Origin of the sequence: Janthinobacterium sp. SUN120 (assembly GCF_030397735.1) — a bacterium.
GTDB classification, from domain to species: domain Bacteria; phylum Pseudomonadota; class Gammaproteobacteria; order Burkholderiales; family Burkholderiaceae_D; genus Janthinobacterium; species Janthinobacterium kumbetense.
Window position 1 is genome coordinate 1726039 of the sequence record NZ_JAPUBW010000002.1, and the last position, 56821, is coordinate 1782859.

Annotated in this window: 53 protein-coding genes (1 of these 53 cut by a window edge); 28 read left to right on the forward strand and 25 right to left on the reverse strand. The window is 62.7% G+C overall.

The features are described 5' to 3' along the window. A protein-coding gene (locus O0879_RS17490; RefSeq protein ID WP_034778821.1) for a LysR family transcriptional regulator crosses the window boundary here: on the forward strand, positions 1 to 258 show its final stretch. Its footprint begins 660 nt before the window's first position; only the last 258 of its 918 coding nucleotides appear in the window; its start codon lies off the left edge, out of view; the stop codon is at positions 256 to 258. Positions 259 to 272: 14 nt separating this feature from the next. On the opposite strand, the gene rsmA is transcribed toward O0879_RS17490, so the two are convergent. The 4 genes from rsmA to O0879_RS17510 all read right to left on the reverse strand — a co-directional run bounded on the left by rsmA (position 273) and on the right by O0879_RS17510 (position 5903). Then, positions 273 to 1052 carry a 16S rRNA (adenine(1518)-N(6)/adenine(1519)-N(6))-dimethyltransferase RsmA gene (gene rsmA, locus O0879_RS17495; protein ID WP_289917741.1) on the reverse strand — a complete coding sequence of 260 codons (780 nt, stop codon included), beginning with the start codon at positions 1050 to 1052 and terminating at the stop codon, positions 273 to 275. Positions 1053 to 1104: 52 nt separating this feature from the next. Continuing rightward, on the reverse strand, positions 1105 to 2154 hold the full coding sequence (gene pdxA / locus O0879_RS17500) for a 4-hydroxythreonine-4-phosphate dehydrogenase PdxA (RefSeq protein ID WP_289917744.1): 1050 nt from the start codon (positions 2152 to 2154) through the stop codon (positions 1105 to 1107). Positions 2155 to 2173: 19 nt separating this feature from the next. Beyond that, positions 2174 to 3577: a peptidylprolyl isomerase gene (locus tag O0879_RS17505; protein WP_289907289.1), complete on the reverse strand. Its 1404-nt coding sequence runs from the start codon at positions 3575 to 3577 to the stop codon at positions 2174 to 2176. Between the two features lie 88 nt (positions 3578 to 3665). After that, positions 3666 to 5903 (reverse strand): LPS-assembly protein LptD, encoded by a 2238-nt coding sequence (locus tag O0879_RS17510; RefSeq protein ID WP_289907287.1) that lies wholly within the window; start codon positions 5901 to 5903, stop codon positions 3666 to 3668. A gap of 99 nt (positions 5904 to 6002) precedes the next feature. On the opposite strand from O0879_RS17510, the gene O0879_RS17515 reads away from it, so the two are divergent. The 5 genes from O0879_RS17515 (at position 6003) to O0879_RS17535 (ending at position 11531) form a co-directional block, all read left to right on the forward strand. Beyond that, complete coding sequence (locus O0879_RS17515) at positions 6003 to 7070, forward strand: phosphotransferase (RefSeq protein ID WP_099666250.1); 1068 nt, start codon at positions 6003 to 6005, stop codon at positions 7068 to 7070. A gap of 198 nt (positions 7071 to 7268) precedes the next feature. Further along, positions 7269 to 7988, forward strand: a complete 720-nt coding sequence (murU, locus tag O0879_RS17520) for an N-acetylmuramate alpha-1-phosphate uridylyltransferase MurU (protein WP_099666249.1) — start codon at positions 7269 to 7271, stop codon at positions 7986 to 7988. After that, a complete protein-coding gene (gene pepP, locus O0879_RS17525) occupies positions 7988 to 9310 on the forward strand; it encodes a Xaa-Pro aminopeptidase (RefSeq protein WP_289917900.1) in 1323 nt (440 codons plus the stop codon). Before murU ends, pepP begins: the two co-directional genes overlap by 1 nt. 9 nt (positions 9311 to 9319) lie before the next feature. Beyond that, positions 9320 to 10462, forward strand: coding sequence for an FAD-dependent monooxygenase (locus tag O0879_RS17530; RefSeq protein WP_289917748.1), 1143 nt, complete (start codon positions 9320 to 9322; stop codon positions 10460 to 10462). A gap of 115 nt (positions 10463 to 10577) precedes the next feature. Then, the gene (locus O0879_RS17535) at positions 10578 to 11531 is read left to right on the forward strand and encodes a sensor domain-containing diguanylate cyclase (RefSeq protein WP_077408800.1); all 954 of its coding nucleotides are present in this window, start codon (positions 10578 to 10580) and stop codon (positions 11529 to 11531) included. A gap of 45 nt (positions 11532 to 11576) precedes the next feature. Here O0879_RS17535 and O0879_RS17540 read toward each other — a convergent pair whose 3' ends face one another. Genes O0879_RS17540 through O0879_RS17550 form a run of 3 tightly spaced genes read right to left on the reverse strand, consistent with a single transcriptional unit; the run spans position 11577 to position 14505 of the window. Further along, complete coding sequence (locus O0879_RS17540; protein ID WP_099666245.1) at positions 11577 to 13031, reverse strand: NAD(P)(+) transhydrogenase (Re/Si-specific) subunit beta; 1455 nt, start codon at positions 13029 to 13031, stop codon at positions 11577 to 11579. Between the two features lie 8 nt (positions 13032 to 13039). Next, positions 13040 to 13354 (reverse strand): NAD(P) transhydrogenase subunit alpha, encoded by a 315-nt coding sequence (locus tag O0879_RS17545; RefSeq protein ID WP_034778841.1) that lies wholly within the window; start codon positions 13352 to 13354, stop codon positions 13040 to 13042. A gap of 38 nt (positions 13355 to 13392) precedes the next feature. Then, positions 13393 to 14505, reverse strand: a complete 1113-nt coding sequence (locus tag O0879_RS17550) for a Re/Si-specific NAD(P)(+) transhydrogenase subunit alpha (RefSeq protein WP_099666244.1) — start codon at positions 14503 to 14505, stop codon at positions 13393 to 13395. A 412-nt stretch (positions 14506 to 14917) separates the two neighbouring features. Between O0879_RS17550 and O0879_RS17555 the strand changes: the two genes are divergently transcribed. After that, a complete protein-coding gene (locus O0879_RS17555; protein WP_010401817.1) occupies positions 14918 to 15397 on the forward strand; it encodes an NUDIX hydrolase in 480 nt (159 codons plus the stop codon). A gap of 30 nt (positions 15398 to 15427) precedes the next feature. Continuing rightward, positions 15428 to 16549 carry a tRNA 2-thiouridine(34) synthase MnmA gene (gene mnmA, locus O0879_RS17560; RefSeq protein WP_099666243.1) on the forward strand — a complete coding sequence of 374 codons (1122 nt, stop codon included), beginning with the start codon at positions 15428 to 15430 and terminating at the stop codon, positions 16547 to 16549. On the opposite strand, the gene O0879_RS17565 is transcribed toward mnmA, so the two are convergent. From O0879_RS17565 to O0879_RS17575, 3 genes are all read right to left on the reverse strand, one after another. Beyond that, positions 16546 to 16953: a response regulator gene (locus tag O0879_RS17565; protein WP_034779039.1), complete on the reverse strand. Its 408-nt coding sequence runs from the start codon at positions 16951 to 16953 to the stop codon at positions 16546 to 16548. The two genes, mnmA and O0879_RS17565, sit on opposite strands and share 4 nt — an antisense overlap. A 50-nt stretch (positions 16954 to 17003) precedes the next feature. Next, positions 17004 to 17777 (reverse strand): 5'-3' exonuclease H3TH domain-containing protein, encoded by a 774-nt coding sequence (locus O0879_RS17570; RefSeq protein ID WP_034778849.1) that lies wholly within the window; start codon positions 17775 to 17777, stop codon positions 17004 to 17006. A gap of 71 nt (positions 17778 to 17848) precedes the next feature. Continuing rightward, the gene (locus O0879_RS17575; RefSeq protein ID WP_099666242.1) at positions 17849 to 18520 is read right to left on the reverse strand and encodes a glutathione S-transferase; all 672 of its coding nucleotides are present in this window, start codon (positions 18518 to 18520) and stop codon (positions 17849 to 17851) included. A 163-nt stretch (positions 18521 to 18683) separates the two neighbouring features. Here O0879_RS17575 and O0879_RS17580 point away from each other — a divergent pair, with 163 nt between their 5' ends. From O0879_RS17580 to nagZ, 4 genes are all read left to right on the forward strand, one after another. Beyond that, positions 18684 to 19736, forward strand: a complete 1053-nt coding sequence (locus O0879_RS17580) for a YjgN family protein (protein ID WP_289917756.1) — start codon at positions 18684 to 18686, stop codon at positions 19734 to 19736. A gap of 1 nt (position 19737) precedes the next feature. After that, positions 19738 to 20751 carry a M48 family metallopeptidase gene (locus O0879_RS17585; RefSeq protein WP_289917758.1) on the forward strand — a complete coding sequence of 338 codons (1014 nt, stop codon included), beginning with the start codon at positions 19738 to 19740 and terminating at the stop codon, positions 20749 to 20751. Between the two features lie 104 nt (positions 20752 to 20855). Beyond that, a complete protein-coding gene (locus O0879_RS17590) occupies positions 20856 to 22466 on the forward strand; it encodes an FMN-binding glutamate synthase family protein (protein WP_289917760.1) in 1611 nt (536 codons plus the stop codon). A gap of 181 nt (positions 22467 to 22647) precedes the next feature. Further along, positions 22648 to 24189: a beta-N-acetylhexosaminidase gene (gene nagZ, locus O0879_RS17595; protein ID WP_289917762.1), complete on the forward strand. Its 1542-nt coding sequence runs from the start codon at positions 22648 to 22650 to the stop codon at positions 24187 to 24189. 44 nt (positions 24190 to 24233) lie between these two features. On the opposite strand, the gene O0879_RS17600 is transcribed toward nagZ, so the two are convergent. After that, positions 24234 to 25223 (reverse strand): oxidoreductase, encoded by a 990-nt coding sequence (locus O0879_RS17600; protein ID WP_289917766.1) that lies wholly within the window; start codon positions 25221 to 25223, stop codon positions 24234 to 24236. 44 nt (positions 25224 to 25267) lie between these two features. Here O0879_RS17600 and O0879_RS17605 point away from each other — a divergent pair, with 44 nt between their 5' ends. Then, on the forward strand, positions 25268 to 26272 hold the full coding sequence (locus O0879_RS17605; RefSeq protein ID WP_354670190.1) for an AraC family transcriptional regulator: 1005 nt from the start codon (positions 25268 to 25270) through the stop codon (positions 26270 to 26272). Positions 26273 to 26307: 35 nt separating this feature from the next. Here O0879_RS17605 and O0879_RS17610 read toward each other — a convergent pair whose 3' ends face one another. The 4 genes from O0879_RS17610 to O0879_RS17625 all read right to left on the reverse strand — a co-directional run bounded on the left by O0879_RS17610 (position 26308) and on the right by O0879_RS17625 (position 29013). Next, a complete protein-coding gene (locus O0879_RS17610; RefSeq protein ID WP_161784184.1) occupies positions 26308 to 26469 on the reverse strand; it encodes a hypothetical protein in 162 nt (53 codons plus the stop codon). 64 nt (positions 26470 to 26533) lie between these two features. After that, a complete protein-coding gene (locus tag O0879_RS17615; protein WP_289900615.1) occupies positions 26534 to 26815 on the reverse strand; it encodes a hypothetical protein in 282 nt (93 codons plus the stop codon). A gap of 9 nt (positions 26816 to 26824) precedes the next feature. Continuing rightward, the gene (locus O0879_RS17620; RefSeq protein ID WP_251351323.1) at positions 26825 to 28726 is read right to left on the reverse strand and encodes a ferrous iron transporter B; all 1902 of its coding nucleotides are present in this window, start codon (positions 28724 to 28726) and stop codon (positions 26825 to 26827) included. A gap of 2 nt (positions 28727 to 28728) precedes the next feature. After that, the gene (locus O0879_RS17625; RefSeq protein ID WP_077408814.1) at positions 28729 to 29013 is read right to left on the reverse strand and encodes a FeoA family protein; all 285 of its coding nucleotides are present in this window, start codon (positions 29011 to 29013) and stop codon (positions 28729 to 28731) included. A gap of 412 nt (positions 29014 to 29425) precedes the next feature. Between O0879_RS17625 and O0879_RS17630 the strand changes: the two genes are divergently transcribed. Both O0879_RS17630 and O0879_RS17635 read left to right on the forward strand, forming a co-directional pair. Next, positions 29426 to 29641: a (2Fe-2S)-binding protein gene (locus tag O0879_RS17630; protein ID WP_289917769.1), complete on the forward strand. Its 216-nt coding sequence runs from the start codon at positions 29426 to 29428 to the stop codon at positions 29639 to 29641. Positions 29642 to 29658: 17 nt separating this feature from the next. Further along, a complete protein-coding gene (locus tag O0879_RS17635; RefSeq protein ID WP_077409313.1) occupies positions 29659 to 30360 on the forward strand; it encodes an energy transducer TonB in 702 nt (233 codons plus the stop codon). Positions 30361 to 30514: 154 nt separating this feature from the next. Here the strand turns inward: O0879_RS17635 and O0879_RS17640 are convergent, their stop codons facing one another. Then, positions 30515 to 31195: a Fe2+-dependent dioxygenase gene (locus O0879_RS17640; protein WP_077408815.1), complete on the reverse strand. Its 681-nt coding sequence runs from the start codon at positions 31193 to 31195 to the stop codon at positions 30515 to 30517. A gap of 421 nt (positions 31196 to 31616) precedes the next feature. Between O0879_RS17640 and bfr the strand changes: the two genes are divergently transcribed. After that, positions 31617 to 32093: a bacterioferritin gene (gene bfr, locus O0879_RS17645; protein ID WP_034745609.1), complete on the forward strand. Its 477-nt coding sequence runs from the start codon at positions 31617 to 31619 to the stop codon at positions 32091 to 32093. A 58-nt stretch (positions 32094 to 32151) separates the two neighbouring features. Here the strand turns inward: bfr and O0879_RS17650 are convergent, their stop codons facing one another. Continuing rightward, positions 32152 to 32766, reverse strand: coding sequence for a glutathione S-transferase N-terminal domain-containing protein (locus O0879_RS17650; protein ID WP_099666233.1), 615 nt, complete (start codon positions 32764 to 32766; stop codon positions 32152 to 32154). 277 nt (positions 32767 to 33043) lie between these two features. On the opposite strand from O0879_RS17650, the gene purB reads away from it, so the two are divergent. From purB to O0879_RS17680, 6 genes are all read left to right on the forward strand, one after another. Beyond that, on the forward strand, positions 33044 to 34423 hold the full coding sequence (purB, locus tag O0879_RS17655; RefSeq protein ID WP_289917771.1) for an adenylosuccinate lyase: 1380 nt from the start codon (positions 33044 to 33046) through the stop codon (positions 34421 to 34423). Positions 34424 to 34609: 186 nt separating this feature from the next. Further along, positions 34610 to 35134, forward strand: coding sequence for a cytochrome b (locus O0879_RS17660; protein WP_046684510.1), 525 nt, complete (start codon positions 34610 to 34612; stop codon positions 35132 to 35134). Positions 35135 to 35177: 43 nt separating this feature from the next. After that, the gene (locus O0879_RS17665) at positions 35178 to 35732 is read left to right on the forward strand and encodes a YceI family protein (protein WP_289917773.1); all 555 of its coding nucleotides are present in this window, start codon (positions 35178 to 35180) and stop codon (positions 35730 to 35732) included. 142 nt (positions 35733 to 35874) lie between these two features. Continuing rightward, positions 35875 to 36450 (forward strand): YceI family protein, encoded by a 576-nt coding sequence (locus O0879_RS17670; protein ID WP_289917775.1) that lies wholly within the window; start codon positions 35875 to 35877, stop codon positions 36448 to 36450. 173 nt (positions 36451 to 36623) lie between these two features. After that, on the forward strand, positions 36624 to 36893 hold the full coding sequence (locus tag O0879_RS17675) for a GlsB/YeaQ/YmgE family stress response membrane protein (protein ID WP_071075198.1): 270 nt from the start codon (positions 36624 to 36626) through the stop codon (positions 36891 to 36893). A gap of 306 nt (positions 36894 to 37199) precedes the next feature. After that, positions 37200 to 39353: a S46 family peptidase gene (locus O0879_RS17680; protein ID WP_251351326.1), complete on the forward strand. Its 2154-nt coding sequence runs from the start codon at positions 37200 to 37202 to the stop codon at positions 39351 to 39353. Positions 39354 to 39421: 68 nt separating this feature from the next. On the opposite strand, the gene O0879_RS17685 is transcribed toward O0879_RS17680, so the two are convergent. Next, positions 39422 to 40003, reverse strand: coding sequence for a hypothetical protein (locus O0879_RS17685; protein ID WP_289917778.1), 582 nt, complete (start codon positions 40001 to 40003; stop codon positions 39422 to 39424). Between the two features lie 150 nt (positions 40004 to 40153). On the opposite strand from O0879_RS17685, the gene O0879_RS17690 reads away from it, so the two are divergent. Beyond that, entirely contained in the window at positions 40154 to 41842 is a 1689-nt protein-coding gene (locus O0879_RS17690; RefSeq protein WP_289917779.1) for a M14 family zinc carboxypeptidase, read from the forward strand. Between the two features lie 90 nt (positions 41843 to 41932). Continuing rightward, positions 41933 to 44083 (forward strand): FUSC family membrane protein, encoded by a 2151-nt coding sequence (locus O0879_RS17695; RefSeq protein ID WP_289917781.1) that lies wholly within the window; start codon positions 41933 to 41935, stop codon positions 44081 to 44083. An 11-nt stretch (positions 44084 to 44094) separates the two neighbouring features. On the opposite strand, the gene O0879_RS17700 is transcribed toward O0879_RS17695, so the two are convergent. The 5 genes from O0879_RS17700 to O0879_RS17720 form a co-directional block, all read right to left on the reverse strand. Next, entirely contained in the window at positions 44095 to 46044 is a 1950-nt protein-coding gene (locus tag O0879_RS17700) for a S9 family peptidase (RefSeq protein ID WP_289917783.1), read from the reverse strand. Positions 46045 to 46111: 67 nt separating this feature from the next. After that, on the reverse strand, positions 46112 to 47584 hold the full coding sequence (locus O0879_RS17705; protein ID WP_077408823.1) for an amino acid permease: 1473 nt from the start codon (positions 47582 to 47584) through the stop codon (positions 46112 to 46114). 419 nt (positions 47585 to 48003) lie between these two features. Then, positions 48004 to 49434: an amino acid permease gene (locus tag O0879_RS17710; protein ID WP_099666226.1), complete on the reverse strand. Its 1431-nt coding sequence runs from the start codon at positions 49432 to 49434 to the stop codon at positions 48004 to 48006. A 116-nt stretch (positions 49435 to 49550) separates the two neighbouring features. Then, positions 49551 to 50009, reverse strand: a complete 459-nt coding sequence (locus O0879_RS17715; protein ID WP_076571881.1) for a RidA family protein — start codon at positions 50007 to 50009, stop codon at positions 49551 to 49553. 254 nt (positions 50010 to 50263) lie between these two features. Then, on the reverse strand, positions 50264 to 51847 hold the full coding sequence (locus tag O0879_RS17720; protein WP_289917786.1) for an ATP-binding cassette domain-containing protein: 1584 nt from the start codon (positions 51845 to 51847) through the stop codon (positions 50264 to 50266). 97 nt (positions 51848 to 51944) lie between these two features. Here O0879_RS17720 and O0879_RS17725 point away from each other — a divergent pair, with 97 nt between their 5' ends. From O0879_RS17725 to O0879_RS17735, 3 genes are read left to right on the forward strand one after another with little or no spacing between them, the layout of a single operon-like run. After that, entirely contained in the window at positions 51945 to 52337 is a 393-nt protein-coding gene (locus tag O0879_RS17725; RefSeq protein ID WP_289917787.1) for a hypothetical protein, read from the forward strand. 12 nt (positions 52338 to 52349) lie between these two features. After that, a complete protein-coding gene (locus tag O0879_RS17730; protein ID WP_289917789.1) occupies positions 52350 to 52916 on the forward strand; it encodes a DUF2844 domain-containing protein in 567 nt (188 codons plus the stop codon). Positions 52917 to 52948: 32 nt separating this feature from the next. After that, positions 52949 to 54409, forward strand: a complete 1461-nt coding sequence (locus O0879_RS17735; RefSeq protein WP_289917791.1) for a DUF3443 family protein — start codon at positions 52949 to 52951, stop codon at positions 54407 to 54409. A gap of 40 nt (positions 54410 to 54449) precedes the next feature. On the opposite strand, the gene O0879_RS17740 is transcribed toward O0879_RS17735, so the two are convergent. Further along, positions 54450 to 55562: an NADH:flavin oxidoreductase/NADH oxidase gene (locus O0879_RS17740; protein WP_289917793.1), complete on the reverse strand. Its 1113-nt coding sequence runs from the start codon at positions 55560 to 55562 to the stop codon at positions 54450 to 54452. Positions 55563 to 55725: 163 nt separating this feature from the next. Between O0879_RS17740 and O0879_RS17745 the strand changes: the two genes are divergently transcribed. Next, the gene (locus O0879_RS17745; RefSeq protein WP_289917795.1) at positions 55726 to 56298 is read left to right on the forward strand and encodes a glycine zipper 2TM domain-containing protein; all 573 of its coding nucleotides are present in this window, start codon (positions 55726 to 55728) and stop codon (positions 56296 to 56298) included. On the opposite strand, the gene O0879_RS17750 is transcribed toward O0879_RS17745, so the two are convergent. Then, positions 56295 to 56804, reverse strand: a complete 510-nt coding sequence (locus tag O0879_RS17750; RefSeq protein ID WP_289907259.1) for a DUF1993 domain-containing protein — start codon at positions 56802 to 56804, stop codon at positions 56295 to 56297. The genes O0879_RS17745 and O0879_RS17750 overlap by 4 nt on opposite strands. Positions 56805 to 56821 lie beyond the last annotated feature (17 nt).

The window sequence follows — 56821 nt, forward strand, 5'->3', positions numbered from 1 at the left end:
CCGTCGAGCCTGTACCAGATGATCCACAGCGAGTCGCTGTATGGCGTGGTGCGCGCCGGCATCGCCGTGGGCATCATGCCCAGCCTGTACACGACTTTCCTCAATGACGAGGACTTGCACGTGGCGCCGTTGCGCCAGCCCACCTGCAAGCGCAAGATCGCCTTGATGCGGCGCAATGAAATCAGCCGCAACCACCATGTCGACGACTGCTTTTCAGCGTTGCGGCAAGATCTGCAACAGGTCGACCAGTGGTTTTGAGTTAAACCGGGGGCTTAGGCCGGCGCCTTCAGCAAGTTCGCCAAAGCAACATACTGTTCCAGGCCCACGGTTTCCGGACGCAGGGTCGGGTCGATGCCGGCCGCCTTGATCTGTTCTTCCGTAAACATCCCGGCCAGGCAGTTGCGGATCACCTTGCGACGCTGCGAGAAAGCTTTCATGACCACCGCTTCCAGGGTCGCCTGGTCGCACGCCAGGCGCTCGGCCACGGGGATCATGCGCACGATGGCCGATTCCACTTTCGGCGGCGGGTCGAAGGCCGTCGGCGGCACGATGAACAGCAGCGACATGTCATAGCGCCATTGCAGCATCACGGACAAGCGGCCATACGCCTTGCTGCCCGGCTCGGCCACCATGCGCTCGACGACTTCCTTTTGCAGCATGAAATGCTGGTCCTGCACCAGCGGCGCGAAGTCCGCCAGGTGAAACAGCAGCGGGCTGGAGATGTTGTACGGCAAGTTGCCCACGATGCGCAGCTTCTGGCCGGCCGGCACGGGAATTTGCGCGAAATCAAACTTCAGCGCATCGCCCGAGTGGATCGTCAGCTTGGCGGGATTGAAGGTCTTTTCCAGGCGCACGATCAGGTCGCGGTCCAGCTCGACCACATGCATCTGTTTCAAATGGCGCAGCAGCTGCTCCGTCATGGCGCCCAGGCCGGGGCCGATCTCGACCATGGCATCGTCCGCCTGCGGCACGATGGCGGCCGTGATGTCGTCGAGGACGAAGCGGTCATGCAGGAAGTTCTGGCCAAAGCGTTTGCGGGCAACGTGTTTCATATTCTGTTTTTCTATTCTAGAGGCGGTGTAGCGGGGTAAAACCGGTGGGCGGTCAGGCGCGGGTGCTGGCGCGCAGCATGGCGAGCGCCGTTTGCAGGGCTTGCTCCATGCTGTGGCCATCGGCCAGCCCCAGCCCTTGCGCGGCCCGGTCCAGCGCCGTGCCGTGGTCGACCGAGGTGCGGATCAGCGGCAAGCCCAGCGTGACATTGATGCCGCGCCCGAAGGTCGCGTATTTCAGCACGGGCAAGCCCTGGTCGTGGTACATGGCCAGCACGCAATCGGCATCGGCCAGGTATTTGTGCTGGAACAAGGTGTCGGCAGGATACGGTCCGCGCGCATCGATGCCGCGCGCTTGCGCCGCGGCAATCGCCGGAGCGATGACATCGATTTCCTCGCGTCCCAGGTAGCCGCCCTCGCCCGCGTGCGGGTTCAGGCCGGTCACCAGGATGCGTGGCGCGGCGATGCCGAATTTCTGTTGCAGGTCGCGCTGGATAATGTCCAGGGTGACGGCCAGGCTGTCCAGCGTGATGGCGGCGGACACGTCCTTCAAGGGCAGGTGCGTGGTGGCCAGCGCCACGCGCAGGGTCGGTTCGCCATGGCCGGGTTCGCCGGCCAGCATCATCACCACCTGCGGCGTGCCGGTTTTTTCTGCCAGGTATTCCGTATGGCCGGAAAAGGCCACGCCGGCGTCGTTGATCGTGCTCTTTTGCAAGGGTGCCGTGACCATGGCGCCAAACCAGCCGGCCTGGATACCTTCCACGGCCGCGTCCAGGGTAGCGAGCACGGAGCGCCCGTTTTCCTTGTCCAGCACGCCGGGGATGACATTGTTGACGGTGGGAATATCGATCACGGCCAGGCGGCCCGGTCCGAACTGGGGCAGGCCGCTGTTGCGCACGGCTTGCAGCGACAGCGCCGCCAGGCGGATGTCCGGGTCGATCAGGCTGGCCGTCAGCGCCAGGAAGGCGGCGTCGCCCAGCAGGATGCAGTTGACTTCATTGCGCATGGCCCAGGCCGCGCGTATGGAGATTTCCGGGCCGACACCGGCCGGTTCGCCACAAGTGATGGCGATGGCTGGGCGGCGTGCAAGGGGCAAGTTACTCATGCGCAATGAATCAGCAGCATTACTGGTCGTCCGCGCGGAATTCGACGTAGGCACGGTCGCGCACTTCGCGCGCCCAGTTTTCCGTCGCTTCTTCCAGCTTGCGTTCGCGCAAGGCATTGCGCGCGGCGGCGCGCTGCTTCTCCTTCGAGACGTCATCGCTCTTGCGTTCCAGCACTTCGATCAGGTGGAAGCCAAAGCTCGATTCGATCGGCTGGCTCACTTCGCCCGGTTTCAGCGCATTCATCGCCGTTTCAAATTCCGGCACGGTGTCGCCTGGATACAGCCAGCCCAGGTCGCCGCCCTTGGCGGCCGAACCGTCGTTCGAGAACAAGCGGGCCAGGTCTTCGAACTTGGCGGCCTTGTTATCGAGACGCTCTTTCAATTCCAGCAATTTGCGCTTGGCTTCGGCAGCCGACAAGGTCGGTGTTACTTTCAGCAAGATATGGCGGGCATGCGTCTGCTGCACGGCAGCGACGGCTTGCGCTTCGGCCGCGCTGCGGCGGTCCACCAGCTTGAGAATGTGGAAACCGGTGTTGCTCTTGATGATAGGCGTGATCTGGCCCGGCTTCAGTTTCAGCAACTGCTCCGTGAACAGGGGCGGCACGCGGTCGCTATGGCGCCAGCCGATATCGCCGCCGCTCAGCGCATCGCTGGCGTCGGAATAGGTGGCGGCCATCTTGGCGAAATCGGCGCCCGTGCGCAGCTGGCGGCTGACTTCTTCGGCGCGCGCGCGGCGTGCGGCGATCTGCTCGGGGCTGGAATTTTCCGGAATGCGCACGAGAATCTGCGCCAGGTTCAGTTCCACCTGTTCGCTGGCGGCCGCTTTTTCCGCTTCCAGGAAGTTATCCACTTCGGAATCGGAAATCTGGATCTTGGCGTCGACTTCATGCTCGCGCAGGCGCTGCATGATGATTTCATCGCGGATTTCTTCGCGGAAAGTCGCAAACGGCGTGCCTTCCTTTTCCATCTGGTTGCGCAGTTCCTGTACCGTCATTTTTTGCTGTTCAGCAATACGGCCAATCGCGCGGTCCAGGGTCAGGTCATCCACGCGCACGCCCATTTCCTTGGCCAGCTGCATTTGGGCGCGCTCGACAATCATGCGCTCCAGCAATTGACGACGCAGGTCGGCAGGATCGGGCAAGGGCACGTTCTGCGCCTTCATGCGCTGCTCCACGCTCTTGATCCGGGCCGCCACTTCATTGCGCGTAATCACCTCGTCATTGACGACGACGGCGATGGAGTCGATGGTCTGGCCACTGCTCGAGGCCGGTGGTGTGAACCCCTTGGCCGGTGCCGCGGCGGCGGGCTTGGCGACAGGCGCTGACGCAGCCTGTTGCGCCCAGACACTACTGGTCGTGGCGCCGGAAATGGCGCACAACAAAACCGTTGCAATTTTGAGTTGGTGCATACTGGCATTACGCATAATGTGTAGAGCGCTCATGAGTTCAGGTGAATAAAAAAACCGGTTTGTGCCAGCGCCGGGAACACCGGCGGCGGCAACGGTGCCTATCTTAACGGAGTGGCTGGCTCAGTGTCTGGTAACCAGGGATGGTTTTTGTAAAAGTTTCCAAGCCATTCGCGCCCAGGCCCAGGCCATTCGACAAGCCCGTCAATTCCAGCTGGAAGAAGATCGGCGTCGAAACGGTATTGGACGTCGTCACGAAACGCTGCGCGCCCATGCGGAACACCCAGCAGTCGCCCTTGTATTCCAGGCCGATCAGGCTTTCCAGCATGCTGCGATCCTTGATGGAGTAACTGATGCGTCCCACGCCATACAGGCGGTCCGTCAACGGCCATTGCGTCGACACTTCCGCATTGCGCAAACTGCCGCGCTGGAAACGATTGCTGAAATTCAATACTTTCTTGGCGCCTGGCTGATATTGCAAGGTGTAGTTATAGCTCATCAAGCGGCGATCGCTGGGATTGTACTGCACCAGGCTGTCGGCGGTCCAAGTCTCGGACACGCGGCCCGTTGCGGCCAGCAGGATATCCGAGCGCGACTGGTTGACGGGCGTGGTCGAATTGAGCTGCACGCGCTGGTCGGCAAAATAGAAACGCTGGCCGAAGGTCAGGCGCATGCGCTCCGTGCCGTCCGCCTGCAGGAAGCGCGATACCAGGGCGGCCGTGACCTGATTGGCGTCGCCGATGCGGTCGCTGCCGACGAAACGGTTTTCCGTGAAGATCTGCGTCAGGTTGAAGGTGCCGTCGGCCGTATCGAAATTCGGAAACTGCGTCTGGTCGCGGTACGGCGTGTAGACATAGAACAGGCGCGGCTCCAGGGTTTGCGTGCCGCCCTTGGCGCCAAACAGATTCGTGTCGCGTTCAAACACCAGGCCGCTGTCGACCGAGAAGGTCGGCACGGCGCGCGTAAACGAGGTCGTCGGGAACAGCGCCTTGGTCCTGGCATCATTATCAAGCTGATAAGCACTGGCATTGAGCATCAGCTTGGGCGTGATGAAGTAGCCAGGGCGCATGATGGGGAAACTCACTTGCGGCACAGCCACGAGGCGCGACCCTTGCACCAGGGTCGGGTGCGCGAAGCGCGTCGCTTCCGCGTCGAAGGTCCAGTCGAAGCCGCCCCAGACGTCATATTTGCCAGCGTGGAAGTTCACCGCCGGCAAGCGGTCATACGGACGCGACACGGTCACCGTGGGATCGGGATCCTGCAGCACCTGGTAATTCTGCACGCGCGCCGTCAGGCTCCAGTCCTCGGTGCGGTAATCGGTGCGCAATTCGCGCAACAACTGGCGCTCGGTGGCGGTGGCGACGGTTTTCGAAAAATCGTTCGGGTAATTATTGTCGGACGCCTCGCGCAAATCCCAGCTGTAACTCCAGCCCTTGGCCAGCGCCTGCTCATGCTTGGACTTGATCATGTAGCGGTTGGTCTTGGTTTGCTTGTCGTTAGGCAAGAATTCAAACGACGTTTCGCCCTGGTACAGGCCGGCATCCGTTTCGCCCATGTAGCGGCCCGTCGCACCGAGCTGGATGCCGCGCCGCTGGATGTAGCGCGGGTACAGGGTCAGGTCGCGGTTCGGCGCAATGTTCAGGTAGTACGGCATCAGCAGCTCGAAACCGTTCTTCGAGGCAAAGCCCGGCGTGGGCGCCAGCCAGCCCGAGCGGCGCGCGCCCGACAGCGAAAACGAGATGCCCGGCGTGCCCAGGATCGGCACGTCCTTGAAATAGATGATGGTCTTGCTGCCGGTGCCCACGTCGCGGCCCGTATCGAGGTTCAAGGTGCTCGATTTCAGGTACCAGTCCGGATTCGGCCCTTCGCAGGTACTGTAGGTACCATCGATGACATTGGCTTCATCGGGGTTGATGAAGTCGACGCGCTCGGCCTTGCCCTGGCCGCCGCCCACTTCGAAGCGGTACGTCGGGTTGAGCAGGAAACCCTTGCCGGTCTCCATGTTCAGCTTCAGGACGTCGCCCGTGTAGTAATCGCCGAAACGCCACATCTTGATATGGCCCTCGGCGTCGAACTCATCTTCAACTTGTTTGTAACAAGCTGTATCGGCCGTCATTTTTGTGGTTTTTCCGCGCTCGATCACGACATTTTGATCGAGATTGAGCTCCCTTTCGGGGCGTCCCTTCATGCTGTTCGCCGTCATGACGGTGGGCGCGTCGGGATCTTCCACATGAACCGGACGCGGCGCTTTCTGGGCGTGGACAGGCACCGTCGTGGCGGCGACAAGCGCGCTGATGGCGAAAGCCCAGCGCTGCGAAGGGGGGGAGGCCGAAAACCAGCTCATGAATTGGAAGGGGCAAGCACCATTGACAGGCGATTTTTTGATTTGAATCCCTTATTATATGGGAATCTGCACCATCAACCCGATTCCACAGGCCGCTTAATGTCATTCTCCCCCAATTCCCCTGCCGCGCCGGCCTCCGCCGACGCTCGCCTGACCCTGTTGAAAGCCTGGTTGGCCCCGCTGAACCTCGTTGCGCCCGATTCCGCCCGCCCCGCTTCCAGCGATGCGAGCTTCCGCCGCTACTACCGTCTCGATGTGCTGCCAGGCAATACAACATTGCCAGGAAGTACATTGATTGCCATGGATGCGCCGCCCGAGCGCGAAAACGTGCCCGCCTTCGTCAAGGTGGCCGGCTTGCTAAAAGGCGCCGGCGTGTCCGTGCCCGAGATCATTGCGCAAGACCTGGACAATGGCTTCCTGCTGCTCTCCGACCTGGGCACGACCACCTACCTCGACGCCCTGAACCACGACAATGCCAGCGTGCTGTACGCGGAAGCGCTCGAGTCGCTGATGAAAATCCAGCTGGCCAGCCAGCCGGACGTCTTGCCCGAATTCGACCGCGCCTTCATCCTGCGCGAAATGAATTTGTTCCCGGAATGGTTCATCGGCAAGCACCTGGGCGCCACCTTGACGGATGTACAACAAACCCAGCTGGACAAGGTCTTCGAAGCCATCACGGCGAATATCTTGTCGCAGCAGCAAGTTTTCATGCACCGCGACTACCATTCGCGCAATTTGATGCACATCAACGATGGCTCGATTCCCAATCCCGGCATTCTCGATTTCCAGGACGCCGTCTTCGGCCCCGTCACCTACGACATCGCCTCGCTGCTGCGCGATGCGTATCTCCAGTGGGACGAAGAACTGGTGCTCGACTGGGTGATCCGCTACTGGCAGCGCGCCAAGCAGCTGGGCTTGCCAGTCAATCCCGACATCGACGCCTTCTACCGCGATTTCGAATTCACGGCCCTGCAGCGCCATTTGAAAATCCTCGGCCTGTTCGCGCGCCTGAATTACCGCGACGGCAAGGATCTGTACATGGGCGACCTGCCAACCGTACTCGACTACGTGCGCAAGACGGCCAACCGCTATACGGAACTCAAGCCGCTGGTGCGTCTGCTCGATGCCCTGGAGAATAAGACGCCGCAAGTCGGCTATACCTTCTGATGACACCCGCCAAAACCTACTGCGCGTCGCGCTTTGCGGCCGGCGATGCTCACCGTACTACAGTACGGTTGCGCTTCTCGGCCACAAAGCACTGCCGCTCGCTACGGTTTTGTCAGGTGTCGCTACTGCAGAATTAACTTATTGTGCGGCTCACGCCACGCAACAATTACCGAACAAAACAGAAAACGAGTCCTACCCATGAAAGCCATGATCTTTGCCGCAGGCCGCGGTGAACGGATGCGTCCGCTTACCGATACCTGCCCCAAACCGCTGCTGAAAGTGCGCGGCCGTCCACTGATCGTCTGGCATGTGCTGAACCTGGTGCGCGCCGGCATCACGGACATCGTCATCAACCATTCCCACCTGGGCCACCTGATCGAGGAAACCCTGGGCGACGGCAGCGCGTATGGCGCGCGCATCGCGTATTCGCCCGAGAGCACGCCGCTGGAAACGGCGGGCGGCATCGCCCAGGCGCGCCACCTGCTGGGCGAGGAGCCATTCCTCGCCATTTCCGGCGACATCTATTGCCCCTACTTTGATTTCAAGCAAGTACTCGATGTGCTGGCCGACAAGGACGTGCTGGGCACGCCGTATCCGGCCGACCAGCGCGACATCGCCTGGACGTACCTGGTGCCCAATCCCGACTTCCATCCCACAGGCGACTTCGGCCTGACCTTGTTCGCGATCAACAATACGGACGATACCAAGTGGACCTTCGCCAACATCGGCGTGTACCGTCCCGAGATGTTCGACGGCATCGCGCCCGGCAGCCACGCCAAACTGGGCGATTTGCTGCGCCAGTACGCGGACCAGGGCCGCGTGGGCGGCGAAGTCTATCCGGGCGAATGGACGAATGTGGGCACGCCGGCGCAGCTCGACGCCCTCAACGGCGTCACGGCCAAGGCCAGCGCAACATGATGGCCAACTACGCGGCACGGCGCGCGGCGCTGCTGGCGCAGATGCTGCCGGGCAGCGTGGCCATCCTTGCCACGGCGCCCGAAGTGCCGCGCAACAGCGATTGCGATTATCCGTACCGCCATGACAGCTATTTCTATTACCTGAGCGGCTTTACGGAGCCCGACAGCGCCGTGGCCCTGGTGGCCGCCAGCGCCACGGCGCCGGCGCGCACCATCCTGTTTTGCCGCGCCAAGAATACGGAGCGTGAAATCTGGGACGGTTTCCGCCACGGCCCCGAGGCGGCGCGCGCCAGCTTCGGCTTCGACGCCGCCTTCCCCATCGAGGAACTCGACGTGGAAATGACGCGCCTGCTGGCCGACGTCCCCGCCATCTACTATGCGCTGGGCGGCAGCCTCGATGCGCAGGTCAAGGTCTGGCGGCACAACGTGCGGCAAAAGGCCCGCAGCGGCGTCACGGCGCCCGCCATCGCGCATGACATCCATGGCATGCTCGACACCATGCGCCTGCTGAAAGACACGCAGGAACAGCAGTTGATGCGCCGCGCGGCCGCCATTTCCAGCGCGGCCCACGCGCGCGCCATGCGCGCCACACGGCCCGGCATGCACGAATACGCGCTGGAAGCGGAGCTGCTGTACGAATTCCGGCGCAGCGGCGCGCAATTCCCCGCGTATTCCTCCATCGTGGCCGGCGGCGACAACGCCTGCATCCTGCATTACAGCGCCAACAACGCGGTATTACAGGACGGCCAGCTGGTACTGATCGACGCCGGCTGCGAACTCGATGGCTACGCCTCCGACATCACGCGCACCTGGCCCGTCAACGGCCGTTTCAGCGGCCCGCAGCGGGCCCTGTATGAACTGGTGCTGGCCGCGCAACAGGCGTCGCTGGACATGGTGCGCCCCGGCTTGCCGCACAGCGCCATCCACGAGGCGGCCGTGCAGGTACTGGCGCAAGGCATGCTGGACCTGGGTTTGCTGGACCGGCAGAAAAGCGGCAGCGCGCAGGACGTCATCGCCGACAAGGCTTATATGCCCTTCTACATGCACGGCACCAGCCACTGGCTGGGCATGGACGTGCACGACGTGGGCGCCTACCGCGACACGGACGCGCCCGGCAAGCCATGGCGCGCTTTGGCACCGGGCATGGTGCTGACGGTGGAACCGGGCATCTATGTGCGCCCCGGCGCGGACGTGCCGGAGGAGTTCTGGCATACCGGCATCCGCATCGAAGACGATGTGCTGGTCACGCCGCAAGGCCATGAAGTCTTCAGCACGGCGCCCAAGGGTGTCGCTGAAATCGAACAACTGATGTCACAGGATTAACGCCGCCGCATGCATACACCGTCCACTTTCGATCTCGCCATCTGCGGCGCCGGCCCCGTCGGCATGGCGCTGGCCGCCCTGCTGGTGCAGCGCGGCAGCTGCGCCGCCGGCATCGCCCTGCTCGACGCCAAATCCCTCGACCAAGCCAGGCGCGATCCGCGCACCATCGCCCTGTCGCACGGCAGCCGCCAGATTCTCGAGGAAGCGGGCGCCTGGCCCGTGGCGGCGACCCCGATTCACCAGATTCACGTTTCGCGGCGCGGCAAGTTCGGGCGCAGCCTGATGGACCGCGGCGAGCATGGCGTCGAGGCGCTCGGCTATGTGGCCCGTTACGGCGCCGTCGTCAGCGCGCTGGCCGACGTGTGCGAACGCCTGGGCGTGGCCAGTTTGCGCCCGGCCCTGGTGACGGGCAGCGTGGAAGACGCCGATGGCGTCAGCGTGCAGCTGGAACAGGAGGGCGCCGCCTCGAGCTTGCGCGCCAGCCTGCTGGTGCAGGCCGAGGGCGGCCTGTTCGGCCAGCAGCCGGAACGCGCCGTCAGCCGCGATTATGGTCAAAGCGCCATCATTGCCCACGTGCGTACCAGCGATCCCGTCGCCCACCGCGCGTACGAGCGCTTCACTGATGAAGGGCCGCTGGCCCTGCTGCCGCAGGACGACGGCTACGCGCTGGTCTGGTGCGTGCCGCCCACGCGCGCGGAACAGTTGCTGGCGCTCGACGAGGTAACCTTCCTGGCGCGCCTGGGCGCCGCCTTCGGCAGCCGCCTGGGGCGGTTTACCCACACGACGCCGCGCCTGGCCTATCCGCTGGGCCTGAACGCCCAGGCGGGCGGCACGGCGCGCACGGTCGCCATCGGCAATGCGGCGCAAACCCTGCATCCGGTGGCGGGACAAGGCCTGAATCTTGGCTTGCGCGACGCCGCCGTGCTGGCCCGCGTGCTGGCGCAGGACAGCAGCCCGGCCGGGCTGGAACGCTACGCCAGCCTGCGCCAGGCCGACCGGGGGCTGACCGTGCGCGTCACCGACACCATGGCGCGCATCTTCACGGGCAGCGCACCCACGCAAGGCTTGCTGGGCCTGTCGCTGGGCCTGCTGGACGCATTTCCCCCTGCGCGCAAGACGCTGGCCGAGCTGATGATGTACGGCCGCCGCTAAGTCTTAGCAATAAGGAAAGGGCACGGGCGAAAAAGAAACAGGCGGGCGATCCGGCATGGAGTAAACGGCCCGCGGATGCGACAATGGCTGTCACCTGGCTTTTGGCGACCGTTCCATGACAGATGCATTGCCCGCAGCACCGCCTGCCGCTCTTCCCGAAGTCCTCTTTTCCCGCCTGCTGGAAGACGCCCTCGACGCCGTCATCATCATCGACGAGCAATGCCGCATCCGCTATATCAATGGCGCCATGCAAACGCTGTCGGGCTATGCCAGCGGGGAATTGCTGGGCCAGACCCTGAACGGCCTGCTGCCCGACGCCGTCGGCGCGCAGCACGACAACCACGTGCTCAATTACATCCGCAGCTCGCGCACCTCCAGCGTGCTGGGCAAGATACGCGAATTCGCCATCCGCCACCGCGACACGCAAATGATCCCCATCGAAATGAAGGCGATGGACCTGGGCGTGGTCGACGGCATGCGCTATTTCGGCGCCTTCTTGCTCGACGTGCGCGAACGGCGCGAACTGGCGGCGAAAAACGCCAGCCTGCTGGCGCAGCTGGAACAGCAGGCGCTGCACGATGCGCTGACGTCGCTGCCGAACCGGCGCGCCTATGAAGCGCAAGCCGAACAGGCGATGGCGCGCGCGGCGCGCAGCGGTGCCGCCCTGAGCGTGGGCGTGGCCGACCTCGACCACTTCAAGAAGATCAACGACCGCTATGGCCATGCCGTGGGCGACGCCGTGCTGCGCACGGTGGCGCAGGCGCTGCGCGACACGGGACGCATCACCGACGTGGCGGCGCGCCTCGGCGGCGAGGAGTTCGGCCTGCTGTTCCCCGACGCCAGCCTGCAGCAGGCACACCAGGTGGCCGAACGCATCCGCGCAGCCGTGGCGGCGGCGGTCACCGTGCTGCCCGACGGTTCCCCGCTGCACGTCACCATCAGTATCGGCGTGGCGCCGCTGGTGCAAGGCGCCAGTCTGGATGCGGCCATGTCGGATGCCGACAAGGCCCTGTATGTCGCCAAGCACCAGGGACGCAACCAGGTCGTCGCGGCAGCGGCCGGCCAATAAAAACGGCCCGCGCAAGGCGGGCCGCTCCTCCTGCACCGGGAGACTTTACTCGATTGCCTTCACCATATCCTCGATCACCTTCTTGGCGTCGCCGAACACCATCATCGTGTTCGCCTGATAGAACAAATCGTTGTCCAGGCCCGCATAGCCGGACGCCATCGAACGCTTGTTGACGATGATGCTCTTGGCCTTGTAGGCTTCCAGGATCGGCATGCCGGCGATCGACGATTTCGGGTCTTTCGCCGCCGGGTTGACCACGTCGTTCGCGCCCAGCACCAGCACCACGTCCGTCTGGCCGAATTCGCCGTTGATGTCTTCCATCTCGAAGACCTGGTCGTACGGCACTTCCGCCTCGGCCAGCAGCACGTTCATGTGGCCCGGCATGCGCCCCGCCACGGGGTGGATCGCATACTTGACGGTGACACCCTTGTGCGTGAGCTTTTCCACCAGCTCTTTCAGCGAGTGCTGCGCGCGCGCCACGGCCAGGCCGTAGCCGGGCACGATGATGACGGTTTCCGCATTGCCCATGATGAAGGCGGCGTCGTCGGCCGAACCGGATTTCACGGGACGCTGTTCCTGCGCGCCCGCCACGCCGGCGGCCGGCGCATCGCCGCCGAAGCCGCCGAGGATGACGTTGAAGAACGAGCGGTTCATGGCCTTGCACATGATGTACGACAGGATCGCACCGGACGAGCCGACGAGCGAACCGGCGATGATCAGCATCGAGTTATTCAGCGAAAAACCGATGCCGGCCGCGGCCCAGCCCGAGTAGCTGTTGAGCATGGACACGACCACCGGCATGTCGGCGCCGCCGATGGGGATGATGATCAGCACGCCCAGCGCAAAGGCGATGACGGCCATGACGATGAACGGCGTCCAGGCCGGCTCGGCGCCGTCGGCAAAGCAGAACACCAGGCCCAGCGCGATCATCACCAGCGCCAGCACCAGGTTGAGCATGTGCTGGCCCTTGAAGCTGACGGGCGCGCCCTGGAACAGGCGAAACTTGTATTTGCCCGACAGCTTGCCGAAGGCGATCACCGAACCGGAGAAGGTGATGGCGCCGACAAAGGTGCCGATGAACAGCTCGAAGCGGTTACCGATGGGCAGCGCCTCGCCCTGTTTGGCGATATTGAAGGCCCACGGTTCCGACACGGCCGCCACGGCGATGCACACAGCCGCCAGGCCGATCAGCGAATGCATGGCCGCCACCAGTTCCGGCATCTTCGTCATTTCCACGGTTTTCGCCAGGTAGGCGCCGATGGCGCCGCCCGTGACGATGCCGATGATGACGAGGGTCAGGCCCATGCCGCCCGCTTGCTGCTCCTTCAGTTTCAGGATCAGCGCCACGGTGGTGACGGCGGCAATGGCCATGCCGCTCATGCCGAAGGCATTGCCGCGGCGCGCCGTCGAGGGCGACGACAGGCCTTTCAAGGCCTGGATGAAGCACACCGAGGCGATCAGGTACATCATCGTCACCAGGTTCAGGGTGACGAAGCTCATGGCATGACTCATTCTTTTGCTCCTTGCTTGGCTTTCGGTTCTTTTTTACGGAACATCTCGAGCATGCGCTGCGTGACGAGGAAGCCGCCAAACACGTTGACGGCGGCCAGGGCCACGGCCAGGGTGCCGGCCGCCTGCGCCAGCGGGCCTTGCGTCAGGCCGGCCGCCAGCATGGCGCCGACGATGATGATGGCGGAAATGGCATTGGTGACGGCCATCAGCGGCGTATGCAGCGCCGGCGTGACGGTCCAGACGACGTGGTAGCCGACATAAATGGCCAGCACGAAGATGATCAGGTTAATGATGGTGTGACTGATTTCCATGATGTGGTTCTCTCCCGGTGCCGCGTTGTTTTTGTAACTTATTTACGTAAGATTTCGCTGCCCGCACACACCAGGCTGGCCTTGATGATTTCATCCTCGCGGTCGATCAGCAACTGATCGTCCTTGTCGATGATGAGCTTCAAGAAGTCCAGCACGTTGCGCGCATACAGGGCCGAAGCGTCGGCCGCCACCAGGGTCGCCAGATTCGGTTCGCCCACGATGTAGACGCCGTGCTTGAGCACCGTCTTACCCAGTTCCGAGAGCGGGCAATTGCCGCCCTGCTCCACGGCCAGGTCGACGATGACGGAACCGGGTTTCATGGCTTTCACCGTTTCTTCGGAAATGAGCACGGGCGCGGCGCGGCCGGGAATCAGTGCCGTGGTGATGATGATGTCGGCCAGTTTCGCCCGTTCATGCACCAGTTCGGCCTGGCGGCGCATCCAGTCGGCCGGCATGGCGCGCGCATAGCCGCCCGAACCCTTGGCGATCTCTTTTTCTTCATCCGTGAGGAAAGGCACGTCGAGGAACTTGGCGCCCAGCGACTCCACTTGTTCCTTGACGGGCGGGCGCACGTCGGACGCCTCGATGACGGCGCCCAGGCGCTTGGCCGTGGCGATCGCCTGCAGCCCTGCCACGCCCACGCCCATGATCAGCACGCGGGCCGCCTTGACGGTGCCGGCCGCCGTCATCAGCATCGGCATGAAGCGCTGGTAAGTGTTGGCCGCCACCAGCACGGCCTTGTAGCCGGCGATGTTCGCCTGCGACGACAGCACGTCCATCGACTGCGCGCGCGTGATGCGCGGCACGGCTTCCAGCGCGAAGGCGGACAGGCCGGCCGTGGCCATGGCGACGATATTGTCCGCGTCAAACGGGTTCAACATGCCGATCAGTACCGTGCCGCTGGCCATCAGGGCCCGTTCATCGGCATCGGGCGCGCGCACCTTGAGCACGATGGCGCAGCCATAGGCTTCCTGGGCGGTGCCGATCTGCGCGCCGGCGGCGGCATACGCGTCGTCGGGAATCGACGCTTGCAGGCCCGCTCCCGATTGCACGACGATCTGATGTTTGGCTGCCAGCTTCTTGACTGTCTCGGGCGTTGCTGCCACCCGTGTTTCACCAGGCCGTGTTTCGGCCGGTATGCCTATCCTCATGATGCCTCCGCTAATTGATAAACTGACTAGAATCTAACACGGAAAGCAGCGCGTTAAACGTTTGTGAACCAGCAACTTTTAGTCGTACGACACTAATTTCACCAGCATCCCACGATTCGTTTCACCATGCGGCGCGGCGCCCATATTGTGGGAAAGGTGTGTCAATCTCACCACAGTCGAGCGTGCGTGCGCGCTTGTTTTGGCCACAGGGAAAGCCTATATTAGCGGGCGTTTCCTGCCATCTTGGCGACTAAGCCCCCATGCTAGTGCGCTCCCCGGGAAAGACGTAAGTACCTCCCACCGCTATTTGCTAAAACGTTGTCATTTATCAATATGTCCGCGCAACAGAAGGCCGGGTTCAAACCGCGCGCGCAGAACAAGATAAAATGTCGGCTCTTTCAAGGATGGAATCATGCCGAGAATCTGGAAACCCTCTGTCACCGTTGCCGCCATCGTCGAGCGCGACGGCCTGTTTTTACTGATTGAAGAAGAGACCAGCGAAGGCATCAAGCTCAACCAGCCGGCCGGTCACCTCGACCCGTTCGAGTCGCTGGAACAGGCGGTGATCCGCGAAACGCTGGAAGAAGCGGCCTACGATTTCATCCCCACGGCACTGGTCGGCATGTACATGTCGCGCTATCAGTCACTGCGCACGGGCGAGGACGTGACCTATTTGCGCTTCACCTTTTGCGGCACGGCCGGCGCCGAGCATGACCGCCCGCTGGACGAAGGCATCATCCGCACCCTGTGGATGACGCGCGACGAGCTGGCGGCGTGCCAGGAACGCCACCGCAGCCCGCTGGTGCTGCAGTGCGTGGACGAATACCTGGCTGGCCGGCGCGCGCCGCTGGCCCTGCTGCACACGCATGCGTCCGTTTTCAATAGCGCATAGCAATATTATTAAAAGTAACTGGAAAGCAAGATGAGCAAGAAGAAAGTCGTTATCGGCATGTCGGGCGGGGTCGATTCCTCGGTCGCGGCATGGATGCTGAAGGAACAAGGCTATGAAGTCATCGGCCTGTTCATGAAAAACTGGGAAGATGACGACGATTCGGAATACTGCTCCACGCGCCAGGACTGGATCGACGCGGCCAGCGTGGCCGACGTCATCGGCGTCGATATCGAAGCCGTCAATTTCGCCTCCGAATACAAGGACCGCGTGTTCGCCGATTTTTTGCGCGAATACCAGGCCGGCCGCACGCCGAACCCGGACGTGCTGTGCAACGCCGAAATCAAGTTCAAGGCCTTCCTCGACCACGCCATGACCCTGGGCGCCGACCTGATCGCCACCGGCCACTATGCGCGCGTGCGCCAGGCGCCCACCGATGCGGGCCGCTACGAGCTGCTGAAAGCTGTCGACGCCAGCAAGGATCAAAGCTACTTCCTGCACCGGTTAAATCAGGCGCAGCTATCCAAGACCTTGTTCCCGCTCGGTGAAATCCCGAAGACGCAAGTGCGCCAGATCGCCGAGAAACTGGCCCTGCCGAACGCGCAAAAGAAGGATTCGACGGGCATCTGCTTCATCGGCGAACGCCCGTTCCGCGAATTCTTGAACCGCTACCTGTCCTACAAGCCCGGTCCCATGAAGACGGCCGACGGCAAGACCGTGGGCGAACACGTGGGACTGAGTTTTTATACCCTGGGCCAGCGCAAGGGCATCGGCATTGGCGGCGTGAAGTCGTACCAGAACGCGGACGGCAGCAGCGACGCCTGGTATGTGGCGCGCAAGGATATCGCCAACAACACCCTGTGGGTGGTGCAGGGCCATGACCACCCGTGGCTGCTGTCGCCATCCTTGACGGCCGACCAGGCCAGCTGGGTGGCAGGCAGCGCGCCGCAGGCGGGCGCCTTGAGCGCCAAGACGCGCTACCGCCAGGCCGACGTGGCTTGCCAGCTGCTGCCGGACGGGAATGAACACTTCAGCCTGGCGTTTGACCAGGCGCAATGGGCCGTCACGCCGGGCCAGTCGGCCGTGCTGTATGACGGCGACGTGTGCCTCGGCGGCGGCATCATCGCCAGCGCCACAGGCCTGAGCGGCGTCTAGGAATTGCCTTGCGCGGCGGCAGCGAGTGCCTGCTGCTTGCGCACCATGGCAATGACGGTATTGCGCACGGTTTTCAGGACCGTGTCGGCCATGAACGGTTTCACGATGAAGCCCGACACGCCCATGGCGTGGGCCGCCTGCAGCGAGGCGGCGTCGATGCCGCCCGAGACCATGAAAATAAGCGTCTTCGGATACTGGGCGCGGATGGTCTGCACCACATTGCTCCCGTCTTCCACCTGCTCGCGCGCGATGCACACGAAATGCGGATGGTGCTTGACCAGCAGCGCCAGCCCCAGCGCGCTGGTATGCGTCTGCCCGCAGACATCGTAGCCGCCATCGGTCAGGACCGTGTTCAGCAGGCCGCGCGCCACGGCGCTGCTATCGATCAGGACTGTCTTTAACATCATGATTACTTTCCTTGCTTGATTTATTCCGTGTTCTGGCCAAAAGAGCTCTATTTTTCCCACACGAGCTTGTTCCAGGTCACGCCTAACGTGACATCCGTTTTCAGCGCCACTAACTTTCTTGAAAGATACAGTATTTCCCGCTCTTTTCGCAGGCTTTCGCCCAGCGCGCCCGGCAAAATGCCCGCGCCGGCCATCACGGCATCGATATTGCCGTAGGCGCGCAACAGTTTCGCGCCCGTCTTCAGGCCGATCTTCGACACGCCGGGGATGCTGTCGGTGACGTCGCCCATCAGCGCCAGCAGGTCGGGCAGCAGTTCCGGCGGCACGCCGAACTTTTTCTCGACCCAGGCGTGGTCGTGCCAGACGCCCTTGAAATGGTCCCACACGAGCGCGCCATGGGCGATCAAGCCGTGCAAATCCTTGTCGGTGGTGGCGATGACGGCCGCGCCGCGCCCCTCGTGCAGCCAGCGCATGACGGCCGTGCCGATCACGTCATCGGCCTCGACCTCGGGAATGCTGACCACGTGCATGCCGAAGCTGGCCAGCGTGGCATAGAAGCCGGGCAAGGCGTCGCGCAGCACCTGCGGCATGGGCTGGCGCCCCTCGCGGTAACCGGCATACAGGGCGTGGCGCCAGGTGGGGCCGCCAAAGTCGAAGGCCGGCAGGATGTGCGTCGGCTCGTGGTCGTTGATGAGGGTGCGGAACGACGACAGCGCATGGCGCAGCGCGATCTCCGCCTTCAGGTCGGAATCGGGTTCAGGACTGGCTTCGTAGACGCGGCGTACGATATTCAAGCCGTCGATAGCGAGGAGTCTGGCCATGCGGTAAGTGGATACTGGTTGAATCGGGCATTTTACCGTATGGTTCCCCGCATATCGGCCTTGAATGCCGCTTATTTGACGAAATCGTAGGGCCCACCTTTTTCCAGCGCGCGCTGGTAGGCCGGGCGCGCATGGATGCGCTGCAGAAAGGCCGTCAGCTTCGGCAGGCGCTCGTCGAGTCCGCCGCGCATGGCTGCCGCTTCCAGCGGAAAGCTCATCTGGATGTCGGCCGCCGTGAATTCATTGCCGGCAAACCATTTGGTTTTTTCCAGCTCCGCTTCCATATAGGCCAGCTGGCTGTTGATATTGGGCATGATGAAGCTGCTCTTGACCTTGCTGGCGATGCCGCGCGCGATGGGTTTGACGAAAAACGGCATCGGCGACGACTCGACCTTGTCGAACACCAGCTTCAGCAGCAGCGGCGGCATGGCCGAGCCTTCCGCGAAATGCAGCCAGTAGGTCCAGCGCAGCTTGTCCGGCGTGCCCGCCGCCGGGATCAATCGGCCATTGCCGTAGCGCTCGACCAAGTAGTCGATGATGGCGCCCGATTCGGCGATGGTGTTGGCGCCATCCGTGATCACGGGCGACTTGCCCAGCGGATGCACGGCCTTCAGCGAAGCGGGTGCCAGCATGGTCTTCGGGTCGCGCTGGTAGCGCTTGACCTCGTAGTCGAGGCCCAGTTCCTCGAGCAGCCAGAGCACGCGCTGCGAGCGCGAATTGTTCAGATGGTGGACGACGATCATGGTTTTCCCGGTAACAATGGTTGAGTTCCAGTATAGCCGGGGATGGCCGGATCGGGTCAGCGCAAGCGAATCGACGAAAATATTGCGAAAAACAGTATTTTCAATTGATAACTTTTCAATAATCCCTTATCTTGTTTTGTTTCCAATAAGTAAGGAAACCCCTGTGGATTTCGACGCAAACAACACTACTCCCCGACAAGAAGCCATCACCTTCAGTGCCACCGGCAGCGAATACTTCCGTATCTGGATCGTCAACCTGCTGCTGAGCATCGTCACCCTGGGCATTTATTCCGCCTGGGCCAAGGTGCGCCGTAACCGCTACTTTTATTCGAGCACCCACCTGGCGGGCGGCAGCTTCGAATACCACGGCAACGCCGTCGCCATCCTGAAAGGCCGCATCGCCGCCGTGGTGCTGATCGCCGGCTACAACATCGCCTTCCAGGTCTCGCCCATCGTGGGCTTGCTGATGTTCGTGCTGCTGGCCGCCATCCTGCCCTGGCTGGTCTGGAAAAGCCTGCAATTCAAGCTGTACAACACCAGCTACCGCGGCATCCGCTTCGGCTTTGGCGGCAGCGCCAGGGAAGCCTACAAGTACTTCCTGTGGCTGCCCATCCTGAATACCTTCACGGGCGGCCTGATGACGCCTTTCCTGCACCAGCGCCTGAAGCGCTTCCAGCACACGCAAAGCCGTTTCGGCGCCACCCATTTCAGCTTTGACGCCACGGTCGGCAGCTTCTACAAGACCTATTTGCTGTTCTTCGCCCTGCTGCTGGGCGGCTTGCTGGTCCTGATTTTCGTCGTCTTCGGCAGCGTGTTCGCCTCGTTTGCGGCCAATGCGAATGACAAGACCAAGGTTGGCAGCCTGCTGTTTGCCATCGGCGCCCTGTACCTGTGGGCGTTCACCGTGCTGCCGCTGTTCCTGACCATGATCCAGAACCTGATCTGGAACCACACGCGCCTGCAGCAGCACCAGTTCCAGTCGCAGTTGACGTGGGGCCGCACCACCTTCGTCATGCTGAGCAACCTGCTGGGCATCGTCGTCACCCTGGGCCTGTTCACGCCATTCGCCCACGTGCGCTGGCTGAAGTACCGCCTGGAAGCGACGTCCATGCTGGTGCACGGCAGCCTGGACGAATTTGTCGCCGCCACGGGCCAGCAAGTATCGGCCACGGGCGAAGGCGTGGTCGACCTGCTGGACTTCGACCTGTCGCTGTAGCATGACGCTCGATCACCACGCGCCGGGCGCGGCCCCCGTGCCCGCGCGCTATTTCGACGGCCAGACCTCGCGCCTGTACCACGTCACGCTCAGCGTGCGCGATGGCCAGGCCGTGCTGGCCGGCGACATCGAGCGCAGCTGCCCGCTGGGCGAGCTGCACGTGTCCGAACGCAGCAGCCACGCCGTCCGCAAGGTCAGCTTTGCCGACGGCGCCTACCTGGAAATCGCCGACCAGGCGGCCTTCAACAGCCTGCTGCACGACACGGGCCACCGCGACGGCTGGGTGGTGCGGCTGCAGCAAAGCTGGCGCGGCGCCCTGCTGGCTACGGTGGCCACCATCGTGGCCCTGTGGCTCAGCTATCAATACCTGCTGCCGCTGGCGGCCAAGGGTATCGCGTATGCCCTGCCGCAGTCGGTCGAACGGCAGCTGGGCCAGGGCGTGCTCGACATGCTGGACCGCCATGTATTCGCGCCCAGCCAGCTCGATGGCGCGCGCCAGCAAGCCTTGCGCGCCCAGTTCGCCCGCCTGGCCACGCCCGGCGACAGCACGCCCGAGCACCGCATCGTGTTTCGCAAGAGCAAGATCGGCCCGAACGCGTTTGCCCTGCCGTCCGGCGACATCGTGCTGACCGACGAAATGATCGAACTGCTGCCGGACGACCAGGCCATCATGGGCGTGCTGGCGCATGAGCTGGGACATTTGCAGCAGCGCCACCTGACGCGGCGCATCATCCAGACCTCGGCCGTGGGTGCCGGCGCCGCGCTGTTGTTCGGCGACGTGTCGACGGTGGTGGCGACCCTGCCGCCGCTGCTGCTGGACTTGAAGTATTCGCGCGATGTCGAACGCGATGCGGACGACTACGCGATCGCCATGCTGCGCCAGAACGGCATCCCGCTGGAACACCTGGCGCAAGTGTTTGTCGCCCTGGGCAAGCTGGACCACGGCACGCCGTACCTGTCGAGCCATCCGGCCAGCACCGAACGGGTCGAGCGCATCCGCGCTGCACAACCCTAAGCACCCACGCGGCGTCCGGCGGGCGCCGCGTTCTTTCCAGCCAGCACGTTCCGCGAATCGAAGGTAGACTCATCAGTTATCAGTCTGACTTCACCGGAGTGCCCATGCACCTAGTACCATTTCGCTACCTGACCTTCATTGCGACGGCAGCCATCTTTGTCCTGTCCCTGTTCTACTACGATCACTACTGGCTGCCCGTGCTGGCCGGCGCGCTGACCCTGGTCGGCATCAGCGACCTGCTGCAAACGAAGCGCGCCCTGCGCCGCAATTACCCCATCCTCGCGCATTTCCGCTTCTTTTTTGAGAGCATCCGCCCCGAAATCCGCCAGTATTTCCTGGAAAGCGACAGCGAGGCGACGCCGTTCTCGCGCAGCCAGCGCAGCATCGTCTACCAGCGCGCCAAGGAACAGACGGACAAGCGCCCGTTCGGCACCCAGCTCGACGTGTACGAAGCTGGCTATGAATGGATCAACCATTCCATCGCCCCCGCCAAGGTGACGGGCCACGACTTCCGCATCGACATCGGCAACCATCCGGACTGCCCGCGCGCCAAACCGTATTCGGCCAGCGTCTTCAACATCTCGGCGATGAGCTTTGGCGCCCTGTCGGCCAACGCCATCCTGGCCCTGAACGGCGGCGCGCGCAGCGGCGGCTTCATGCACGACACGGGCGAAGGCAGCATCAGCCCCTACCACCGCGAAAACGGCGGCGACCTGGTGTGGGAAATCGGCTCCGGCTACTTCGGCTGCCGCAACCAGGACGGCACGTTTTCCGAGGAACGCTTCATCGCCAACGCCAGCTCCGAGCAGGTGAAAATGATCGAGCTGAAGATGTCGCAGGGCGCCAAGCCGGGCCACGGCGGCGTGCTGCCGGGGCCGAAAGTGACGATCGAGATCGCCACCACGCGCGGCGTGATGGTGGGCGAGGATTGCATCTCGCCGGCCGCGCACAGCGCCTTTTCCACGCCGCTGGAAATGCTGCACTTCATCGACCGCCTGCGCACGCTCTCCGGTGGCAAGCCGACAGGCTTCAAGCTCGCCATCGGCCACCCGTGGGAATTCTTCGCCATCGTCAAAGCCATGCTGGAAACGGGCATCACGCCCGACTTCATCGTTGTCGACGGCAGCGAAGGGGGCACGGGCGCCGCGCCCCTGGAATTCACGGACCACGTGGGCACGCCGCTGCAGGAAGCGCTGGTGCTCGTGCATAACACGCTGGTGGGCGCCAACCTGCGCGACAGGATCAAGATCGGCTGCTCGGGCAAGATCATCACGGCCTTCGACATCGCCCGCCTGCTGGCGCTGGGCGCCGACTGGTGCAATTCGGCGCGCGGCTTCATGTTCGCCCTGGGCTGCATCCAATCGCAAAGCTGCCATACGGACCGCTGCCCCACGGGCGTGGCCACGCAAGACCCGCAGCGCCAGCGTGCGCTGGTGGTGTCGGACAAGATCTCCCGCGTGGCGCACTTCCACCAGAACACCATGAAGGCGCTGGCCGAACTGATCGCCGCCGCCGGCCTGGCGCATCCGCAGGAACTGCGCCCGCACCACCTGGTGCGGCGCATCTCGCCGAACCAGGTGAAACTGGCCTCGGCCCTGCTGCCCTTCCTCGAAGCGGGCCAGCTGCTCGACCCGAGCCAGCTGCCGCAGCTGCCGCCCGTGTTCGGCCTGTACTGGCCCAAGGCGCAATCGGCATCGTTCCAGCGCCTGGATTGAACCCGGCTTTGCGCAAGTGGAGCAATACCACTTAATAACCACTTGCGCAAAAACCCAAATCCAATACAATACCAAAATAAGGTCAAAACCAAGGCAGCTTTCCGGTGAGCGCTCCATTGCGCCGCCGCGGGCCACAATACGGACTTGTCGTCATCAGAATGAATACCGGAGGAGTTGCAGCATGGAGCAGGGTTTGCGCGAGAAAGTAGGACAGCTATTCATGGTGGGCTTCGACGCCCTGCAGGCGGACGAGCATATCAAGACCTTGATACGCGACAAGAAGGTGGGCGGCGTGATCCTGTTCCGCCGCAACGTGCACACGCCCGCGCAAGTGTCCGCCCTGTGCCGCGAACTGCAGGAAATCAACGCGGAAGTATCCGACATTCCGCTGCTGATCTCCATCGACCAGGAAGGCGGCATGGTGATGCGCATCGAGCAGGGCGTCACGCCGATTCCCGCCGCGATGGCTTTCCAGGCGGCCGGCTCCATCGACGATTGCGAACGCATGAACCAGATCAGCGGCGATGAAATGCGCCAGGTGGGCATCAACCTGCTGCTCGCCCCCGTGCTGGACGTAAACAACAACCGCAACAACCCCGTCATCGGCGTGCGCGCGTATGGCGAGGATGCCGCCACCGTCATCGACTACGGCATGGCGGCCATGCGCGGCCAGCGCGCCAGCGGCATGGCCGTCACCGCCAAGCATTTCCCCGGCCACGGCGACACGGCCATCGACACGCATTACGCCATGGCCCTGGTCCCGCACGACAAGGAACGCCTGCGCGCCGTGGAACTGGCGCCCTTCCGCGCGGCCATTGCCGGCGGCGTGGACGCCATCATGACGGCGCACGTGGTCTTCCCCGCCTTCGAGTCCGACACCAGCGTGCCGGCCACCCTGTCGAAAGGCGTGCTGACGGACCTGCTGCGCGGTGAAATGGGTTACAAGGGCGTCGTCATCACCGACTGCCTGGAAATGGCGGCCATTGCCGACGGCATCGGCATCGCCCAGGGCGCCATCGCTACCTTGCAGGCAGGCGCCGACATCGTCCTCATTTCGCACCGCGAAGCACAGCAGACGGCCGCCATCGACGCCGTCATCGCCGCCGTGCAGCGCGGCGACATCGCGCTCTCCCGCATCGACGCCGCTTGTGCCCGCGTGGCTGAACTCAAGCGCAACCGCGCCGTGCGCGACTGGCGCGCGCGCCCGCTCACCCCGCCGGCGCTGATGCAGCCGGCCGCCATGGCCCTGTCGCAGCTGCTGCAAAAAGCGGCATTGCGCGTGCAGGGCGACTACCGCCCGCTCGACGCGGGCCTGCCCGTGACCCTGCTGACGGTGGAAGTGCGTTCGCGCAGCGAAATCGACGAAGTGGCGCTGGGCCGCAACAAGGAAGCGCGCAGCTCGATGCTGCCGGCGCTGCTCGAAGCGGGCCTGGACGTGCGCGAGTACGCCTTGTCGGCCGAGGCGCTGGACGACGAAGTCAATGCGGCCATCGCCTTTGCGCAAGGCGCGCAGCAGATCGTGCTGCAAACGTATAACGCCATGTTCGTCGACGGCCAGCGACGCCTCGTCGACGCCCTGCCGCAGGATAAACTGTGGCTGGTGGCGGGCCGCCTGCCGTATGACCTGGACCTGGCGCCGAATGCGCAAGGCCGCCTGGCCGCCTTCGGCTGCCGCCCGGCCGCGCTGGTGCCCGTGGTGGAAAAACTGGCGGGCAAGGCGTAAAGCCACGCCCCCTCCTGCACATGCCGGGCCTTGCCCGGCATTTTTTATGCCGCGTCGCAATCGAAGCGCACGCCCGTCATCTGTTCGCTCAGCATCCATAGCCGGCTTGCCTGCCCGGGATCGATGGCCCAGCGCCGCACGCCCGGCCCCATGCTGTCGTCCTCCACCAAGGGGGCGATATCGCCATCCTCGCAATACACGCCGCCAATGCCCTCAAGCTGCGCGCTGGTGGCGCACCAGACGGTGGTGGCCGCTCCCTGCGCCACATTCTTGAAACCCGACTGCGGCGGCGGATTCACCTGGCCCGCATCGTCAAGCGCTCCCACCCTGCGCAAATCATCCTGGTCCAGGTGGCGCACCAGCGGCGTCAGGATGGCGCCCGGATGCAGCGAAAAGGCGCGCACGCCGTGCGCCGCGCCGCGACGGTCCAGTTCCACGGCAAACAGCGCATTGGCGCTTTTCGACTGCGCATATGCGCGCCATTTGTCGTACGGCTGGCGCAGGAAATGCGGGTCGTCCAGGTCGACGCCCGCCTGCCGGTGTCCCAGCGACGACACGCACACGACGCGCGCGCCCTGCGCCTGCCGCAAGGCGGGCCACAGGCGCGCCGTCAGCTGGAAATGCCCCAGGTGATTCGTCGCGAACTGCGCCTCGTAGCCACGCGCATCGCGCAGCAAGGGCATGGCCATGATGCCGGCGCCGTTCACCAGCAGGTGCAGGGTGCGGCCGGTGGCAAGGAAGGCGGCCGCGAATGCGTCAATCGATTGCGGATCGAGCAAGTCGAGCGCCGCGACCTCCACGCCGGCCATGCCGGCCAGGGCCGCTTGCGCCTGATGCTGGTCGCGCGCCGGCACCAGCACCCTGGCGCCGGCGCCGGCCAGCACGCGCACCGTTTCCCGCCCCAGGCCCGACGCGCCGCCCGTGACGATGGCCTGCACGCCGGACAGGTCGCAGCCGGCCAGCACCTCGCTGGCGGTCGTGGCCGCGCCGAAGCCGGAATGAAGGGGAATTTGCCTGTGATCGCCGTATGTCATGTCTGCCTCTGCATGTGGGTGGCCAGCGCGGGATGGCTGACGACATGCGTATTTTGCGCGAGCAGTTCTGGACGGTGAATGGCGTAAAATCCGTAATACTATCGCCATCGTCCAGAATTGCCGCCACCATGGATTTGCTCTCCGATGTACTCTCGCTGTTTGATACGCGCAGCTCCTACTTTGCCGGCCTGAAGGCGGGCGGCGAGTGGGCCATCGATTTTCCGCCGCCGGACGGCATCAAGTTCAACGCCGTGATCGAAGGCGCTTGCTGGCTGACGGTCGCGGGCATCGACGCTCCCGTGCAGCTGCAGACGGGCGACTGCTTCCTGCTGGCGCCGGGACGCGCGTTCACCCTGGCCAGCACGCCCGGCTTGCCGGCCGCGCCAGCGCTGGAAGTGTACCGGCATACGCAACAGGGCGTGGCCCGCCACGGCGCGCCGCAGCACGATTTCTTCCTCATCGGCGGACGCTTCCACTTTGGCGACGAGGCGGCCATCCTGCTCGACTGCCTGCCGCCGCTGCTGCACGTGCGCGGCGATACGGACCAGGCCAGCGTGCTGCACTGGGCCTTGCAACGGCTGGCACAGGAACTGCAGGCGACGGCGCCCGGCGCGGCGCTGATGACGCGCCACCTGGGTCACATGATGCTGCTGCAAATGCTGCGCCAGTATCTTGAAGCGCAGGCCTCGCACCCGGTAGGCTGGCTGTTCGCGCTGGCCGATCCACGGCTGCGCGCCGCCATCGAGGCCATGCACGCGCAACCGGCGCGGCGCTGGACCTTGTCGCAGCTGGCTACCGTCGCGGGGCAGTCGCGCTCCGCCTTTGCCTTGCACTTCAAGAAGCGGGTGGGCGTGACGCCGCTCGACTACCTGCTGCGCTGGCGCATGCGCCTGGCCACGCGGCGCCTGAAGGACGGCAGCGCACCCGTCACCTTGATTGCGCAGGCGCTGGGCTACGATTCCGACAGCGCCTTCAGCCACGCCTTCAAGCGCGTCATGGCTTGCTCGCCGCGCCAGTACCGGCTGCGCCACGCGAACGCGCAGGCGTAAAAAAACCCGCGCTTGCGGGTTTTAATCATACAAGGTCAGCGCGCCGGCACGGGCGGCAGGGCCGCCACCGCCAGCAAGGCAAACGGTCCGAGAAACAGGCCGATGCCGAACCACAGTCCCCCGTGGCGGCCGCGCCGGCTGGCCAGCAGCCAGGTGGCGACCGCAAACAAAAACATGAAGATCAACAGTATCGCCATTGCCACTCCTTGCCATACGGAAAGCCCAGTGTAGCCCACGGGCGCGCCCGTGGCTAGACGTACATCAGTCCTGGCGCTGCACCTGCATCAGGATCACGCGCTTGCTGCTGCCATCGGCTGGCGGCGTGCTTGACGGCGGCGGCGGGCTGTCGCACGAGCCGCAGGAACCGCAACCGCTACCGCAGCCCGGCGCCACCTTGAAGAAGGTCGACATCTTCGCCTCATCGAGGCCGCAGCGCACGAGGCCCCGCACGATGGCGCGGCGCACGCCCGCCGGCAGGTACTTGGTCGAAAAATGCAGCAGCGCGGCTGCGACGATCAGGGCGACGATGAGGGTTTGCCACATGGTTTTCTCCTAAGCGCCCAGCATCAGGGCGACACGGTACGTGATGAACGAGGCGGCATACGCCAGGGCAAACATGTAGCCGGCCATCAGCAGCGGATAGCGCCAGCCGCCCGTCTCGCGCTTGACCACGGAAAGCGTCGACAGGCACTGCGGCGCGAACACATACCAGGCCAGCAAGGACAGCGCGGTCGCCAGCGACCACGAATGGGCGATCAGCGGCTCCAGGGTGGTGGCCAGCGCATCGCCCGTCTGCGACAGCGCATACACGGTACCCAGGGCTCCGACGGCCACTTCGCGCGCCGCCATGCCCGGCACCAGCGCGATGCAGATCTGCCAGTTGAAGCCGATGGGCGCGAAGATCACTTCCAGGCCGCGGCCCAGGATGCCGGCCAGGCTGTAGTAGATCGGCGGATGGATGGCGTTATCCGGCGCGCCGGGGAAGGTGCTGAGGAACCACAGGATGATCATCAGGCTCAGGATGATGGTACCGACGCGCGTCAGGAAGATCTTCGCGCGCTCCCACAGGCTGACGGCCAGGTTGCGCAGGTGCGGCCAGTGATAGGCGGGCAATTCCAGCATCAGCGGCTGGTTGCCGCGCACGCCCATGCCGCGCTTCATGACCCAGGCCACGGCCATGGCCGAGATGATGCCGGCGAAGTACAGCACGAACAGTACTAGGCCTTGCAGGCTCAGATAGCCCCATACCTGGCGTTCCGGGATGAAGGCGGCGATGATCAGCGCATACACGGGCAGGCGCGCCGAGCACGTCATCAGCGGCGCGATCATGATGGTGACCAGGCGGTCGCGCGGATTCTGGATGGTGCGCGCCGCCATCACGCCGGGAATGGCGCAGGCAAAGCTCGACAGCAGCGGGATGAAGGCGCGGCCGGACAAGCCCACGCCGCCCATCAGGCGGTCCAGCAGGAAGGCGGCGCGCGGCAGGTAGCCGCAGTCTTCCAGGCTCAGGATGAAGAAGAACAGGATCAGGATCTGCGGCAGGAACACCAGCACGCTGCCGACGCCGCCGATGATGCCTTCCACCAGCAAGCTTTTCAGGTGACCGTCTGGCATGTTCGCCGTCAGCACGGCGCCCAGGTGGCCCACGCCATCGGTGATCATTTCCATCGGCGTGGCGGCCCAGGCAAACACGGCCTGGAAGATCAGGAACATCAGCACGGCCAGGATGATGGGACCGAACACGGGGTGCAGCACCACGTCGTCGATCTTTTCCGTCAGGTTGCCCTTGTCGCTCGTGTCATTGCTGACGGCGGACAGGATGCGGCGCACTTCGCGCTGGGTTTCTTCGACGGTGACGGCATCGATGGCCGCCAGCGGTTTCGCTTCCACTGCCGGCAGCGGCAGCATGGCGTCGATGGCGTTCAGCAAGGCTTTTTCGCCATCGTGCTGCACCGCCACGGTTTCCACCACGGGCATGCCCAGTTCCTGCGACAGTTTCACCGTGTCGATCAGCATGCCGCGCTTGCGCGCCACGTCCGTCATGTTCAGCGCCAGCAGCATGGGCAGGCCCAGGCGCTTGACTTCCAGCACCAGGCGCAGATTCAGGCGCAGGTTGGTGGCGTCGACGACGCAGATGATGGCGTCCGGACGCGGGTCGCCGCGGCGCAAGCCGCCCACCACGTCGCGCGTGATGGCTTCATCGGGCGTGGTGGCCGACAGGCTGTAGGCGCCCGGCAGGTCGAGCAGGCGCACGGGCTTGCCGGCTGGCGAGGTGAAATGGCCTTCCTTGCGCTCGATGGTCACGCCGGCGTAGTTCGCCACTTTCTGGCGCGCGCCCGTCAAACGGTTGAACAGGGCGGTCTTGCCGCAGTTCGGATTGCCCAGCAAGGCAATTTGTGGCTGATGCGGCGGCTTGTGCACGCCTGCATCCACGATAGTTTCGACAGCACCCATGGTCATTCCGGTTGAAGCAGCGGTTGAATCGTAATCAGCGCCGCTTCGAAGCGGCGCAGTGCGAACGTGGCATTGCCGACCTTGATGGCCAGCGGATCGCCGCCGGGAATGCCGCGCTTGAGCATGCGGATTCGTTCGCCGGGAACGAACCCCAGCTCCATCAGGCGGCGGGCCAGGTCGACGCCGTCCTCCGTCTGTCCTGCCGTGTGGGGCGTGATATGCAACACCGTGCCGCTCTGGCCGACTGCCAGCGCATCGAGCGTCATCATGGGTGGAACTAGAGTCATGAGCAAATTCCGTTCAAATTAAGAACACCTGATACCGGCGACGGCGCAAGGCGCCTTGCACCGGTTCCAGGTTTGTGACGTAAAACGCAACTGTTGCGCATTACCGACAAGCGGCCATTCAATCTGTCCAGACGGTGACCGTCCGAGACAATACCAGCATTATAAACATGAATGCGAATAGTTTTTATTTAGCCCGGAGAGCCGCCCCCATCAAGGGCTGCGTCATTCGGAAACATGGCCTGTGAAGCTGCGGCGCCAGGCCGCCAATTGCCGCACACTTGATCAAAATCACTTGCATTGTCCCCCGCTTTGCGCGACAATGAAACGTAATGATAATGATTCTCATTAAAACACTAGCAACAATGCTTTCCAGCACTAGTGTCTGTTCATCCTCCAGCCAGAAGGTGTATCAATGATTGTATGTGTCTGCAACAACATATCTGATCGTGAAATCCGTCAAGCCGTCGATCTTGGCCTGTCCAGCATGGCCGAACTGCGCCGCGACCTGGGCGTGGCCACCTGCTGCGGCAAATGCCACACCTGCGCGCGGGAAGTGCTGAACGATCACCTGAACGCCACCGCGGCGCTGCAAGAAACCGTATTGATGCGAGCTGTACTGACAAACTAAAGAAAGCGATGAACGCCATGACGATGATGCCCCCGCCCGTAACGGTGCAGGCCGTGCAGCAATTTGCCGACTTCGACAAGAAGCGCAACAAATTCGCGCCGCTGATGGCCATCGTCGTCCTGCACATCGCCGGCTTTTACGCCATCCAGAGCGGCCTGCTGAGCCGTGTGGTCACGGCGGCCATGCCGACCATTACCACCATCAGCATCATCGCCCCGCCGGCGCCGCCCAAGCCGCCGGCACCGTCCGTACCGAAAACCGTGGAATTGAGCGCCCCCGTGCCGCGCGCCGTGATCCCGCCGCTGCCGCTGATCGCCGTAGCGCCGAGCGAACCGACGATCACGCCGCCGCAGCCGACGCGCGCCGAAGCGGCACCGGTTGCCACCGCCGCGCCGACAGCGCCATCGACACCGTCGCCGACGCCACCGGCACCGTCGACGCCGCGCACCGTCAGCAGCGTCGAATACATCAAGGCGCCGCAACTGATCTACCCGAATCTGTCGCGCCGCCTGGGCGAAAGCGGCACCGTGGTGTTGCGCATCCTGATCAATGAAAAGGGCTTGCCCGAGCAAATCCTGATTCATAAATCGACCGGCTACGGCAACCTCGATGAAGCGGGCCGCCAAGCCGCCCAGCGCGCGCTGTTCAAGCCGATGATCGAGAACGGCAAGCCTGTTCCCGTGTACGTGTTAGTACCGCTGACCTTCCAACTGAGCTAGCCTTCCGGCGGCCCTTGCGCCGCTGCCAGCCCGCAAGCACCGCACCCTGTGCCCTGCTTGCTTTTTTGCGCCCTGTTTTCTGTACCAGTCAAGCAACTGCTTGTTTCAGTCTGCCAGCCTACATCCCCGGGCCAGGCAGACTTTTTTTTGCGCGCTACATCTCCGCCCACATCCTGAGCAGATTGTGATAATGCCCCGTCAAGCCCACCGTCGCCGGCGAATCGCCGTGTTCTCCGCGCACGCTCTGGATGTTTTGATCGAGCTCAAACAGCATGCTGCGCTTCCAATCCTCGCGCACCATGCTTTGCGTCCACAGGAAGGAGCAGATGCGCTCGCCGCTGGTGACGGGCAGCACCTGATGCACGCTGCTCGACGGATACACGATCACGTCGCCGGCCGGCAATTTCACTTCATGCGTGCCATACGCGTCGACCACCACCAGCTCGCCGCCTTCGTACTCGTCCGGCTCGCTCAAAAACACGGTCGACGAGACGTCGGCGCGCATCGATTGCATGCCGTTTTTCGGCGTGCGGATGGCGCCGTCGATATGCAGGCCATAGTGCTCGCCGCCCGCATAGCTGTTGAAGAACGGCGGCAGGATGCGCAGCGGCAGCACGGCGGAAAAGAACAGGGGATTGGCCATCAGCGCACGGCTGACGATCTCGCCCAGTTCCAGCGCCAGCGGCGAACCTTCCGCCAGCTGGCGGTTGCGCTTGACTTGCGCCCCTTGTGCCCCGACGCTGGCGCGCCCGTCGACCCAGTCCGTCTGCGCCAGGCGCTGGCGAAACTGCGTGACCTGTTCCGGCGTCAGCACGCCGGGTATATGCAGCATCATCTTGCTATCCTTTTTCAGTAAATATCGCTGCCTGATTATCGCATCGCCGGCAGCGCCCAAGAAGACACAAAAGCAAGAACGGAGCAACATTTCCCGCCTTTTCAGCGCGGCCATGCAGGCGCGCCAGCAGCAGCAAAAAAGCGCCAGGAACGCGAATGAGAATGGCCATCATTTTCCTTAGCAAATAAAAAACGGAAAAATGTGCCAATCCATTTGAGAATGGGTTTTATTCGCACGATATTTACGTTAAAAAGACGGAAAAATGCCGTTTACCGCCCGAAATCGCCCATATTTTGCGCTATCATGCGGGCATAGCGAAACCGGCAACCTGCGCGCCACCAGGCAGCCAGCGCCACCCGGCAGTGAACGCCAGCAGCCTCCGGTTTCATCATCGAACGCGACACAGAACAAAGGAAATCCCATGAAGGGCGATAAAGAAGTCATCCGCATGCTCAACGCACAGCTCACCAATGAACTGTCGGCCATCAACCAGTACTTCCTGCATGCGCGCATGTACAAGCACTGGGGCCTGGAAAAGCTGGGCAAGAAGGAATACGAAGAATCGATCGGCGAAATGAAACACGCCGACAAGCTGATCGACCGCATCCTGATGCTCGACGGCCTGCCGAACCTGCAAGCGCTGCACAAACTGCTGATCGGCGAGAACACGCCGGAAATGCTGGAATGCGACTTGAAGCTGGAACGCGCCGCACACGCCACCGTCAAGGAAGGCATCGCCATCAGCGAAAAAGCGGGCGACTACGTCTCGCGCGACCTGTTCCTGATGATCCTGGAAGATACGGAAGAACATATCGACTGGCTGGAAACGCAGATCGACCTGATCGCCAAAGTCGGCATCCAGAACTACCTGCAAAGCCAGATGGCGATTGAAGAGTAATTTTTCTTCGAGGCAGATAAAAAAACCGGCAATCGCCGGTTTTTTTACGTCCGCGCCTTTACTGCGGCACGGTATCCTTGAACGATGGGCGTTCGGACAATTTGTCGAACAGGCGCGCCAGCGCGGGGTGATCGGCGCGCCAGTCGATTTCCGGGAAGCGGAAGCTGAGCCAGCCCAGGGTGCAGCCCACGGCCACGTCGGCCAGCGTGTAGTTCTTGCCGGCGCAATACGCGCTCTCGCCCAGGCGCGCTTCCAGCGCCGCCAGGCCCAGGGTGACTTTGTCCAGCTGGCGCGCGATCCAGGCCGCGCTTTGCTGCTCGGGCGGGCGCTGCGTGCGCTCCAGGCGCACCAGCACGCCCGCGTCGAGAATGCCGTCGGCCAGCGCTTCCCAGTTCTTGATATCGGCCCGCTCGCGGCCGTTGCCGCCGGCCGGCAGCAGCTTGCACACGGGCGTGAGCGTGTCGAGGTATTCGACGATGACTTTCGAATCGATCAAGGTGCTGCCATCCTCCATCACCAGGCAGGGCACCTTGCCCAGGGGATTGGCCTGGGCGATGCGGGTTTCCGGCACCCACACGTTTTCCAGCTCGAAGACATAGTCGAGCTTTTTTTCCGCCAGCACGATGCGGGCTTTGCGGACATACGGGCTGGCGAGGGAACCGATCAGTTTCATAGGTACTTTAAGGTAAGGGAGCAGCAAGCAGTATAGCATCGGCGGCAGCGCTGTTTGGCAGCACGCGCCCGGCGGCCCGGCGGGTGTGGCAGGCACGCCGCATCGGCGCCGGATTCGGTCCAAAAGCGGCGTGCCGGCGGCCAACGGACGGCTGGCCAGCGGCCAGCGGTGGTAAAATCGCCCTTTACTGTGGCGCCGTCAGTGTTGCTGTATTGCAATAGCCCTGCCCTCCCCGCGCGCCACACGCCAACCGTTTCTTTAACTTGCGTCCGCTCTCATGACTTCTACTACTCCGTATTCCACGCTGTCGGCCCTGTCTCCGCTCGATGGCCGCTACGCCAGCAAGACCGATCTGCTGCGCCCGATCCTGTCCGAAGCCGGTTTCATGCACCACCGCGTGAAAGTGGAAATCTCCTGGCTGCAAGCGCTGTCGCAAGCCGGTTTCGCCGAAATCAAGCCGTTTTCGGCCGAAGCGAGCGCCCTGCTCGACAAGATGGCAGCCGACTTCTCGGAAGCCGACGCGGCCCGCATCAAGGCCATCGAAGCGGTCACCAACCATGACGTCAAGGCCGTCGAGTACTGGCTGAAGGAACAAGTGGCGGACGTGCCGGAACTGGTGGCGGCGTCGGAATTCATCCATTTCGCCTGCACCTCGGAAGACATCAACAACACTTCGCACGGCATGATGCTCAAAGCGGCCCGCGATGGCGTGATGCTGCCGACCTTGAACGGCCTGGTGGCCAAGCTGACGCAGATCGCGCACGATAATGCGGACGTGCCGATGCTGTCGCGCACGCACGGCCAGACGGCCAGCCCGACCACCCTGGGCAAGGAATTTGCCAACGTCGTGGCCCGCCTGCAGCGCGCCGTGAAACGCATCGAACAAGTAGAAATCCTCGGCAAGATGAATGGCGCCGTCGGCAACTACAACGCCCACCTGTCGGCCTACCCGGGCTTCGACTGGCCGGCATTCTCGCAGGCCGTCATCGAACAGCGCCTGGGCCTGGTCTTCAACCCGTACACCATCCAGATCGAGCCGCATGACTACATGGCCGAGTTGTTCGACGCCTTCGCGCGCGCCAACACGATCTTGCTGGACCTGAACCGCGACATCTGGACCTACGTGTCGCTGGGCTACTTCAAGCAAAAACTGAAAGCGGGCGAAATCGGTTCCTCGACCATGCCGCACAAGGTCAACCCGATCGACTTCGAAAACTCGGAAGGCAACCTGGGCCTGGCCAACGCCGTGCTGAAACACCTGTCGGAAAAACTGCCTGTCTCGCGCATGCAGCGCGACCTGACCGATTCGACCGTGCTGCGCAATATCGGCGTGGGCCTCGGTTACACCCTGCTGGCCTATGACAGCTGCCTGCGCGGCCTGAACAAGCTGGAAGTGAACCACGCGCGCCTGGCGCAAGACCTGGACGCGACGTGGGAAGTGTTGGCCGAGCCCGTACAAACCGTGATGCGCCGCTATGGCATCGAAAACCCGTACGAGCAGCTGAAAGAGCTGACGCGCGGCAAGGGCATCTCGAAAGAAGCGCTGCAAACCTTCGTCAATGGCCTGGCCATTCCGCAGGATGCCAAGGACGTGCTCCTGACCATGACGCCGGCTAACTACATCGGTATCGCCGCGCAATTGGCCAAAGCCATCTAAGCAGTTTCCACATGGGGATCTTCACGATCCCACTCCCACGGGGCGGCCAGCACACAAATGCTGTCCGCCCCGCGGTTTTTCCGGCAATCTTTCTTGTAGAATCTGCAGCACGCAGCGCAATTTGCTTTTCTTTGGTATATTAGGCCGAATTAGTCCTAACACGTACTACTTTCAAGAAAGCCGTCGATGCAACGCTACACCACCACCGCCATCATCCTGCACTGGCTGACCGCCCTGCTGATCATCAGCGCCTTCGTCATGGGCCTGGTCATGGTCGATATTCCCGGCCTGACGCCCACCAAGCTCAAATATTTCTCGTGGCATAAGTGGCTGGGCGTGACCGTGCTGGCTATCGCCGCCATCCGTCTGCTGTGGCGCAAGGCCAATGTGCCGCCGCCGCATCCGGCCAGCATGGTGGCCTGGCAAAAGAAGGCGGCCGACGCCATGCACGTGCTGCTGTACATCCTGATCTTCGCCGTGCCCGTCTCCGGCTACCTGTACACCCTGGCCGCCGGCGTGCCCGTGGTCTACCTGGGTCTGTTCCAGCTGCCCGTCATCATGGCGCCGAACCCGGAACTTAAGCCACTTTTAAAAGAGATTCATTATGTTCTGAACATGACGATGGCCGCCGCCGTGGCCGCCCATGTGCTGGCGGCGCTGAAGCACCAGTTCATCGACCGCGATGGCGTACTGAAACGCATGCTGCCGTAACACCGACTTCACCCTTGCTCACTGAAACTCCAGGAAAAATAAGATGAAAACCACCCAACGCATCGTCCTCGCTTCCCTGCTGGGCCTGTCCGTGGCCGCCACTGCCGCCACCCTGCTGAAAGTCGATCCCGCCAAGACCAGCGTGTCGGCCGTGTTCAAGCAAATGAACGTGCCCGTGGAAGCGAAGTTCAAGAAATTCAATATCGCCATCGATTACAACCCGGCCACGCCGGACGCGTCGAAAGCGTCGGTGGAAATCGAGACGGCCAGCATCGATATCGGCGACCCGGAATACAACAAGGAAGTGGCCAAGAAAGAATGGTTCAACGCGGCCCAGTTCCCGAAAGCCACCTTCGTCTCGAGCAGTATCAAGGCCGCTGGCGCGGGCAAGCTGACGGTCAGCGGCAAGCTGAGCATCAAAGGCAAGACCACCGACGTGACCTTCCCCCTGACGGTGAAAGCCAACGGCGGTAAATATGCGTTCGACGGCGCCCTGCCGATCAAGCGCCTGACCTACAACATCGGCGAAGGCGAGTGGAAAGACACGAGCATGGTTGCCGACGAGGTCACCATCAAGTTCCACGTCGCTGCGCAGTAACACCTGAGAAAACGTCCATGGCTGCGTTGCTCTTGCCTCGTCGTACTATTCGTACTGCCTTCGGCAAGGCGCCTTGCCCTGAACGTTTTTCAACCGTTACTGATTAAAATCACACCACCAACCGATTCTTTTTAGGATATTGATGAAACTTAAGCACTTGATGATCGCCGTGCTGGCAGCCGCCGGCGCGGGTTCGGCCATGGCCGCTACCGACACCTACAACCTCGACCCGACGCACACGTTCCCCAGCTTCGAAGCCGATCACATGGGCATGTCCGTGTGGCGTGGCAAGTTCAACAAGACCAAGGGGACGGTCACCCTGGACCGCGCCGCCAAGGCGGGCAGCCTGGACCTCGTCATCGATGCCGATTCAATCGACTTCGGCCTGGACGCCATGAACACGCACGCGAAAAAAGCGGACATGTTCAACGTCGAGAAATTCCCTGAAATCACCTACAAGAGCAAGTCGCTCAAGTTCAACGGCGAGCAACTGGTGGAAGTCGATGGCGAACTGACCCTGCTGGGCGTGACCAAGCCCGTCAAGTTGAGCGTAAGCAAGTTCAAGTGCATCATGCACCCGCGCTACAAGCGTGAAGTGTGCGGCGCCGATGCCACGGCAGAATTCAAGCGCAGCGACTTTGGCTTGAACTACGGCATGCCGGCGTTCTCGCCCGAAGTCAAGCTGGCCATCCAGGTGGAAGCCATCAAGGCCGATTAAACACTGCCTTGCCGCATGACAAGCCCGCCTCGCTGCCCGCAGCCAGGCGGGCTTTTGCATGCGCCATGCGAATCCGCTGGACTTTTCTATCGTGCGGCATCAGTATCAATTTGCCATGACGTGCAGGCCGCACCGCTCTGGCACAACCACTCATCCATCGCGCGGAGGATTACATGAATTTCATTATCTGGATCGTTATTGGCGGTGTCATCGGCTGGCTGGCCAGCATGGTCATGAAAACGGATGCGCAACAGGGCATCTTCCTCAATATCGTCGTCGGTATCGTCGGCGCCTTCCTGGGCGGCTGGCTGCTGGCGCCCCTGTTCGGCACGGGTACCATCAACAGCGACAATTTCAGCCTGTCTTCGCTGCTCGTCTCGTTCCTGGGCGCCGTGATCCTGCTGGGCATCGTAAATCTTTTGCGCCGCGGCAAAATACGCTAAGCAGACCAAAAGCAGCACATCCGCAAGTGGCCGGGCCGCGCAGGCGCCCGGCCATTTTTATTGCTGCCAGGACAATTGTATGGACAATACCACAGCCGCGGCACGGGAAAATGCCAGCTGGCAGCCGCTTTCTGCCCCTGTGATGCCGAAAATAGTACCATTTAAACAAGCAACCACAAACATGCCGCCGGGAAAATGTGATTGACTAGTGCGAGTTCGGTGCGGATACTCTAGGTCGCCCGCTGAGAAAAAACACTGGGTACACGTTGGTTCCGACTTCCCTTCATGTAAAAGACTAGAACTCGAATGAAAAAATCTTTAATCGCGCTCGCTATCCTGAGCAACTTCGCACACGCCGACGAAGGCATGTGGATGCCCCAACAGCTGCCACAAGTAGCCAAGGAACTGAAAGCGGCCGGACTGAAACTCGATCCGACCACCCTGACCAAACTGACCGAGTTCCCGATGGGCGCCATCGTCAGCCTGGGCGGTTGCTCGGCCTCGTTCGTCTCGCCGCAAGGCCTGGTTGCCACCAACCACCATTGCGTCTACAACAGCGTAGCGGTCAATTCGACCAAGGAGCGCGATTTGCTGGCCAACGGTTTCCTGGCCAAGACGTTCGCTGAAGAATTGCCGGCCGCCCCAGGCAGCCGCATCTTCGTCACCTCCGCCGTGACCAATGTCAGCGACAAGATCATCACCGCCGACGTGGCCAAGCTGCAAGGCAAGGCACGCATCGACGCGATCGAGAAAAACCAGAAGAAACTGGTCGCCGAATGCGAAAAAGAAGCGGGTTTCCGCTGCACCGTGTCGAGCTACTACGGCGGCCTGGAGTTCTACCTGATCAAGCAACTGGAAATCCGCGACGTGCGCCTGGTGCACGCGCCTCCGGCCGGCGTGGGCAAGTTCGGCGGCGACACCGACAACTGGATGTGGCCACGCCACACGGGCGACTACGGTTTCTACCGCGCCTACGTCAGCAAGGACGGCAAAGCTGCCGACTTCAGCAAGGACAACGTGCCATACCAGCCAAAACACGTGCTGAAACTGGCCAAGGATGGCTTGAAAGAAGGCGATTTCGTGATGGCGCTGGGCTACCCTGGCCGCACCAACCGTCACCGCCTGCCATCGGAAGTGGCATTCACGTTTGACTGGAACTACCCGGCCTTCGTGAAAGCGTCGGGCGAAACCCTGGCCATCATCGCGCGCGAAACCAAGGACAACAAGGATGTTGCCCTGAAATACGCGGGCCAGGTGGCTGGCGTGAACAATTACTACAAGAACCGCCAAGGCATGCTCGATTCGTACGCTGGCAGCGACTTCCTGGCACGCAAGACGGCAGAACATGAAGCCCTGAAAACCTGGGTCAACGCGAATGCTGCCCGCAAGGCGGAATTTGCCGGCGACATCGAGCAAGTGGAAAAGCTGATCGCCGAGCGCGATGCCGACACCAAGCGCGATTTCTTCCTGGGCTACGCACAGCCACGCCTGCTGAACACGGCACGCAGCCTGTACCGTCTGTCCAACGAAAGCACCAAGGCCGACACGGAACGCAAGTCCGGCTACCAGTCGCGCGACTTGCCACGCCTGGAAGCGGGCATCACGTCGGTCGAGCGCACCTACGATGAAAAAGTCGACAAGGCGCTGGTACTGAACAGCCTGGCCAAGTACGCCGCGCAACCGGCAGCACAGCGCCGCGCCAGCTTTGACGCCGCCATCGGCATCAAGGACGGCATGTCGCAAGCCGACCTGTCCGCCGCCCTGGACAAACTGTATGCGGGCAGCAAGCTGGCCGACAAAGCCGAGCGCGCAGCATGGCTGAAACGCACGCCAGCCGAATTCCAGGCCAGCAAGGACAGCTTCATCCAGGCAGCCGTCGCCATGTATCCGGATTCGCTGAAAAACGAAGCGGAAGACGAAGAACTGGCCGGCAAGATCCAGCAAGCCTACGCCAACTACATGAAAGCAAAAATTGCCTTCATGAAGAGCAAAGGCCAAGCCGTCTATCCTGACGCCAACAGCACCCTGCGCGTCACCTTCGGCCGCGTTGCCGGCCGTGACCATGGCGCCGACGGCACCACCTGGACCGCGTTCACCACCGTCAATGGCGTCGTGGCCAAAGCCACGGGCCAGGGCGAGTTCAATGCACCGGCAAATCAACTGGCCGCGATCAAAGCCAAGGACTTCGGTAAATTCGTCGATCCGAAGCTGAAAACCGTGCCGGTCGACTACCTGGCGACCCTGGACATCACCGGCGGCAATTCCGGTTCGGCTGCGCTGAACTCGAAAGGCGAATTTATCGGCCTGGCCTTCGACGGCACCTTGGACTCGATCATTTCCGATTGGGACTACAACAAGGCCAACACCCGTTCGATCCAGGTCGACCTGCGCTACATGCTGTGGAACATGAAACACATCGACCACGCAGACAACCTGCTGAAAGAAATGGGCGCTGAATAACAAAAAGCAATAACCCGGCAACGGGCGCTTTAGCCTGAGCCACTCCTGCGGGAGTGGCTTTTTTTCGCCTAACGTTTTTTCACTTTCGCAAAACGGTAAGGCACGGCTTGCTCTGCGCCAAACACTTGCGCGCTGCCACTTCCCAGCGGCAACATGACCCGCCGGCCATCCTGCAGCAGCAAGGCAAGGTCGGCGCCGGGAAAGCGCTGCGCCAGCAGTGGATGGGCTTGCCGCTCGATGGGGGCGGCGTGAATCACGATGCGGTAATCGCTCTCGCCAAAGTCCAGCAGCAGCGCGGGAAGCGCTTCAAGCCCCGGCAGCGCCGTGATGCGCAGGCGCGCGCTTCCCTTGACGAGCTCGAAGGCCGACCACAGGGGCAAGGTGCGCTGCGTGGCGCCGATCTGCAGCAGCGGCGCGTGGCGCGCATCCGCCGACGTCAGCACGATGTCAGGCTGTTCTTCCGGCACGGCGCCATCGATGGCCAGCAGCCAGCCCCGGTAGCGTATCAACGCGCCCTGCGCGACGGCCGTGACAGACCCGCCCTGCGCCACCGGTTCCTTGCCCGCAGGCAAGCGCAATGGCGCCGCCTGCGCCGAAAGGCCGATCCCCCACACCAGCGCCGCCATCGCTGCCATCGCCGCCTTGCCCATGCCGCCTCCCCTTGCGCGTGAAACGTATTCATAACACAAGTATGGCAACAAGCCCCTGCGGCGCCTCAAGGCAGGAGCGCCGGTGCTACAATTGGCCCCTAGCGGGCGTACTTACCCAGCGCGCCTTCCCCCTCCCAGACTCAGACCGCTATGCCACCAGACTTGCGCACGACCTACGAACTCGGTAACCACAACCAGACCACGACCTGGCTGGAATGCATCACCTTCTATCAAGATCTTGCCGCACGCTATCCGCAGGTGCTGCACTTCGAACAGATCGGCCTGTCCGACTCGGGCGTGCCCATCCACGCTGGCGTCGTCAGCGCGGACGGCGTGTTTGACCGCGAGCAAATCAAGCGCGCAGGCCGCACCGTATTCTTCAACAATAACGGCATCCACCCGGGCGAACCGGAAGGCATCGACGCCTGCATGGCCATCGTGCGCGACCTCTGCACGCAGCCGGAACGCCTGGCGGCGCTGGGCAGCACGGTATTGCTGTTCATTCCGATCTACAACGTCGATGGCAGCCTGAACCGCGCCAACACGTCGCGCGTGAACCAGGATGGGCCGGAGCAATTCGGTTTCCGCGGCAACAGCCGCCATCTGGACTTGAACCGCGATTTCATCAAGTGCGACAGCCTGAACGCGCAAGTGTTCAACCGCCTGCTGGCCAGCTGGGACCCGGACGTGATGGTCGACACGCACACGTCGAACGGCGCCGACTATCCGTACACGATGACCCTGATCCACACGCAGACGGATAAGCTGGGCAATGGCCTCGGCCCCTTCCTGCAAGACACCATGCTGCCGCACATCTTTGCCCAGATGGAAAACGCTGGCTGGCCCACCTGCCCGTACGTGAATCCCGTCAAGGACAGTCCCGACCACGGCATCGCCGAATTTCTCGAAGTGCCCCGTTTCTCGACCGGGTTTGCGGCCTTGCATCACGTCATTGGTTTCATGCCGGAAACGCACATGCTGAAACCGTTTGCCGACCGCTACGCATCCATGCGCGCCCTGCTCGACATCACCATGGCGTTCACGGTCAAACATGGCGAACAGATCAAGCAGCTGCGCGCGCAAGCGAAGGCGGCCGGACGCACGCAAGCCGCATGGCCGATCCACTGGGCCATGAATGAAGAACAGCCGTCGACCTTCCCCTTCAAGGGCTATGCGGCGCAATACACGCCGAGTATCCTGGGCGACTACCAGCGCCTGTCGTATGACCGCTCGCAGCCGTGGGAACGCGATATCAAGTATTACAACCGCTTCGATGCGGACGTCACCGTGGCCGCGCCAAAAGCCTATATCGTGCCGCAAGCGTGGCGCGAAGTCATCGAACGGCTGCGCTGGAACGGCGTCGAAATGAGCCGCATCACCACCGAACAGACGATAACGGCGCGCTACTACCACATCACCGACGTCGGCACGCGGGCCACGGCCTACGAAGGCCACATGTTCCACGACAATGTGGAACTCGAAGCGCGTACGGGCCAGTTCACCGTGCAGGCAGGCGATTATGTCGTCAGCCTGGACCAGGACAACGCCCGCTACGCCGTGGAAACCCTGGAGCCGCAGGCGCACGACAGCTTCTTCCGCTGGGGTTTCTTCAACAGCGTGCTGGAGAAGAAAGAAGCGTTCTCCGATTACGTGTTCGAAGACATGGCATCCGAGCTGCTGCGCGACGAGCCGGCGCTGGCCGCCAAATTCGCCGAGTGGAAAGCAGCGAATCCGGCCCTGCTGAGCAATCAGGAAGCCGTGCTGAATTTCATCTTTGCACACTGCCAGCGCTTTGCCGAGCCAGAATGGCGTAGATATCCCGTGATTGCCCTGATGTAAATCAAGGCTGTAGCGACTGCAACATCCTGGCGCCGCATCGGAGACCCCGGTGCGGCGCCTCTTTCTGTGCCCTACCCACAAGGTAATCCCATGCACTACGCACTGAACCTGCGCACCTTTATTTACAGCCATTATTTTTACCTGGGCTTGCGCGTTGCCATCGGTCTCGTCGGCCTGGCCTTGCTGACCCAGGAAATCAGCGACAGCGCCACCGCGATGACGGTGTGCATCGGCGCCCTGTGCACAACCCTGATGGACATGCCCAGCCCGCTGCGCCACAAGTTCAATGAGATGCTCGCTTCCGTGCTGCTGTGCAGCGCCGTCACTTTGCTAATCAGCCTGTGCGGCCCCGTGCAGTGGCTGTTGATGACGGTGCTCGTGCTCGTGAGTTTCCTCGCCAGCATGATGGTGGTGTACGGCAAGAAATCCATGCCCTTGCAGCTGGCCACCCTGTTCATCATGACCATGTCGATGGAGCACCAGATGACGTGGCAGCAATCGTTCCACCATGCGGGCCTGTTCATGCTCGGTGGCCTCATCTATCTGGCCTACGCCATGGCCATCGCCTGGGTCTTGCGCCACCGCATCAAGCAGCAAGTGCTGGCCGAAGCCCTGTTCGAACTGGCCGCCTACATCGACATCAAGGCCGATTTCTACGACACCCGTTTTAACCTGACGGAACAGTTCAACAAGCTTGTGCGCCATCAAAGCATCCTGGCCGACCGCCAGCAGGCATCGCGCGACTTGATCTTGCGCAGCCACAAGAACAGCAAGGATGCTATCGTCGTGCAGGTGCACGTGTGCATGCTGGATCTGTATGAACTGATACTCTCCACGCACACGGATTACGCGCTGCTGCGCCAGCACCTGGCGGACTCCGACGTGCTGAAATCCTTGCACGACCTGGCTTACAAGGCGGCGCGCGACATCGAAGCCGTGGCCTACGCCGTCACGCGCAAGCGCGCCTCGTATGCGCAGATCAGTTACGACAAGGAATGGGCCGATATCGAAGAGGAAATTGCCCGTCTGCACGCAAAAGGCGATGCTGCGCAGGAAGCGCTGGCCACCCTGCGCGCGCAGCGCAACAAGATCCGCGCCATTCTGAAAATGATCGCGGAATTGCACTTGGCCAGCCAGAAAGTGTATGACAACGTGCCGTTCTGGAGCGGCGCGGACATGGCGCCGTTCTTGTCGCAGCAGAAATACGAACTGAAAACCCTGCTGTCGAATCTGCGCCCGGACTCGCCCGTGTTCCGCTTCGCCCTGCGCGTCTCGATGGCCATCTCGGTGGGATTGCTGATCGGACACTGGCTGCCATATGCGGCGCACAGCTACTGGATCGTATTGACCATCGTCATCATCTTGCGCCCCACGTTCAGCATGACGCGCCAGCGCCGCGCCGACCGCATCATCGGCACCATCATCGGCTGCATCATCACGGCCATCGTGATCCGCTTCGTGCACAGCAATATCGTGCTGATGGCCATCCTGTTCCTCTCCATCGTGGCCACGCCCACCTTCATCTATTTGCGCTACCGCTACACGGCCATCGCCGTGAGCCTGATGATTCTGCTGCAAATGCACCTGGTGGCGCCCAGCAACCCGAACCTCGTCAGCGAGCGCCTGATCGATACCCTGATCGGCGCGGCAGTGGCGACCGTGTTCAGCTTCGTGCTGGCCAATTGGGAATACCAGAGCCTGCCACGGCTGGTGCGCCAGGTGCTGAATGTGAATGTGAGCTATATGCAGGCCAGCTTCGCGCTGCTGCAGGGGAAATGTTTCGATGACTTCGCCTACCGCATTGAGCGCAAGCGATTGATGGACAGCCTGGCTGCGCTCAGCTCGGCGCTGGTGCGCATGCTCGATGAACCGGCCAGCAAGCAGCGGGCCGTGGAAGACATCAACCTGTTCATCGTGCAAAATTATTTATTGGTCGCCCACGTGGCGGCGCTGCGCTCCATCCTGGGCCGGCATGCCAGCCAGCTGCCCGTCGCGCCCGTCAACGCCCTGCTTGGCCACAGCCATACGCAAGTGTGTCTGACCCTGTCGCGCGCGCTGGAACAGCTCGACAACCAGGCCGCCATCAGCGCCCCGCTGGCAGTGCCTGCCGCGCCGCCCGTCAGCGACGTGGCCTGGTCGGGCTGGCCTCTGGTGCAGCGCCGCATCCGCTTGTTACAGGCAGATGCGGACAAGATCGTGATACATAGCGCGGCGATCGTGCATATTGTAGCACCGCGCTAAGCTGGCGCAACTTACTTCAGATACTGCTCAAACCAGCCGATGGTGCGCTTCTGCAAGTCGCGCTGATGCTCGGGCTTGCGGAAGGAATGGCCTTCGCCGTCGTAGATGAACAGGCTGGACGGCACGCCCATGGCGCGCAAGCCGTGCCAGAATTCCAGCGACTGGGCAGCTGGCGTTTCCACGTCGCGCTCGCCCACGTAGATCAGGGTCGGCGTCTTGGCCGCCTTGATCGATTCGATGGGTGAAGCCTTGCGGTAGACGGCCGGATTGTCATACGCGGAGGCGCCAAAGAACGGGATCATCCACTGGTTGATGCCGTTCTGGCCGTAATAGCTGATCCAGTTCGACACGCCTGCACCCGCCACGGCCGCCTTGAAACGGTCGCTATGCGTGACGCCCCACATGGTCATGAAGCCGCCATACGAATGGCCGATCAGGCCCAGGCGGTCCCCATCGATGGGCGCCACTTTTTGCGCGGCATCAATGCCGGCCAGGATGTCGCGCCAGTCGCCGCCGCCGAAGTCGGCCATGTTGGCGCGCGTAAAGGCCTGGCCCTGGCCAAAGCTGCCGCGCGGATTGGGCAGGAAGACGAAATAACCCTTTTGTGTCAATTCGTGGATCAGGGTGCTCGCTCCCACGTAACGGGGCGAGGCGGCGGCGCCCGGGCCGCCATGCACATTGACGACCATCGGGTAGCGCTTGCCTGCGTCCGCCTTCAACGGCCCCAGCAGCCAGCCTTGCACCTTGTATTGCTCGTTATTCCAGCCCACGTTCTGCACCGTCAGTTGCGGCGCAAAACCGTCATTGTCGCGCGTAATCTTTTTCAGCTGGCCCACCGGTCCCGCCACCAGGTAGCTGGCGTGCGTGAAATCTTCCTGAGCGGCAGCGGCGTGACGCCCATCGGCGCTGAACGACAGGCGGCCATCGCTGCCGCTGCTGCTGAGCTCACCGAGCAGCACAGGCCGGGCCGGGCCGCTTTGCGCATCGATGGGCACCAGCGCCAGCTGCGAGTCGATCAGGGCCGTTGCCAGCAAGCCGGCGCCGCGCCAGACGACGCCATTGAAGGTGCCGCGATAGTCTGGCGTGAGATTGCGCGGCGTGCCGCCGGCCAGCGGTACGGTGTAGATATCGCCGCCGATGGAGCCGAAATCGCTCATCAGGCCGCCGATGAAGACCACCGTCTTGCCGTCCGGCGAGACCGAAGGCAGGTTCAGCTGCATGGCCGGCGACGCGATCACGCGCAGGGCGCCCGTGGCCGCATCAATATGGCTGAGCTTGGCGACCCACCAGTTGCTGTCGCCATTGCCTTGCGCGCTGGTGGCGACAAAGCCGCGGCCATCGGGCGTCCAGCTGTATTCATACACATAGGTGTCGCCTGGCGACAGCAGACGCGGCTCGCCGCCGCTGGCCGGCACGACGGCGATGCGCTGGGCATCGTCTTCGCTGCCCACTTCGCCCACCTGGCGCGCACCCGCCTCGACGGCGCCGGCCAGCTTGCGCGCACCCACCGTCGCGAGCAGGGCTAGCTGCTTGCCATCCGGCGACCAGCGCGCCGTACTGGCCACACCTTTGATGCTCGTCAATATCTGGGCTTGCGCCTGTGTCATCGTGGCCAGGTACAGATGCGCCATGCCCGCCTTGGCATCGTAGCCAACAAAGGCCAGCTGCCTGCCATCCGGCGACCAGCTGGGCTTGTCGTACGAGCACACGGCGCAAGGGTCGAATTGCTGCACGATGGCGCCGTTGGCGGCGTCGCGCACGACGATGGCCGCATGCGGGCGCTGCGGCTGTTCACCGGCCTTGCTCGATTCGATGGCGGCGATGCGCTGGCCGTTGGCCGACAGGGCAACGGCGCGGTAATCGCGCAAGGCCGGCTCGGTGGCAGGAGCGGCCTGTGCCAGGGTGCCCAGAAGGCTGCTTGCCAGCAAGCTGCAGGCGGCCAGATCAGTTATTTTCATCATGTAAATTCCGGTTAGAAATAAAAAAAACCGCCGGCAAGCGCGGCGGTTTCGGATGGAACAGACTGCATTAGCGGGCCTTCTTGCCCAGGTGCGAATGCCGCATGCTGTACAGGAAATAAATGGCCACCGTCACCGCCATCCACACACTGAACACAACGAACGTCGTATGCGGCAAATCGCGCATGATGTACAGGCAAGCGAGCACGCTGAGGCCAGGAATCACGTACGGCCCGAACGGCACGCTGAAGCCTTCGATGCGGTTCGCGCCCTGCTTGTGGCGCAGCACGGGCACGGCGATCGACACCACCATGAAGGCTGTCAAAGTACCGATGCTGACCATGTCCCACAAGTAAGTCGCATCGACGGAACCGGCCACCACGGCCACCACCAGGCAAACGATGATCGTATTGCTCACAGGCACCAGGGTGCGCGGGTGGATCTTCTGGAACGACTTCGGGATCAGGCCGTCGCGGCTGACGGCAAACAGGATGCGCGTCTGGCCGTAGATCGTCACCAGGGTCACGCTGAAGACGGAAATGACGGCGCCGGCCGACAGCACCAGCGCGGGCCAGGTCTTGCCCGTGACGTTTTGCAGGATCACCGCCAGGCCCGCTTCCTGGCCTTCGAACAATTTCGCCTGCTGCGCGCCGAGGGCGGCCACGGCCACCAGCAAATAAAACACGGTGACGATGAGCAAGGCGCCAAGAATGCCGCGCGGCACATTGCGCGTGGGATTTTTCACTTCGTCACCGGCCGTCGCCACCGTATCGAGGCCGATGAAGGAGAAGAAGACGGTGCCGGCCGCCGCCGTCACGCCCGTCATGCCGGCAAAGCCCTTGCTATTGTCGGTATTGAAGAAGGGGAAGAAATTGTCGGCATTGAAGCCGGAAAACGCGATGACGATGAAAAACACGAGGATCGCCAGCTTGATGATGACCATGATGGCGTTCATCAGAGCCGATTCCTTGGCGCCGCGCAGCAGCAAAAAGCCGCACATGCAAATCAAAAAGATGGGCGGCAGGTTGATGTGGCCGGCATGAAACTCCATGCCATGCGGGCCAGAAACGATCATCGGCGTGCGCAGCATCTCGGGAATATGCCAGCCGAAGGCATTTTCCAGGAAATTATTCAGGTAGGACGACCAGCCGATGGCCACGGCACTGCCCGCCAAGCCGTACTCCAGCAGCAGACAGGCGGCCATGATGAAGGCAAGAAACTCGCCCACGGTGGCGTAAGCAAACGAATACGAGGAGCCGGAGGCGGGAATGCGGAACGACAGCTCCGCATAGCACAGGGCCGTCAGACCGGCCGTGATGGCGGCGATCAGGAAAGACAGGACGACCGATGGGCCCGCCTTGGGGACGGCTTCGACCATGGTAAAGAAAATGCCCGTGCCGATGGTGGCGCCCACGCCGATCATGGTGAGGGAAAACAGGCCGATGGACCGGCTCAAGCCACTGCTGCTGAGGCCTTCACCATATTCGACCGTGGTATCGATCGGCTTGGTGCGGCAAAGTTTCTGGACCAGGGTTTGGCTCACTAGCATTCCTTTATGAGGCATGCACTTGAACACCTGCCAAAACCTACTGCGCGTCGTGATTTGCGGCCTGCGATGCTCACTGTGCATTCGCACAGCTGCGCTTCTTAGCCACAACTCGCATCCGCTCGCTACGGTTTTGTCAGGTGTCGTTCGAAACATGACGGGTAAAAACACTTAAAAACGGCGCTCCGGCCCTACCTGGCAAAAAACCGGAAAGATCGCGTCCATTTTCAAAACTAAGCGATTATAGGGCTTTCATCGGTTCAGCTAAACAGAACTTTGATGCAAGGAAACAACGCCAGGCGTGCGCCATCAAACGCGCACTGGCGCTAGGGGAACATGGAATGGCCAATATGAAAGAAAAAGCGCGCCGCTGCAAGTGCAGGGGCGCGCTTTTGATTCAGCTCAACTAGGCTGGGTTACTTCTTGCCGTGCGGCACATCGGCCGGCGGCCAACCCGCTTCGTAGCCTTGCGGCACGTCATCGCGGCGGTCTTTCGGCGCCAGGCCCAGCGCGTAGTACAGCACCGTCAGCAGGATCAGCCAGGCCGGTCCCACCATCAGGGCGATGCGCGTATCGGGGAAATACGCCATCAGGCCGATCACCAGCGCCAGGAAAGCCAGCGAAATCCAGGAACCGTAGGGCGCGAACGGCATGCGGAAGGCCAGGTTCTTGATTTCCAGCGGCGTCAAGGTCTTGCGGAACTGGATTTGCGTGACGAGGATCACGCCCCAGGTCCAGACGGCGCCGAAGGTGGAAATCGAGGTGACCCAGATAAACACTTTTTCCGGCACCAGGTAGTTCAGCAGCACGCCCAGCAGCAGGGCAAACACGGATACCAGGATGGCGCGGCGCGGCACGCCGCTGGCCGTGGTTTCCGCAAACGCCTTCGGCGCCTGGCCTTGCAGGGCCAGGTTGTACAGCATGCGGCCCGTGCTGAAGATACCGCCATTGCACGACGACAAGGCTGCCGTCAGCACGACGAAGTTGATGATGCCGGCGGCCGTCTTGATGCCCAGGCGTTCGAACGTCATGACGAAGGGGCTGCCGGTGGTGCCGATTTCATTCCATGGGTAAATCGACAGGATGACGAACAGTGCGCCGACATAGAAAATCAGGATGCGCCAGAACACCGAATTGATAGCGTCAGGAATCGATTTCTTCGGGTTCGCCGCTTCGCCGGCCGTCAGACCGATCATTTCCACGCCCAGGTAGGCAAACATCACCATCTGCAGCGACATCAGCACGCCCTGCGCGCCATTCGGGAAGAAGCCGCCATGCGTCCACAGGTTGGAAATACCGATGGCCACGCCGCCATTGCCGAAACCGAAGATGATCATGCCCGTGCCGCCGACGATCATCAGGATGATGGTGACCACCTTGATCAGGGCAAACCAGAATTCGAATTCGCCGTAGGCTTTCACGGCCAGCAAGTTGATCGCGCCCATGGAGCCGAGGGCCGCCAAGGCCCAGATCCAGCGCGGCACGTCGGGGAACCAGATACCCATGTAGATGGCGACGGCGGTAATTTCCGCCACGCACGTGACCAGCCACAGGAACCAGTAGTTCCAGCCCGTCAGGTAGCCTTGCAGGGGGCCCAGGTAATCCTGGGCATAGCGGCTGAAGGAACCGGCCACGGGATTGTGCACGGCCATTTCGCCCAGCGCGCGCATGATCATGAAGATGACCGCGCCACCGATGATGTACGACAGCATGATGCCGGGACCGGCCATCTTGATCGCATTGCCGGAACCCAAAAACAGGCCCACGCCAATCGCGGCGCCCAGCGCCATCAGGCGAATCTGCCGCTCGCCCAGGCCGCGGTGCAAGCCTTGTTCACTCGTTTTCATTACGTGTCTCCGTTTTTTTCTTGAATACACCGATCCCTCCACCCCAATGGCGGTTCCGCTCTTGCTGGAAAGGAGGAAAAGGCGAGCCGGCGACAGGCGCCGGCATGCTCAGCTGATCAGGCCAGTTCGGCGATCAGTTCGATCTCGACGCAAGCGCCCAGCGGGATTTGCGCCACGCCGAAGGCGGAGCGGGCGTGCTTGCCGCTGTCGCCGAAGACTTCGACGAACAGTTCCGAGGCGCCATTGGTCACCAGGTGCTGTTCCGTGAATTCGGAAGTGGAATTGACCAGGCTCATGACCTTGACGATGCGCTTGACCTTGCTCAAGTCGCCGCCGCACGCGTCTTGCAAGGTGGCGATCAGTTCGATGGCGATGCCGCGCGCAGCGATCTTGCCTTCTTCCGTGGTGACGTCCTTGCCCAGTTGCCCCACCCAGACCTTGCCATCCTTCTTGGCCAGGTGGCCGGACAGGAAGACGGTGTTGCCCGTGCGGGCATGCATCACGTAGGCGGCAGCTGGTGCGGCAACGACTGGCAATTCGATGTTGAGGGCTTTGAGTTTTTCGTAAAACGACATGCTATTTCTCCAAGAAAACAATATAAGCGAAACCAAAATTCATGCACGGCAGGGCACGGAGGATGACGCCCTGGCAGCGCGGCAGTGACCGACAACAGTGCCAGATTAAACGTCATCATATTGGTGAACCAGCAGTTTTAGTTCACAAATAGGCCCGGTTATTCAGTGGATTATACCGACAATCAAACAAAATTCAGCATCGGTTCATGAAGCATGCTCTCCAGGCATCGAGCGTGTATTTTTTCATTCAATTATCACTTATGCAATGTCAAGCCCTCCGGGTCAAGGTTTATCGCCTCCAGAAATGCCTTGTCATGCGAAACCACAAGTAACGCCCCCTGATATTGCAGCAGCATCTGCTCGAGCGCCTGCAGGCTGGCCAGGTCCAGATGATTGTCGGGTTCATCTAACAGCAGCAATTGCGGCGGCGTCTGCGCATACAGTTCGGCCGCCAGCGCCACCTTCATGCGCTCGCCCCCGCTCAGCAAACGGCTGGGCATGGTGGCGCGCGCGCCGGCAATGCCCAGCAGCGCCAGCCGCGTGCGCAACTCGCCTTCCGGCACAATGCTGTTGCGTTCCTGCAAACGTTGCACGGTGCTCCACTCGCCGTCTTGCAGCCCAGCATGCTGGTCCAGCCAGGCCACCTGCGCATGGCAGCGCAGCGCGCCGCTGGCGGGCGCCAGCTGTCCCGCGATCACGCGCAGCAGGGTCGACTTGCCGCTGCCATTGTCTCCCGTCACGGCCAGGCGGCGCGGGCCGCTCAGCACCAGGTTGATGGCGTGCGTCTGGCCATGCGGCAAGACCAATGCGCGCAGCTCCAGGATCAGTTTCCCGTTCGGCACGCCACTCCCGGGCGCCAGCAGCAGCCGTTCGGCCTCGGGCGCGCAGCGGGCGCTGGCGTCCATCACCCTTTGCTGGCGCGCCTGCTGCGCCTCTTGCGCGCGCACGCGCAGCCTGCCCTGGCTATCCTGGCTTTTCTCCTTTTTCGCGTCCAGCAGCAGCTTGCTTTGATTGCCTTCGCGGCCCTCGCGCTCACCGCGCGTCACCCGTTTCTGCTGGCGTTCGGCCTGCTGCTGCGCCTCGCGCTGTTCGCGCCTGGCGCCGGACTTTTCCGCCTGCAGGACGGCGGCGTAGCCAGCCTGCTCCAGCGCGCGCTGCTGCGCAAACATGGCGTAATTGCCGCCATAGCTGCGCAAGCCCTGCGGCGACAGCTCGACAATTTCATCGACGTGCTGCAGCAAGCCGCGGTCATGGCTGATCAGCAGCAAGCCGCCCGGCCAGCGCGCCATCTGCGCCACCAGGCGGGCACGTTGATGGACATCAAGGTGGTTGCTCGGCTCATCGAGGACCAGCCAGTCCGCCTGCGACAGCCAGGCGCCTTGCAGGGCAATGCGCTGGCGCTCGCCACCGCTCAGGCCAGCCGTCGGCGTGTCGGCATCGACATGAGATAAATCAAGCGCGTCGAGCGCCTGGCGCAAGCGCGCATGGGCATCCCAGCGGTCTCCCACCAGGGCGTAGTCGGCCTCGTCGACGCTGCCTTCGGCGATGCGCGCCAGCGCCGCCAGTAAGCTGGCCACGCCGGCGAGGGCCGCCACGGTGGGATAGCGCTGCGGATCGAGTTCCTGCGCCACGTAATGCACGACACCGTCACAGCGCACGGCGCCAGAAGACGGCTGCTCCTGGCATGCCAGCAGGCGCGCCAGCACGCTCTTGCCCACACCGTTATCGCCGACGAGGCCGATACGTTGCGGGGCAAACGCGAATTGCAAATCGGAAAACAGGGTGCGGCCATCGGGCAGCGCGAAGGAAAGACGGTCGAGTTGTAGTAATGCGGGCATGGATACTCCTTGTACGTGCAGACAGGGCTGGCGAACCCGCGCGGCGCAAAGGCGCTGTGGCGGGAAGGGCGAGGCCGTGCACAGCACGGCAGTATCAATGGCGCATGTCGAAGTGTCCGGAATGAATAGTGGAAGAAACCGGAGTTTAGCAGAAGATGAAAGCTATTGCCCGATGCGGGCCACGCGGAATTTTTGTCATATCGATCAGCATTTGTCGCACAGATTCAATCTTATTCTCCACGGCTGCGGTATTTTTCATCTTGTCGCAAAGCAAGAATTTCATCGTCTGTCCATCGCAGCGGTGGAACCCGATGCTGGAGCGGCATTCGATGGCAAGACGATGTTATGCGCGAGTCATGCAATGGCTTCGCAGCAGGACTTTTCTTATCAGCATGTTTCCCTGAGGAAATTTCCAATAGAGACGCCTTTCCCGAATCCGCGCAAGGATGCAAGCGGAAAAGAGGGGCGATTATTTATGATTAGCAAATGAAGAGGTGTCGGTATGTTTAATTATCCACGTAGTGGCCCGGCGCGGCGCACAAACCAGCTGGCGATGGCAGCCGCTGCGCTGCCTGCGCTGCCTGCCATGCGTCCCGCCATCCTGGTATGCCTGCTGGGTATTTTCTCCCCTGCCTCCCAGGCAGGCCTGGGCGACATCATCTCGCCGGCCCAAGGGTCCGTCGCCGACGCCAGGGCCATGCATGCGCGCTCCTTTTCAACCGTCCTGGACGCATCGGCCTCGACGAGTTTGCCGTATTCCAGCCACAGGATAGTCCTGCCCGATGGCGGCGTCGCCACAGAGTTTGCGGATGCAGGCGGCTTCGTATTCGCCGTGTCGTGGGCCGCCCCGACCATGCCTGACCTGGCATCCCTGCTGGGCGCCTACAAACCCTCCCTCGATCGCGCCCAGGTCGCCCAGCGTTCGTCGCGGATTCGTTCGCCGCGCCTGCTCAATGCCACCGCCGGCGACTGGACCATCGTTTCAAGCGGACACCTGCGCGCCTATTCGGGCTACTCCTACCTGAGTTCCCGGCTGCCGGCAGGCTTCGACCTGGCGACACTGCGCTAAGCGCCTCTCCCAATTCACCCCTCAAGGATTCCATGAAAACGCCCTCCTTCGCGCACCGCTTCCGCCTGCCATTGATGTCCGCGGCATTTGCCCTGTTCGCCACCCTCGCCCTGAGCGCCTGCGGCGGCGGGTCCGGCTCGTCAACCCCTCCTCCCGTGCAGACTAACCCGCCCGTGACCCCGCCCGTGGTGGCGCCTCCCGTCGTCAGCCCGCCTGTGGTGGTGGAGCCTCCGGTCGTCACCAATCCGCCCGTCACCCCCGTCGATCCGCCGATCATCATCAAGCCTCCGGAAAACAAGCCCGGCGGCTCGCCGTTGAATCCGGTCGCCGCCGTCATCGGCGACGACAATGTCGCGCCTATCTATGTCGATGCCGGTCCTGCAAACGGCAACGGCAACACGCCGAACGCGATCTTTGTGGATGTCAAAATTTGCGCTCCGGGCAACACCAACAACTGCGCCGTCATCGACCATGTCCTGGTTGACACCGGCTCGGTCGGACTGCGCGTGTTTGCCGCCGACGTGCCCTCCCAACTGTTGGGCAGCCTGGCCAGTGCCACTTCAGGCGGTGAACCGTTGGGCCAGTGCATTTCCTTCATTTCCGGCACCACCTGGGGCAGCGTCCGCAAGGCCGACATCCGCATGGGCGGCACCAATCAAGGCGGCAAGCTGGCCACCAACATGGCCATCCAGATCATCGCCGATCCGGGTGCCAGATTTGCCAGCATCCCTGCATCGTGCCAAACCCAGGGCACCATGCTGAAAACGGCTGCGGACATGGGCGCCAAGGGCATCATTGGCGTGGGCTTGTTCGCGCAAGACTGCGGCTCCGCGTGCACGGTCTTCGCCGCGCCCGTCTACTACGCGTGCTCCTCGGTTCCATGCCGCCAAATTCCAGTGCCGCTGGCGGACCAGGTTGGCAATCCCCTCACGGGCTTTGGGGCCGACAACAATGGCAACATCATCATCCTGCCCCCCTTGTCGAACCACGTTGCCGAGCGCGCCGAGGGCATGCTGATCTTCGGCCTGGGAACCCGCTCGAACAATGCCCTGCCAGCGGGCAGCTCGGTACTGGGCGCCACCAATCTCGGCTACTTTTCGTCGGACTTCAATGGCCGTACCTTGAGCAACAGCTTCATCGACAGCGGCTCGAGCATTAACTTCTTCCCGGCTGGCGGCAACTTCATCTCCTGCAGTGGAGCAATCTCCTCCTTCTTCTGCCCCGGCGGTCCCCTGTCGCTCACGGCCTCGAACACTGGCCGTGCCGGCACGGTCTCGAGCGTCTCCATCCTCACCGTGGACGCATTGGCCGCGTTCACCGCGCATCCGACCGCCCATGCGTTCGAGGGTTTGGCCGGCGCCGTGGGCGCGCCTTACCTGACCTTGAACATGGGGGCGAGCTTCTTCTTTGGCCGCTCGGTTGGCATGCTGATCGATGGTCGCTCCGCAGTGGGGGTGAGCGTCACGGGACCCGCCTTTACGCATACGCCTTAGCCCTCCAGCCGCCGGCGGATTACGCTCCCGGCCGGGACTCCTAGCGCTGGCCCAGGGTCGTGTCGCCGAACAGGTGCTTGTACTCGCGCGGCTGCGAACGCCAGTACTGCGGTGGCGCCTGCACCTGTGCGCCCAACTGGGCCGCCGCATGCCAGGGCCAGCGCGGGTCGAACAGGATGGCGCGCGCCAGCGCCACCATGTCGGATTGACCTTGCGCAATGATGTCTTCCGCCTGCTGCGCTTCCGTGATCAAACCCACGCTGATGGTGGGCAAGCCGCTGTCGCGCTTGATGCGCTCGGCAAACGCCACCTGATAGCCGGGACTCACGGGAATTTGCTGCTGTGGCGAAATGCCACCGCTGGAGACGTGGATGAAGTCGGCGCCCAGCTGCTTGAGTTCCTGCGCGAAGCGCACGCTTTGTTCGATTTCCCAGCCGCCATCGACCCAGTCGGTGGCGGAAAGGCGCACGCCCACGGCCACGCTGTCGGGCACGGCGGCGCGCACGGCTTCATACACTTCCAGCGGAAAACGCATGCGGTTGTCCAGGCTGCCGCCGTACACGTCGGTACGGTGATTGGACAGGGGCGAGAGGAACTGGTGCAGCAAATAACCGTGCGCCGCATGCAGTTCGATGCCTTCGATACCGAGCGCATGCACGCGCTGCGCGGCCGCGACAAACGCGCCCTTGATCTGCAACAAACCCATTTCATCGAGGGCGATCGGCACGGTTTCTCCGGGAGAGTGGGCGATGGCGGACGGCGCCACCGTTTGCCAGCCGCCCTCGGCCAGGTGCACGCAGGCGCCGCCCTGCCAGGGCGCGCGGCTCGACGCCTTGCGTCCTGCGTGACCCAGTTGCACCACCAGTGGAATCGGCGCGTGGCGGCGGATCGCCTGCACCACGTTGGCCAGCGCCGCCTGGTTCGCGTCCGACCACAGGCCCAGGTCTTCGGCCGAGATGCGTCCCTCGGGCGAGACGGCCGTCGCTTCCGTCATCAGCAAGCCCGCCCCGGACAGGGCCAGGTGGCCCAGGTGGATCATGTGCCAGTCGGTGGCGTTGCCGTTGTCGGCCGAGTACTGGCACATGGGCGCAATGGCGATACGGTTGGCCACGAGCAGCGGCCCCAGTGCATATGGCGTGAATAACTGGCTCATGGCGGACTCCGGAAAAGGGAATGCACCGATTCTACTGTGCTTTGGAAAGTGCGGCTTACACCTGCTTACGTTTGATACAGCGCAAGGGCTAGCCTTGGGCCGGCGCGACCGTTAATCTGGACACATCAACAACAGCGCAACACCTTGCCCCCCAGGAGAACACATGAACACGACGACTACCGCCAGCCGCATCCACCCCTTGATGGCCGGCGCCGCCATTTCCGTGACGGTCCTGTGCCTGGTGGGCGCGGCGTCCATCGCCGGCATCCTGCCCAATTCGCGGGCGAACGTGCCTGCCACGCCAGCCATCCCTGCCGACGTGGCCGCCATGACGCCGGCCAGCGCCGCTGCCCTGGCAGCGCCCGTGGCGGCCCCGCTCGCCGCGCCTGTCGTGGCCCAAGCCGCCCCGGCACCAGCCCCGGCGCCCGTCGTGCACAAGCGTGTCGTGCACCACACACAAGTGGCGCAGGCGCGTCCTGCCTACAACGATAACAATGATGGCTACCGCGACACGGCTTACCGCGAACCCGTACGCCAGCCGCAGCCAGTGCCTGCACCGGCGCCGGCACAACCGAACTACGTGGGCATCGGCACGGGCGCCGTCATCGGCGGCTTGATCGGCAATCAGGTCGGTGGCGGCCGCGGCAAGGCGCTGGCGACGGTGGCCGGCGTGATCGGCGGCGGCATGCTGGGCAATGCTGTGCAGAACCAGGTCCAACAGCAGCCACAGCGTTAATCGTACGGTCCCAGATAATCGAGCTTGCCCACGGCCACGCCATTGTTTCTGAGGATGGCGTGGACCATGGAAACGTGGAAATAAAAATTCGGCAAAGCAAAGCTGAGCAGGTAATTGTCGCCCGAGAATTTTTTCCCTTCGTCGGTCCAGTTCAGCACCACTTCCTTCTGCGCGCTGCCCGCCATCTGGCCCGCATTCACGCTGTCGATGTAGGCGATGGTGTTGGCGATACGTTCCTGCAGCTGCTCGAACGACGCTTCGTTATCCTCGAACTTCGGCGCCGGCACGCCGCTCAGGCGCTCGACCGACATCTTCGACGTATCGCTGGCGCGCTGCACCTGCGCCGTCAGATCCAGCATGTCGGGCGCCAGCTGCGCGCCCAATAAAATCTCAGGCACGATGCCATCTTCCTCCACATGGGCTTGCGCCTTTTCCAGCAAGGACGAAACGACCCGCAAGCCGCGGATAAAGACGGGAATGGTTGCCTGATACATGGACACGGACATGGCGGACTCCTGAGAAT

Coding starts and splice junctions, on each gene's coding strand:
- rsmA (WP_289917741.1), bottom strand. CDS start 1,052: ATGAAACACGTTGCCCGCAAACGCTTTGGCCAGAACTTCCTGCATGAC.
- pdxA (WP_289917744.1), bottom strand. CDS start 2,154: ATGAGTAACTTGCCCCTTGCACGCCGCCCAGCCATCGCCATCACTTGT.
- O0879_RS17505 (WP_289907289.1), bottom strand. CDS start 3,577: ATGCGTAATGCCAGTATGCACCAACTCAAAATTGCAACGGTTTTGTTG.
- O0879_RS17510 (WP_289907287.1), bottom strand. CDS start 5,903: ATGAGCTGGTTTTCGGCCTCCCCCCCTTCGCAGCGCTGGGCTTTCGCC.
- O0879_RS17515 (WP_099666250.1), top strand. CDS start 6,003: ATGTCATTCTCCCCCAATTCCCCTGCCGCGCCGGCCTCCGCCGACGCT.
- murU (WP_099666249.1), top strand. CDS start 7,269: ATGAAAGCCATGATCTTTGCCGCAGGCCGCGGTGAACGGATGCGTCCG.
- pepP (WP_289917900.1), top strand. CDS start 7,988: ATGGCCAACTACGCGGCACGGCGCGCGGCGCTGCTGGCGCAGATGCTG.
- O0879_RS17530 (WP_289917748.1), top strand. CDS start 9,320: ATGCATACACCGTCCACTTTCGATCTCGCCATCTGCGGCGCCGGCCCC.
- O0879_RS17535 (WP_077408800.1), top strand. CDS start 10,578: ATGACAGATGCATTGCCCGCAGCACCGCCTGCCGCTCTTCCCGAAGTC.
- O0879_RS17540 (WP_099666245.1), bottom strand. CDS start 13,031: ATGAGCTTCGTCACCCTGAACCTGGTGACGATGATGTACCTGATCGCC.
- O0879_RS17545 (WP_034778841.1), bottom strand. CDS start 13,354: ATGGAAATCAGTCACACCATCATTAACCTGATCATCTTCGTGCTGGCC.
- O0879_RS17550 (WP_099666244.1), bottom strand. CDS start 14,505: ATGAGGATAGGCATACCGGCCGAAACACGGCCTGGTGAAACACGGGTG.
- O0879_RS17555 (WP_010401817.1), top strand. CDS start 14,918: ATGCCGAGAATCTGGAAACCCTCTGTCACCGTTGCCGCCATCGTCGAG.
- mnmA (WP_099666243.1), top strand. CDS start 15,428: ATGAGCAAGAAGAAAGTCGTTATCGGCATGTCGGGCGGGGTCGATTCC.
- O0879_RS17565 (WP_034779039.1), bottom strand. CDS start 16,953: ATGTTAAAGACAGTCCTGATCGATAGCAGCGCCGTGGCGCGCGGCCTG.
- O0879_RS17570 (WP_034778849.1), bottom strand. CDS start 17,777: ATGGCCAGACTCCTCGCTATCGACGGCTTGAATATCGTACGCCGCGTC.
- O0879_RS17575 (WP_099666242.1), bottom strand. CDS start 18,520: ATGATCGTCGTCCACCATCTGAACAATTCGCGCTCGCAGCGCGTGCTC.
- O0879_RS17585 (WP_289917758.1), top strand. CDS start 19,738: ATGACGCTCGATCACCACGCGCCGGGCGCGGCCCCCGTGCCCGCGCGC.
- O0879_RS17590 (WP_289917760.1), top strand. CDS start 20,856: ATGCACCTAGTACCATTTCGCTACCTGACCTTCATTGCGACGGCAGCC.
- nagZ (WP_289917762.1), top strand. CDS start 22,648: ATGGAGCAGGGTTTGCGCGAGAAAGTAGGACAGCTATTCATGGTGGGC.
- O0879_RS17600 (WP_289917766.1), bottom strand. CDS start 25,223: ATGACATACGGCGATCACAGGCAAATTCCCCTTCATTCCGGCTTCGGC.
- O0879_RS17605 (WP_354670190.1), top strand. CDS start 25,268: ATGCGTATTTTGCGCGAGCAGTTCTGGACGGTGAATGGCGTAAAATCC.
- O0879_RS17610 (WP_161784184.1), bottom strand. CDS start 26,469: ATGGCGATACTGTTGATCTTCATGTTTTTGTTTGCGGTCGCCACCTGG.
- O0879_RS17615 (WP_289900615.1), bottom strand. CDS start 26,815: ATGTGGCAAACCCTCATCGTCGCCCTGATCGTCGCAGCCGCGCTGCTG.
- O0879_RS17620 (WP_251351323.1), bottom strand. CDS start 28,726: ATGGGTGCTGTCGAAACTATCGTGGATGCAGGCGTGCACAAGCCGCCG.
- O0879_RS17625 (WP_077408814.1), bottom strand. CDS start 29,013: ATGACTCTAGTTCCACCCATGATGACGCTCGATGCGCTGGCAGTCGGC.
- O0879_RS17630 (WP_289917769.1), top strand. CDS start 29,426: ATGATTGTATGTGTCTGCAACAACATATCTGATCGTGAAATCCGTCAA.
- O0879_RS17635 (WP_077409313.1), top strand. CDS start 29,659: ATGACGATGATGCCCCCGCCCGTAACGGTGCAGGCCGTGCAGCAATTT.
- O0879_RS17640 (WP_077408815.1), bottom strand. CDS start 31,195: ATGATGCTGCATATACCCGGCGTGCTGACGCCGGAACAGGTCACGCAG.
- bfr (WP_034745609.1), top strand. CDS start 31,617: ATGAAGGGCGATAAAGAAGTCATCCGCATGCTCAACGCACAGCTCACC.
- O0879_RS17650 (WP_099666233.1), bottom strand. CDS start 32,766: ATGAAACTGATCGGTTCCCTCGCCAGCCCGTATGTCCGCAAAGCCCGC.
- purB (WP_289917771.1), top strand. CDS start 33,044: ATGACTTCTACTACTCCGTATTCCACGCTGTCGGCCCTGTCTCCGCTC.
- O0879_RS17660 (WP_046684510.1), top strand. CDS start 34,610: ATGCAACGCTACACCACCACCGCCATCATCCTGCACTGGCTGACCGCC.
- O0879_RS17665 (WP_289917773.1), top strand. CDS start 35,178: ATGAAAACCACCCAACGCATCGTCCTCGCTTCCCTGCTGGGCCTGTCC.
- O0879_RS17670 (WP_289917775.1), top strand. CDS start 35,875: ATGAAACTTAAGCACTTGATGATCGCCGTGCTGGCAGCCGCCGGCGCG.
- O0879_RS17675 (WP_071075198.1), top strand. CDS start 36,624: ATGAATTTCATTATCTGGATCGTTATTGGCGGTGTCATCGGCTGGCTG.
- O0879_RS17680 (WP_251351326.1), top strand. CDS start 37,200: ATGAAAAAATCTTTAATCGCGCTCGCTATCCTGAGCAACTTCGCACAC.
- O0879_RS17685 (WP_289917778.1), bottom strand. CDS start 40,003: ATGGGCAAGGCGGCGATGGCAGCGATGGCGGCGCTGGTGTGGGGGATC.
- O0879_RS17690 (WP_289917779.1), top strand. CDS start 40,154: ATGCCACCAGACTTGCGCACGACCTACGAACTCGGTAACCACAACCAG.
- O0879_RS17695 (WP_289917781.1), top strand. CDS start 41,933: ATGCACTACGCACTGAACCTGCGCACCTTTATTTACAGCCATTATTTT.
- O0879_RS17700 (WP_289917783.1), bottom strand. CDS start 46,044: ATGATGAAAATAACTGATCTGGCCGCCTGCAGCTTGCTGGCAAGCAGC.
- O0879_RS17710 (WP_099666226.1), bottom strand. CDS start 49,434: ATGAAAACGAGTGAACAAGGCTTGCACCGCGGCCTGGGCGAGCGGCAG.
- O0879_RS17715 (WP_076571881.1), bottom strand. CDS start 50,009: ATGTCGTTTTACGAAAAACTCAAAGCCCTCAACATCGAATTGCCAGTC.
- O0879_RS17720 (WP_289917786.1), bottom strand. CDS start 51,847: ATGCCCGCATTACTACAACTCGACCGTCTTTCCTTCGCGCTGCCCGAT.
- O0879_RS17725 (WP_289917787.1), top strand. CDS start 51,945: ATGGCGCATGTCGAAGTGTCCGGAATGAATAGTGGAAGAAACCGGAGT.
- O0879_RS17730 (WP_289917789.1), top strand. CDS start 52,350: ATGTTTAATTATCCACGTAGTGGCCCGGCGCGGCGCACAAACCAGCTG.
- O0879_RS17735 (WP_289917791.1), top strand. CDS start 52,949: ATGAAAACGCCCTCCTTCGCGCACCGCTTCCGCCTGCCATTGATGTCC.
- O0879_RS17740 (WP_289917793.1), bottom strand. CDS start 55,562: ATGAGCCAGTTATTCACGCCATATGCACTGGGGCCGCTGCTCGTGGCC.
- O0879_RS17745 (WP_289917795.1), top strand. CDS start 55,726: ATGAACACGACGACTACCGCCAGCCGCATCCACCCCTTGATGGCCGGC.
- O0879_RS17750 (WP_289907259.1), bottom strand. CDS start 56,804: ATGTCCGTGTCCATGTATCAGGCAACCATTCCCGTCTTTATCCGCGGC.